At 68.3% G+C, this 53,556-nt stretch carries 59 protein-coding genes (1 of these 59 only partly in view); 41 read left to right on the forward strand and 18 right to left on the reverse strand.

Annotation, left to right across the window (positions count from 1 at the left end; translation table 11 throughout):
* The 7 genes from ACEQZY_RS19435 to hisA all read left to right on the forward strand — a co-directional run.
* Positions 1-308 (forward strand): methyl-accepting chemotaxis protein (locus ACEQZY_RS19435; protein WP_370156582.1); only part of this gene is annotated, 308 nt, incomplete at its 5' end.
* A gap of 417 nt (positions 309-725) precedes the next feature.
* Positions 726-1,175 (forward strand): hypothetical protein, encoded by a 450-nt coding sequence (locus ACEQZY_RS19440; RefSeq protein ID WP_341705774.1) that lies wholly within the window; start codon positions 726-728, stop codon positions 1,173-1,175.
* A gap of 90 nt (positions 1,176-1,265) precedes the next feature.
* Entirely contained in the window at positions 1,266-1,859 is a 594-nt protein-coding gene (gene hisB / locus ACEQZY_RS19445; RefSeq protein WP_341705775.1) for an imidazoleglycerol-phosphate dehydratase HisB, read from the forward strand.
* Positions 1,860-1,868: 9 nt separating this feature from the next.
* Entirely contained in the window at positions 1,869-2,333 is a 465-nt protein-coding gene (locus tag ACEQZY_RS19450) for a DUF2628 domain-containing protein (protein WP_370156584.1), read from the forward strand.
* A gap of 5 nt (positions 2,334-2,338) precedes the next feature.
* The gene (hisH, locus tag ACEQZY_RS19455) at positions 2,339-2,983 is read left to right on the forward strand and encodes an imidazole glycerol phosphate synthase subunit HisH (RefSeq protein ID WP_341704655.1); all 645 of its coding nucleotides are present in this window, start codon (positions 2,339-2,341) and stop codon (positions 2,981-2,983) included.
* Between the two features lie 32 nt (positions 2,984-3,015).
* The gene (locus tag ACEQZY_RS19460) at positions 3,016-3,567 is read left to right on the forward strand and encodes an N-acetyltransferase family protein (protein WP_370156586.1); all 552 of its coding nucleotides are present in this window, start codon (positions 3,016-3,018) and stop codon (positions 3,565-3,567) included.
* Positions 3,568-3,569: 2 nt separating this feature from the next.
* The gene (hisA, locus tag ACEQZY_RS19465; protein ID WP_370156638.1) at positions 3,570-4,298 is read left to right on the forward strand and encodes a 1-(5-phosphoribosyl)-5-[(5-phosphoribosylamino)methylideneamino]imidazole-4-carboxamide isomerase; all 729 of its coding nucleotides are present in this window, start codon (positions 3,570-3,572) and stop codon (positions 4,296-4,298) included.
* Between the two features lie 18 nt (positions 4,299-4,316).
* Here the strand turns inward: hisA and ACEQZY_RS19470 are convergent, their stop codons facing one another.
* Positions 4,317-4,940 carry a TetR/AcrR family transcriptional regulator gene (locus ACEQZY_RS19470; protein ID WP_370156588.1) on the reverse strand — a complete coding sequence of 208 codons (624 nt, stop codon included), beginning with the start codon at positions 4,938-4,940 and terminating at the stop codon, positions 4,317-4,319.
* A gap of 284 nt (positions 4,941-5,224) precedes the next feature.
* Between ACEQZY_RS19470 and ACEQZY_RS19475 the strand changes: the two genes are divergently transcribed.
* The 5 genes from ACEQZY_RS19475 to ACEQZY_RS19495 all read left to right on the forward strand — a co-directional run bounded on the left by ACEQZY_RS19475 (position 5,225) and on the right by ACEQZY_RS19495 (position 9,951).
* Positions 5,225-6,058 (forward strand): ABC transporter ATP-binding protein, encoded by an 834-nt coding sequence (locus ACEQZY_RS19475; RefSeq protein ID WP_341704644.1) that lies wholly within the window; start codon positions 5,225-5,227, stop codon positions 6,056-6,058.
* Positions 6,042-7,307: an ABC transporter substrate-binding protein gene (locus ACEQZY_RS19480; protein WP_370156589.1), complete on the forward strand. Its 1,266-nt coding sequence runs from the start codon at positions 6,042-6,044 to the stop codon at positions 7,305-7,307. The genes ACEQZY_RS19475 and ACEQZY_RS19480 overlap by 17 nt, the downstream gene beginning before the upstream one ends.
* Before the next feature lie 14 nt (positions 7,308-7,321).
* A complete protein-coding gene (locus tag ACEQZY_RS19485; protein ID WP_370156591.1) occupies positions 7,322-8,152 on the forward strand; it encodes an ABC transporter permease in 831 nt (276 codons plus the stop codon).
* A gap of 41 nt (positions 8,153-8,193) precedes the next feature.
* A complete protein-coding gene (locus ACEQZY_RS19490) occupies positions 8,194-8,754 on the forward strand; it encodes an OsmC family protein (RefSeq protein ID WP_341704647.1) in 561 nt (186 codons plus the stop codon).
* Positions 8,755-8,817: 63 nt separating this feature from the next.
* Complete coding sequence (locus ACEQZY_RS19495) at positions 8,818-9,951, forward strand: acyl-CoA dehydrogenase family protein (protein ID WP_341704648.1); 1,134 nt, start codon at positions 8,818-8,820, stop codon at positions 9,949-9,951.
* A gap of 3 nt (positions 9,952-9,954) precedes the next feature.
* On the opposite strand, the gene ACEQZY_RS19500 is transcribed toward ACEQZY_RS19495, so the two are convergent.
* Together ACEQZY_RS19500 and ACEQZY_RS19505 are read right to left on the reverse strand one after the other, a co-directional pair.
* Positions 9,955-10,371 (reverse strand): type II toxin-antitoxin system HicB family antitoxin, encoded by a 417-nt coding sequence (locus tag ACEQZY_RS19500; RefSeq protein WP_341704649.1) that lies wholly within the window; start codon positions 10,369-10,371, stop codon positions 9,955-9,957.
* A gap of 3 nt (positions 10,372-10,374) precedes the next feature.
* Entirely contained in the window at positions 10,375-10,563 is a 189-nt protein-coding gene (locus tag ACEQZY_RS19505) for a type II toxin-antitoxin system HicA family toxin (RefSeq protein WP_341704650.1), read from the reverse strand.
* 130 nt (positions 10,564-10,693) lie between these two features.
* On the opposite strand from ACEQZY_RS19505, the gene hisF reads away from it, so the two are divergent.
* The 5 genes from hisF (at position 10,694) to ACEQZY_RS19530 (ending at position 15,125) form a co-directional block, all read left to right on the forward strand.
* A complete protein-coding gene (gene hisF, locus ACEQZY_RS19510; RefSeq protein ID WP_370156593.1) occupies positions 10,694-11,458 on the forward strand; it encodes an imidazole glycerol phosphate synthase subunit HisF in 765 nt (254 codons plus the stop codon).
* 22 nt (positions 11,459-11,480) lie between these two features.
* On the forward strand, positions 11,481-11,810 hold the full coding sequence (locus ACEQZY_RS19515) for a phosphoribosyl-ATP diphosphatase (RefSeq protein WP_341704652.1): 330 nt from the start codon (positions 11,481-11,483) through the stop codon (positions 11,808-11,810).
* 38 nt (positions 11,811-11,848) lie between these two features.
* Positions 11,849-12,223: a histidine triad nucleotide-binding protein gene (locus ACEQZY_RS19520; protein ID WP_341704653.1), complete on the forward strand. Its 375-nt coding sequence runs from the start codon at positions 11,849-11,851 to the stop codon at positions 12,221-12,223.
* Positions 12,224-12,249: 26 nt separating this feature from the next.
* Complete coding sequence (locus tag ACEQZY_RS19525) at positions 12,250-13,020, forward strand: hypothetical protein (RefSeq protein WP_370156595.1); 771 nt, start codon at positions 12,250-12,252, stop codon at positions 13,018-13,020.
* 107 nt (positions 13,021-13,127) lie between these two features.
* The gene (locus ACEQZY_RS19530) at positions 13,128-15,125 is read left to right on the forward strand and encodes a TonB-dependent receptor (RefSeq protein WP_370156596.1); all 1,998 of its coding nucleotides are present in this window, start codon (positions 13,128-13,130) and stop codon (positions 15,123-15,125) included.
* A gap of 4 nt (positions 15,126-15,129) precedes the next feature.
* On the opposite strand, the gene ACEQZY_RS19535 is transcribed toward ACEQZY_RS19530, so the two are convergent.
* Positions 15,130-16,308, reverse strand: a complete 1,179-nt coding sequence (locus ACEQZY_RS19535) for a patatin-like phospholipase family protein (protein WP_370156597.1) — start codon at positions 16,306-16,308, stop codon at positions 15,130-15,132.
* 116 nt (positions 16,309-16,424) lie between these two features.
* Between ACEQZY_RS19535 and ACEQZY_RS19540 the strand changes: the two genes are divergently transcribed.
* Both ACEQZY_RS19540 and ACEQZY_RS19545 read left to right on the forward strand, forming a co-directional pair.
* The gene (locus ACEQZY_RS19540; RefSeq protein WP_370156599.1) at positions 16,425-19,112 is read left to right on the forward strand and encodes a cation-translocating P-type ATPase; all 2,688 of its coding nucleotides are present in this window, start codon (positions 16,425-16,427) and stop codon (positions 19,110-19,112) included.
* A gap of 74 nt (positions 19,113-19,186) precedes the next feature.
* The gene (locus tag ACEQZY_RS19545) at positions 19,187-19,798 is read left to right on the forward strand and encodes a pyridoxamine 5'-phosphate oxidase family protein (RefSeq protein WP_370156600.1); all 612 of its coding nucleotides are present in this window, start codon (positions 19,187-19,189) and stop codon (positions 19,796-19,798) included.
* A gap of 57 nt (positions 19,799-19,855) precedes the next feature.
* Here the strand turns inward: ACEQZY_RS19545 and ACEQZY_RS19550 are convergent, their stop codons facing one another.
* Together ACEQZY_RS19550 and ACEQZY_RS19555 are read right to left on the reverse strand one after the other, a co-directional pair.
* Positions 19,856-20,548, reverse strand: coding sequence for a hypothetical protein (locus ACEQZY_RS19550; RefSeq protein WP_341704509.1), 693 nt, complete (start codon positions 20,546-20,548; stop codon positions 19,856-19,858).
* Between the two features lie 128 nt (positions 20,549-20,676).
* Entirely contained in the window at positions 20,677-21,606 is a 930-nt protein-coding gene (locus tag ACEQZY_RS19555; protein ID WP_370156601.1) for a transcriptional regulator GcvA, read from the reverse strand.
* 127 nt (positions 21,607-21,733) lie between these two features.
* Here ACEQZY_RS19555 and ACEQZY_RS19560 point away from each other — a divergent pair, with 127 nt between their 5' ends.
* Positions 21,734-21,961, forward strand: coding sequence for a DUF1127 domain-containing protein (locus ACEQZY_RS19560; protein WP_341704511.1), 228 nt, complete (start codon positions 21,734-21,736; stop codon positions 21,959-21,961).
* A 157-nt stretch (positions 21,962-22,118) separates the two neighbouring features.
* Here ACEQZY_RS19560 and ACEQZY_RS19565 read toward each other — a convergent pair whose 3' ends face one another.
* The 5 genes from ACEQZY_RS19565 to ACEQZY_RS19585 all read right to left on the reverse strand — a co-directional run bounded on the left by ACEQZY_RS19565 (position 22,119) and on the right by ACEQZY_RS19585 (position 29,701).
* The gene (locus ACEQZY_RS19565) at positions 22,119-23,459 is read right to left on the reverse strand and encodes a pentapeptide repeat-containing protein (protein ID WP_370156603.1); all 1,341 of its coding nucleotides are present in this window, start codon (positions 23,457-23,459) and stop codon (positions 22,119-22,121) included.
* 475 nt (positions 23,460-23,934) lie between these two features.
* Complete coding sequence (locus ACEQZY_RS19570) at positions 23,935-25,557, reverse strand: MBL fold metallo-hydrolase (protein WP_370156605.1); 1,623 nt, start codon at positions 25,555-25,557, stop codon at positions 23,935-23,937.
* A 103-nt stretch (positions 25,558-25,660) separates the two neighbouring features.
* A complete protein-coding gene (locus ACEQZY_RS19575; protein ID WP_370156606.1) occupies positions 25,661-27,244 on the reverse strand; it encodes a thymidine phosphorylase family protein in 1,584 nt (527 codons plus the stop codon).
* A gap of 44 nt (positions 27,245-27,288) precedes the next feature.
* Positions 27,289-29,043, reverse strand: coding sequence for an adenylate/guanylate cyclase domain-containing protein (locus tag ACEQZY_RS19580; protein WP_341704515.1), 1,755 nt, complete (start codon positions 29,041-29,043; stop codon positions 27,289-27,291).
* A 10-nt stretch (positions 29,044-29,053) separates the two neighbouring features.
* Positions 29,054-29,701, reverse strand: coding sequence for a helix-turn-helix domain-containing protein (locus ACEQZY_RS19585; protein WP_341704517.1), 648 nt, complete (start codon positions 29,699-29,701; stop codon positions 29,054-29,056).
* Positions 29,702-29,961: 260 nt separating this feature from the next.
* Between ACEQZY_RS19585 and ACEQZY_RS19590 the strand changes: the two genes are divergently transcribed.
* Positions 29,962-31,293: a tetratricopeptide repeat protein gene (locus tag ACEQZY_RS19590; protein WP_370156607.1), complete on the forward strand. Its 1,332-nt coding sequence runs from the start codon at positions 29,962-29,964 to the stop codon at positions 31,291-31,293.
* 117 nt (positions 31,294-31,410) lie between these two features.
* Here the strand turns inward: ACEQZY_RS19590 and ACEQZY_RS19595 are convergent, their stop codons facing one another.
* A complete protein-coding gene (locus tag ACEQZY_RS19595; protein WP_341703923.1) occupies positions 31,411-31,731 on the reverse strand; it encodes a DUF1476 domain-containing protein in 321 nt (106 codons plus the stop codon).
* Positions 31,732-31,977: 246 nt separating this feature from the next.
* On the opposite strand from ACEQZY_RS19595, the gene purC reads away from it, so the two are divergent.
* The 10 genes from purC to ACEQZY_RS19645 all read left to right on the forward strand — a co-directional run bounded on the left by purC (position 31,978) and on the right by ACEQZY_RS19645 (position 39,170).
* Positions 31,978-32,742, forward strand: coding sequence for a phosphoribosylaminoimidazolesuccinocarboxamide synthase (gene purC, locus ACEQZY_RS19600; RefSeq protein ID WP_341703922.1), 765 nt, complete (start codon positions 31,978-31,980; stop codon positions 32,740-32,742).
* Between the two features lie 82 nt (positions 32,743-32,824).
* Complete coding sequence (purS, locus tag ACEQZY_RS19605; protein WP_341703921.1) at positions 32,825-33,079, forward strand: phosphoribosylformylglycinamidine synthase subunit PurS; 255 nt, start codon at positions 32,825-32,827, stop codon at positions 33,077-33,079.
* A 107-nt stretch (positions 33,080-33,186) separates the two neighbouring features.
* Complete coding sequence (gene purQ, locus ACEQZY_RS19610) at positions 33,187-33,882, forward strand: phosphoribosylformylglycinamidine synthase subunit PurQ (protein ID WP_341703920.1); 696 nt, start codon at positions 33,187-33,189, stop codon at positions 33,880-33,882.
* 50 nt (positions 33,883-33,932) lie between these two features.
* Positions 33,933-36,089: a phosphoribosylformylglycinamidine synthase subunit PurL gene (gene purL, locus ACEQZY_RS19615; RefSeq protein WP_370156640.1), complete on the forward strand. Its 2,157-nt coding sequence runs from the start codon at positions 33,933-33,935 to the stop codon at positions 36,087-36,089.
* 30 nt (positions 36,090-36,119) lie between these two features.
* Positions 36,120-36,350, forward strand: coding sequence for a BolA family transcriptional regulator (locus tag ACEQZY_RS19620; RefSeq protein WP_341703919.1), 231 nt, complete (start codon positions 36,120-36,122; stop codon positions 36,348-36,350).
* A gap of 43 nt (positions 36,351-36,393) precedes the next feature.
* Positions 36,394-36,744: a Grx4 family monothiol glutaredoxin gene (gene grxD, locus ACEQZY_RS19625; RefSeq protein ID WP_341703918.1), complete on the forward strand. Its 351-nt coding sequence runs from the start codon at positions 36,394-36,396 to the stop codon at positions 36,742-36,744.
* Between the two features lie 18 nt (positions 36,745-36,762).
* Positions 36,763-37,173 (forward strand): VOC family protein, encoded by a 411-nt coding sequence (locus ACEQZY_RS19630; protein ID WP_341703917.1) that lies wholly within the window; start codon positions 36,763-36,765, stop codon positions 37,171-37,173.
* Between the two features lie 43 nt (positions 37,174-37,216).
* Positions 37,217-37,627: a ketosteroid isomerase-related protein gene (locus ACEQZY_RS19635; RefSeq protein WP_370156609.1), complete on the forward strand. Its 411-nt coding sequence runs from the start codon at positions 37,217-37,219 to the stop codon at positions 37,625-37,627.
* Entirely contained in the window at positions 37,624-38,256 is a 633-nt protein-coding gene (locus ACEQZY_RS19640) for a GNAT family N-acetyltransferase (RefSeq protein WP_370156610.1), read from the forward strand. The genes ACEQZY_RS19635 and ACEQZY_RS19640 overlap by 4 nt, the downstream gene beginning before the upstream one ends.
* Positions 38,253-39,170: a carbon-nitrogen hydrolase family protein gene (locus tag ACEQZY_RS19645; protein ID WP_370156611.1), complete on the forward strand. Its 918-nt coding sequence runs from the start codon at positions 38,253-38,255 to the stop codon at positions 39,168-39,170. The genes ACEQZY_RS19640 and ACEQZY_RS19645 overlap by 4 nt, the downstream gene beginning before the upstream one ends.
* A gap of 66 nt (positions 39,171-39,236) precedes the next feature.
* On the opposite strand, the gene ACEQZY_RS19650 is transcribed toward ACEQZY_RS19645, so the two are convergent.
* Positions 39,237-39,827, reverse strand: coding sequence for a flavodoxin family protein (locus ACEQZY_RS19650; RefSeq protein ID WP_370156612.1), 591 nt, complete (start codon positions 39,825-39,827; stop codon positions 39,237-39,239).
* 165 nt (positions 39,828-39,992) lie between these two features.
* Between ACEQZY_RS19650 and ACEQZY_RS19655 the strand changes: the two genes are divergently transcribed.
* Positions 39,993-40,394 (forward strand): winged helix-turn-helix transcriptional regulator, encoded by a 402-nt coding sequence (locus tag ACEQZY_RS19655; protein ID WP_370156613.1) that lies wholly within the window; start codon positions 39,993-39,995, stop codon positions 40,392-40,394.
* 99 nt (positions 40,395-40,493) lie between these two features.
* On the opposite strand, the gene rpsD is transcribed toward ACEQZY_RS19655, so the two are convergent.
* Complete coding sequence (gene rpsD, locus ACEQZY_RS19660; RefSeq protein WP_341703911.1) at positions 40,494-41,105, reverse strand: 30S ribosomal protein S4; 612 nt, start codon at positions 41,103-41,105, stop codon at positions 40,494-40,496.
* A 638-nt stretch (positions 41,106-41,743) separates the two neighbouring features.
* Here rpsD and ACEQZY_RS19665 point away from each other — a divergent pair.
* From ACEQZY_RS19665 to hemP, 5 genes are all read left to right on the forward strand, one after another.
* Complete coding sequence (locus ACEQZY_RS19665; protein WP_370156615.1) at positions 41,744-43,873, forward strand: methyl-accepting chemotaxis protein; 2,130 nt, start codon at positions 41,744-41,746, stop codon at positions 43,871-43,873.
* Between the two features lie 91 nt (positions 43,874-43,964).
* Positions 43,965-44,717 carry a creatininase family protein gene (locus ACEQZY_RS19670; RefSeq protein ID WP_370156616.1) on the forward strand — a complete coding sequence of 251 codons (753 nt, stop codon included), beginning with the start codon at positions 43,965-43,967 and terminating at the stop codon, positions 44,715-44,717.
* Between the two features lie 16 nt (positions 44,718-44,733).
* Positions 44,734-45,135 carry a nuclear transport factor 2 family protein gene (locus ACEQZY_RS19675; protein ID WP_370156617.1) on the forward strand — a complete coding sequence of 134 codons (402 nt, stop codon included), beginning with the start codon at positions 44,734-44,736 and terminating at the stop codon, positions 45,133-45,135.
* A gap of 178 nt (positions 45,136-45,313) precedes the next feature.
* Positions 45,314-45,547, forward strand: a complete 234-nt coding sequence (locus tag ACEQZY_RS19680; protein WP_341703907.1) for a hypothetical protein — start codon at positions 45,314-45,316, stop codon at positions 45,545-45,547.
* A gap of 204 nt (positions 45,548-45,751) precedes the next feature.
* On the forward strand, positions 45,752-45,931 hold the full coding sequence (gene hemP, locus ACEQZY_RS19685) for a hemin uptake protein HemP (protein ID WP_341703906.1): 180 nt from the start codon (positions 45,752-45,754) through the stop codon (positions 45,929-45,931).
* Positions 45,932-46,238: 307 nt separating this feature from the next.
* On the opposite strand, the gene ACEQZY_RS19690 is transcribed toward hemP, so the two are convergent.
* The 4 genes from ACEQZY_RS19690 to tsaD form a co-directional block, all read right to left on the reverse strand.
* Positions 46,239-46,601, reverse strand: coding sequence for a Rieske (2Fe-2S) protein (locus ACEQZY_RS19690; RefSeq protein WP_370156619.1), 363 nt, complete (start codon positions 46,599-46,601; stop codon positions 46,239-46,241).
* Positions 46,602-46,705: 104 nt separating this feature from the next.
* Complete coding sequence (locus ACEQZY_RS19695; protein WP_370156621.1) at positions 46,706-47,119, reverse strand: EVE domain-containing protein; 414 nt, start codon at positions 47,117-47,119, stop codon at positions 46,706-46,708.
* A 17-nt stretch (positions 47,120-47,136) separates the two neighbouring features.
* On the reverse strand, positions 47,137-48,159 hold the full coding sequence (locus ACEQZY_RS19700) for an NAD(P)H-dependent glycerol-3-phosphate dehydrogenase (protein ID WP_341703903.1): 1,023 nt from the start codon (positions 48,157-48,159) through the stop codon (positions 47,137-47,139).
* 27 nt (positions 48,160-48,186) lie between these two features.
* Complete coding sequence (gene tsaD, locus ACEQZY_RS19705) at positions 48,187-49,269, reverse strand: tRNA (adenosine(37)-N6)-threonylcarbamoyltransferase complex transferase subunit TsaD (protein WP_370156623.1); 1,083 nt, start codon at positions 49,267-49,269, stop codon at positions 48,187-48,189.
* A 125-nt stretch (positions 49,270-49,394) separates the two neighbouring features.
* Between tsaD and hemC the strand changes: the two genes are divergently transcribed.
* The 4 genes in view from hemC to ACEQZY_RS19725 are tightly spaced (at most 30 nt apart) and all read left to right on the forward strand, a layout consistent with a single transcriptional unit that may run on beyond the window.
* Positions 49,395-50,309: a hydroxymethylbilane synthase gene (gene hemC / locus ACEQZY_RS19710; RefSeq protein WP_370156625.1), complete on the forward strand. Its 915-nt coding sequence runs from the start codon at positions 49,395-49,397 to the stop codon at positions 50,307-50,309.
* Between the two features lie 30 nt (positions 50,310-50,339).
* Positions 50,340-51,122: a uroporphyrinogen-III synthase gene (locus ACEQZY_RS19715; protein ID WP_370156627.1), complete on the forward strand. Its 783-nt coding sequence runs from the start codon at positions 50,340-50,342 to the stop codon at positions 51,120-51,122.
* On the forward strand, positions 51,119-52,312 hold the full coding sequence (locus tag ACEQZY_RS19720) for a hypothetical protein (protein ID WP_370156629.1): 1,194 nt from the start codon (positions 51,119-51,121) through the stop codon (positions 52,310-52,312). The genes ACEQZY_RS19715 and ACEQZY_RS19720 overlap by 4 nt, the downstream gene beginning before the upstream one ends.
* A 17-nt stretch (positions 52,313-52,329) precedes the next feature.
* Positions 52,330-53,556, forward strand: partial view of a heme biosynthesis HemY N-terminal domain-containing protein gene (locus ACEQZY_RS19725; RefSeq protein ID WP_370156631.1) — the 5' portion only. The gene runs 120 nt beyond the window's last position; only the first 1,227 of its 1,347 coding nucleotides appear in the window; its start codon is at positions 52,330-52,332; the stop codon falls past the right edge of the window.

Below are 53,556 nucleotides of genomic sequence, written 5' to 3' on the forward strand. Positions count from 1 at the left end.
TCAAGGCACTGATCGCCACGTCGAATGCCCAGGTGAAGACCGGGGCGGCGCTGGTGAACCAGACCGGCGCCAGCCTCACCGAGATCGTCACCGCCATCAAGAAGGTCAGCGACATCGTGGCCGAGATCGCGGCCGCCTCGGGCGAGCAGGCCCGCGGCCTCGAGGAGGTCAACGGCGCCGTCGGCAACATGGACGAGATGACCCAGCGCAACGGCGCCCTGGTCGAGCAGACCTCGGCCTCGGCCCAGACCCTGTCCGGCCAGGCCGACGATCTCGCCGGCCTGCTGGCCCGGTTCCGCATCGGCTGACCCGGCCGGCGCCGTCCGCTCCCGCCTTCCGGCCCGGAAGGCGGGGCCGGGCCGGCGCCCGTGCCTGCGGTAGAACAGCACCGCTTACTGTTCGCCATAGATTCCAGAGACGATTATTGGTGTATTCGGCGGCTGATCCGAAAAGACGAACTTTTTGACATTTCTACTCGCCAAAAAAGAGTATTTCATCTAGTGTGGACTCGTTTGACGAGTCCGCCGGTCTGTAATCTAAGGATTTTTTGCCCCCTTGGGATGTGGAAGCGCCGTATCGGTCCACAACCGACGAGCAGAGGCAGCAACAGCTGATGGCGATATGCTGATGGCGAGGCAAGGAAACTTTTCCGGGATGGATACCGGCCTGCCGGCCGCCTTCGCGGCGGCCCGGCTTCCTGCAGGCACGTGACGGAGATCGCGGAGATGCGGGACCGGATCGGACGCGCACTCCATCTGTTGCAGCAGACACCCCTGCCGGTTGATCTGGTGGAGAATCCATCGCGTACGGACCAGTGGCTGGACACCCTGCAGAACCTGCATCTGGCCATGACCACCCTGCTGGCGGGCCGCACCGATACCCGCACCGACCGCCGGGCCGACCGCCTGATGCGCCGCTTCGCGCAGATGACCAGCGGCCTGCCGCAGGCCAGCCTGTCCGGCCTGTCCCCGGTGATCAAGCTGGGGCTGCTGCATCCGCTGCTGACCGACCTGGAGGGCCTGGCCCGCGAGATCGGCGGCCGGCCCGGCCTCGACACCACGCCGCTGGAATACCGGCTGCAGATCTACCGCCGCGCGGCCGGCACCATGGCGGCCCGCCTCGGCCTTGCCGGCACGATGCCGGTGCCCGCCGGTACGGGCGTCCAACCCGCCTAGCCTCGCCCCCCGGTTCCTGCTATACCGCGCCCGAAGTCAGCGCCGACCCCGCTCCGGGGGTCTGCCCCGTCAGGTGCAAGGAGAGCGTCCATGGCCGCACGCAAGGCCAGCGTTGCCCGGAAAACCAAGGAAACCGATATTGCCGTCAGCGTGAATCTGGACGGCACCGGCGCCTACAAGGTGTCGACCGGCGTCGGCTTCCTCGACCATATGCTGGAGACCTTCTCCCGGCACAGCCTGATCGACCTCGAGGTCCGGGCGACGGGCGACATCCATATCGATTTCCATCACCTGACCGAGGATACCGGCATCGTGATCGGCGAGGCGGTGGCCAAGGCCGCCGGCGACCGCGCCGGCATCCTGCGCTACGGCGACGCGCTGATCCCGATGGACGAGGCGCTGACCCGCGTGGCTCTCGATGTCTCGAACCGGCCCTACCTGATCTGGAAGGTGGGATTCAGCAAGCCGAAGCTTGGCGACATGGATACCGAGCTGTTCAAGGAATGGTTCCAGGCCTTCGCGCAGAATGCCGGCATCACCCTGCATGTCGAGAATCTCTACGGCGAGAACAACCACCATATCGTCGAGACCTGCTACAAGGGCCTGGCGCGCGCCCTGCGCCACGCCCTCAGCATCGACGCGCGCAGCCCGCAGGCGGTGCCGTCGACCAAAGGCACGCTGTAAGGGGCTCTCATGCGTTTCTACACTCTGCATGAGCGCCCCGGCAGCGGCGGCGACCTGATTGCCGTGCCGTCCGGCTTCAGCTGGCTGGCGGCGATCCTGCCTTTCGTCTGGCTGATCTGGCACCGGCTCTGGCTCGGCCTGGCCGGCTATGCGGCCTTCAGCATCGCGCTCGGCCTGGTCACCGACTGGGGCGAGCTGGCCGAGCCGGCCGCCGCCCTCGTCGCGCTGGCGGTCGGCTTCCTGGTCGGCTGCATGGCTGCGGATTTCCGCCGTTGGATCCTCGGCCGCCGCGGCTGGCGGCTGGCCGGCGTGGTGCTGGCCGGCTCTGCCGCCGAAGCCGAGGAGCGCTGGCTGCGCGACCACGATGCGCAGCGCCTGCCGGCGGCTGGCCCGGTTCCGGCGGCGGCGGCGGCTGTGCCGGCTTCCCGTCCGCTGCCGGCCAGCGGCGGCGACGCCTTCCCGAAACTGGTGTGAGCGCGATGAAGCTGGCCCTGATCGATTACGGCTCCGGCAACCTGCGCTCGGCGGCGAAGGCGATTCAGCGCGCTGCCGCCGAGGCGGGCCTTGCGCTCGATCTTGCCGTCACCAGCCGCGTCGCCGATGTGGCGGCCGCCGACCGCATCGTGCTGCCCGGTGTCGGCGCCTTCGCCGACTGCTATCGCGGCCTGGCCGCGCTGGACGGCATGATCGATGCGCTCAGCGACAGCGTGATCGCGAAGGCGCGGCCTTTCCTCGGCATCTGCGTCGGCATGCAGCTGATGGCCACCACCGGCCGCGAGCATGGCGAGCACAAGGGGCTGGGCTGGATCGCCGGCGCCGTCGAGGCGATCGCCCCCGCCGATCCGGCGCTGAAGGTGCCGCATATGGGCTGGAACCAGCTGCGCCTGCTGCAGCCGGCGCATCCGGTGCTGGCCGGACTGAAAGACGGCGACCACGCCTATTTCGTGCACAGCTATCACCTGCAGCCCGCCGACCGTGGCGCGATCCTTGCAGAAACCGATTACGGCGGCCCGGTGGTCGCCGCTGTGGGCCGCGCCAACATGGTCGGCACGCAGTTCCATCCGGAAAAGAGCCAGGCGACCGGACTGCGGCTGCTGGCGAATTTCCTGCGCTGGGCGCCGTAAGGCCCGGCCCCGTATTGAGTGAGGCGGCAGAGATGACGATCAGGCTGAAAGACATCACGCCGAATGCCGTGGTCGAGAAGGTCGAGACGCTGGGCGACGACGAGCTCGACGAGCTGTGCGAGGCTGCCGAGAAGGCGATCCTCGACGGCAACGGTTTCGGCTGGCTCAATCCGCCGCCGCGCCGCGTGCTGGAAAGCTACTGGCGCGGCGTGCTGCTGATGCCGCAGCGCGACCTGTTCGTCGCCCGGCTCGACGGCGCCATCGTCGGCTCGACCCAGATGCTGCGGCCGCCGCCCAACAACGAGGCGCAGGCCCATGCCGCGCAGCTGACCACCTTCTTCATCGCGCCCTGGGCGCGCGGCCACGGCCTTGCCCGCGGCCTGCTGAAGGCGGTGGAGGAAGCCGCGCGCGCCGCCGGTTTCGGCCAGATCGACCTCGACCTGCGCGCCACGCTTGTCGCCGCCATCCAGCTGATCGAACAGGCCGGCTACCAGCGCTGGGGCGTCAAGCCGCGCTATGCGCTGATCGACGGCGCGCATATCGACGGCTTTTTCTACAGCAAGATCCTGGCCGCCCCGGCATGACCATGAATCTCTATCCCGCCATCGACCTGAAGAATGGCGAATGCGTGCGCCTGAAGCAGGGCGACATGGCACAGGTGACGGTGTTCAACAGCGATCCGGCGGCGCAGGCGCGGGCCTGGGCCGCGGCCGGCTTCCGCTATCTGCATCTGGTCGATCTCGACGGCGCCTTCGCCGGCCGGCCGGCCAATGCGGCGGCCGTGCGCGCGATCCGCGCCGCCATCGACCTGCCGATCCAGCTGGGCGGCGGCATCCGCGACGAGGCCACCATCGAAGCCTGGCTCGACGCCGGCATCACCCGCGTCATCCTCGGCACCGTGGCGGTGCGCGATCCGGCGCTGGTGAAGGTCGCCGCGAAACGCTGGCCGGGCCGCGTCGTCGTCGGCATCGATGCGCGCGGGGGCCGCGTCGCCGTCGAGGGCTGGGCGGAAGCCAGCGACCTCGATGCCATCGACCTGGCGAAGAAGTTCACCGATGCCGGCGTTGCCGCCATCGTCTATACCGATATCGACCGCGACGGGCTTCTCAAGGGCGTCAATGTCGCCGCCACTGCCGCGATGGCGCGCGCGGTGCCGATCCCGGTGATCGCCTCGGGCGGCCTTGCCGGCATCGAGGACCTGGTGGCGCTGAAGGCCGAGATCGCAAGCGGCGCCAGGATCGACGGCGCCATCCTGGGCCGCGCGCTCTATGACGGCCGCATCGATCCGGCCGCCGCGCTGAAGGAAGCCGCGTAAGCTTTACGCCGGCCGGGTTTACGCCGGCAGGGCCGCGTCGAGGATGGCGGCCGCCGCCTTCGCGGCATGGTCGGCCATCTCCGGCTGGCGCGTCACCATGGCGGCGACGATGGCACCGTCCATCAGCAGGCCGATCTGGTGCGCCAGCGCCTCGGCCGGCGCCGCGGCCATGCCGGCTGCGCGCGCGAGGCCGCCGAAATAGCCGAGCACCGCACCCTTGTGCTGCAGGGTCAGCTCGCGCAGCCGTGTCTCGCTCTTGTCATGCTCGGCCACCGCGTTGATGAAGGCGCAGCCGAAATAATCCTCGCGCTCGAACCACGAGCGCAAAACCGGAAACACCGCGCGCAGCCGCGCCGCCGGCGCGTCACCAGCCGCATCGACGGCGGCAAAGAACCAGGCGCGCCATTCCTCGCCCTCGCGCTCCAGCACCGCGTAGAGCAGGCCTTCCTTCGAGCCGAAGCGGTTATACAGCGTCATCCGCGCCACCCCCGACTGGGCGATGATGCGGTCGATGCCGGTGGCATGGATGCCCTCGCGGCAGAACAGCGTCTTGGCGGTCTGCAGCAGGCGTTCGGTCGGATGCTGGTCGCCGGCCAGCGCAGCAGGCGAAGCGGTGGCGGCAGTGGCGGAGGGGGGCGTCATGGTCGCGCGAATCCGGTGGTTTGCGGGAAAATCTGGCGCGAATGGACCGGTCTGTCTACACCAAATCGGCGATTTCGCCGCCGGCCGGCCCGCGCCCGCGCCGCTGCCCATGATTCGGGCCTTTGCCTGGGCAATCCTGCATGCTTTGGCAGCATTTCCGGTTCATCCGGGGAGCCCGGCCGGGCCAAGTCCCTGATTTCCCTCACTTGGCATCAACCTTGCTCTAGATAGACCGATCATTCTTGCGGCCAGTCGGCCGCCCCGTGACGGAAGGATCCGGCCGCATGTACAAGCCCGGTGCCCATATCCAGCTCAAGGCCCTCGGCCATGCCTGGCGGCGTGGCGCGGCGCCGGTGCTGGACGGCATCGACACGGCGATCGAGCCCTGCGAAGCCGTGGCCCTGATCGGCCGCTCGGGCTGCGGCAAGTCGACCCTGCTGCATGTCATCGCCGGCCTGCTGCGCCCCGCGCGCGGCGCGGTGCTGATCGATGGCGAACCGGTGCGCGGCCCGTCGCCGAAATGGAACATGATGTTCCAGGCGCCGTCGCTGTATCCGTGGATGAGCGCCGGCGAGAATGCCGCGCTCGGCCTCAAGTTTGCCGGCGTGAAGGCGGCCGCGCGCCGCGGCATCGTGCAGGACCTGCTGGCGCTGGTGCAGCTGGCCGAGCATTACGACACGCCGGTGCAGCAATTGTCCGGCGGCCAGCAGCAGCGTGTGGCGCTGGCCCGCTCGCTGGCCACGCAGCCCGACGTGCTGCTGCTCGACGAGCCCTTCTCGGCGCTGGATGCCTTCACCCGCGCCGCCCTGCAGCGCGACGTGCGCCGCATCTGCCGCGACCGCCGCATCACCCTGGTGCTGGTGACCCACGATATCGACGAGGCGGTGCTGATGGCCGACCGCGTGCTGGTGATGACGGCCGGGCCGGGCCGCATCGCCGCCGAGCTGCGCATCGACCTGGGCGAAGACCGCCAGCGCGGCGATACGGCCGTGCAGGCCGAACGCGACCGCCTGCTGCGCCAGTTCGAGGCCAGCACCGGCTTTGCTGCGGCCGGCAACGATACCGAAGACGGACTCGAAAACGGGGAACAGGAGGCAAGGCATGTGCGCGCTGTGTGATCGGGACGACCTGCTGGCGGATGGCCACGAAACGGCCAGCCACGAGACGAAAACCGGCCTGCAGGGCCTGACCCGCCGCCAGAGTTTCGACCTGCTGGCCGGCGGCGGCCTCGCCATGATGGCGGCGCTGCAGTCGGGCCTGTCGCTGGCACAGCCGAAGGACGATGTGGTGCGCATCGGCTATCTGCCGATCACCGACGCCACCGCCCTGCTCGCCGCCCATGGCATGGGCTTCTTCAAGGAAGAGGGGCTGGAGGCCGAGAAGCCGACCCTGATCCGCAGCTGGTCGTCGCTGGTGGAAAGCTTTGCGGCGCAGAAGTTCAACCTGGTGCACTTCCTCAAGCCGATCCCGGTCTGGATGCGCTACAACAACAAGTTCCCGGTCAAGATCATGGCCTGGGCGCATACCAACGGCTCGGCCATCGTGGTCGGCAAGGATGCCGGCATCGCCAGCTTCGCCGACCTCAGGGGCAAGCAGGTCGCCGTGCCCTACTGGTATTCCATGCACAACATCGTGCTGCAGATGGCCCTGCGCAAGGCCGGCGTGAAGGCCGTGATCAAGGGCCAGGGCGAGACCGTCGCCGCCGACGAGTGCAACCTGCAGGTCATGGCACCGCCGGACATGCCGCCGGCTTTGGCCGCGAAGAAGATCGACGCCTATATCGTGGCCGAGCCCTTCAATGCGCTGGGCGAGCTGAAGGCCGGCGCCAGGATGCTGCGCTTCACCGGCGACATGTGGAAGAACCACCCCTGCTGCGTCGTCTGCATGCACGAAAGCGACACCAAGGAGCGCAGCGCGTGGACCCAGAAGGTGATGAACGCCGTGGTCAGGGCGCAGGTCTATGCCAGCGCCAACAAGAAGGAGGTGGCGAGGCTGCTGTCGCGCGACGGCATGGGCTACCTGCCGGTGCCGGCCGACGTGGTCGAGCGGGCGATGACGCTGTACGACACCGCCACCTATGCCGATCCGCCGGCGATCCGGCATCCCGACTGGAAGAACGGGCGCATCGACTTCAACGGCTATCCCTATCCCTCGGCGACCAGGCTGATCGTCGGCGCCATGAACGAAACGGTGGTGGCCGGCGACACCACGTTCCTGAAGGACCTGAATCCGGATTTCGTCGCGAAAGACCTGGTCGATGACCGCTTCATCCGCAAGGCGCTGGCGAAATTCCCCGACTGGCGCAAGGACCCGACCGTGCCGGCCGGCGCCGATCCGTTCACCCGCGAAGAGGTGATCGCCCTGTGAGGGCTGCAGAGACCATGACCCTGGCGGCGGCCGTGACGCGCGGCGGGCGGAAGGCACTGCCGCCGCCGCTGTCGCTGCGCGGCCAGCTGCTGCCGCTGGGCAATGCCGCGCTCGGCATCGGCCTGCTGCTGGCCTTGTGGTGGCTGGGCGGCTGGGTCATCGCCAGCAACCCGGCGACGGCGAATTTCGCCGGCTTCGCGCCGGGCCCGGCTTTCGCGCAGCTCTGGCGGCTGGTCGCCGGCGGCGACCTGTGGTCGACCATGCTGCCCAGCCTGGGCCGCATCGGCGGCGGCATGGCCTGGGCCATTCTTCTGGGCGTGCCGCTGGGCATCGCCATCGGCCGCATCCCGGCGGTGCGCAACCTGACCCATGTGCCGTTCCAGTTCCTGCGCATGATCAGCCCGCTGTCGTGGATGCCGATCGCCGTGCTCAGCTTCGCCAGCTGGGATGCCGCCATCGTCTTCCTGATTGCCGCCGCCGCGGTCTGGCCGGTGACGTTTGCCACCGCCAACGGCATCCGCAAGATCGATCCCGCCTGGTTCAAGGTGGCGCGCAATCTCGGCGCCCGTTCCTGGCAGATGCTGGCGCAGATCATCCTGCCGGCGGCCGCGCAGGACGTGCTGACCGGCATCCGGCTGGCGCTGGGCACCGCCTGGGTGGTGCTGGTGCCGGCGGAATATCTCGGCGTCACCAGCGGACTCGGCTATGCCATCAACGACGCCCGCGACACCCTGGAATACGACCGCCTTGCCGCCATCGTGGTGGTGATCGGCGCGGTCGGTTTCCTGCTCGACTGGATCTGCCTGACCCTGATCAAGCGCTACAGCTGGACCAGGGAAGGGTGACCCCTGCGCAAAAAAGACCGTACACCTGAAAGGAGTCTGACATGAGCGCCAATCCCGTACCCGCCACCCCCGTTCCCGGCACGGCCATCACCGGCTGCCTCGCCCCGATCGACAAGGACGGCCTGATGGACCTGATCGCCAAGGGCAAGGCCGATCCGAAGGCGGTGAAAACCCTGAAATGCAGGACGGTGGCCGAGGGCCGCTTCCGGCATCTCAACTACATCCGCAACCTGCCGCCCTACATCGTCGACGAGCCGCCGGGCCTGCTGGGCGACGACACCGCGCCGAATCCGTCGGAAGCCTCGCTGGCCGCGCTCGGCTCCTGCATCGCCGTCGGCATCCATGCCAACGCGGTGGCGCGCAACATCACCATCCGCAAGCTGGAGCTGCAGCTGGAGGCGGATATCAACATCACCGCCGTCTGGGGCACCGGCGACACCTCGCCGAAGCCGGTCGGCTTCGATGCCGTGCGCATCAAGGTCGATCTCGATGCCGATGCGCCGAAGGCCGATCTCGACGCGCTGGTCCAGCATGTGAAGAAATGGTCGCCGGTGGCCAACACCTTCATGAAGCCGGTCGGCGTCGACGTCGTGCTCGGCTGACCGCCGCGCCCGGCCCGCCCTCCATCCGGAAGAGCAGACAGTCAGACACGAAGGAGCATGACCATGCTGACAGCCCTGGCCCCGTCTACCGCCGAAGCGGCGGCCCCGGTCATGCCCGCCCTGCCGGACAGTCTGCTCGACCGGATGCGCCCCCTGATCGCGCGTGATCTCGCCCCCCATGTGGGCAAGATCGACCAGGAGGGCATCTATCCCGAAGCTGCCCTGCGCAGCTTCGGGGCGGCCGGCGCCTTTGCCGCCCATACCGGCGCGGTGCCGGATCTCAATGCCGCCATCGCGGCGATGAGCCTGGCCGGCGAGCATTGCCTGTCGACCGCCTTCTGCATGTGGTGCCAGGATGCGCTCGGCTGGTATCTGGCCCAGAGCGACAATCCGGCGCCGCGCGCGGCCCTGCTGGACGCTGTCGCGGCCGGCCGGCGGCTCGGCGGCACCGGGCTGTCCAACCCGATGAAATGCTTTTTCGGCATCGAGCCGCTGAAGCTGCGCGCGAAGCGCGTCGAGGGCGGCTATGAAGTCTCCGGCGGCCTGCCCTGGGTGTCGAATCTCGGCGAGAACCACCTGTTCGGCGCCGTCTTCGAGATGGCCGACGATCCGGCGCACCGGGTGATGGCCATCATCGACTGCAGCCGCGAGGATATCGTGCTGCGCCAGGCCACCCATTTCCTCGGTCTCGAAGGCACCCGCACCGTCGCGGTCACCTTCCGCAAGGCCTTCATCCCCGACAGTATGGTGATCGCCGATCCGGTCGAAGGCTTCATCAAACGCATCCGCGCCGGCTTCATCCTGCTGCAGGCCGGCATGGCCTTCGGCCTGATCGAGGGCTGCATCCGCCTGATGCGCGGCTGCGAGAAGGGGCTCGGCCATATCAACAAGTATCTGCCCGAACAGCCCGGCCATTTCGAGGAGGCGCTGGCCGCCCTGCGCGAGACCGTGCAGGGCCTGGCCGCCACCCCCTTCGAGACCGATCCGGGCTACTGGCGGGCGGTGATCGAAAGCCGGCTGGCCGCCGGCGAATGGTCGCTGAAGGCCGCCCAGGCCGCCATGCTGCATGCCGGCGCCTCGGGCTATATCCAGGGCGCCCCGGCCCAGCGGCGGATGCGGGAATCCTACTTTGTCGCCATTGTCACCCCGGCAACCAAGCAGCTGCGCAAGATGCTGGCCGATATCGACGGCAAATAGGATTCACCCCGCTTCGCGCTCGATGGTTTGGCGGGCGGCCGCGGCGAGGAATTCCGAGCGGTTCATGCCGCGGCGCTTCGCGGCCTCATCAATGGCACGCAGGGTCTGGGTATCGAGGCTGATATTGATCCGCTCGACCTTGCCGCCTGGCGTCAGCAGCGGCACGTAGACAATCATCGCATCCTGCGCGGCCGCGCGGAAATCGGCATCGTGGCCCAGGTCGTCGAGACTGCGTGGCTCCGGGATGGCTTCGCCGTCGGCCTGCATCTGCGCGGCATGGAAGGCCAGGGCTTCAATGGCATCGCGCACGGCGGCTTCGGCCGAATGATCGTCGGCGCCGATACAGCCGGGAAAATCCGGAAAACTGACGCCGTAGGCGCTGTGCTTTTCCTTGTGGATCAGGGCGACGTAATAGCTCATGGCTCACTTGCCTTTCAGTCCGGCCTGTCGCAGCACCGATTGCACCGTGCCTTTCGGCAGATCCCGCTTGGGGTGCGGCACGGTCACGCGGCCGGGCTTCTGCGGGTGCTTGTAGTGATGATGCGAACCGCGGGTGGCGACCAGCAGCCAGCCATCGGCCTCCAGCAGGCGGATCAGGTCGCGACTGTTCATCTGGACCCCATTTTGTGTGTATGATAATACACACAAAAGGAAGCGCAAGTCTGCTTTTGCCTTGCTGGTTCCGATCCGTTAAAAGCCTAGCTCCCGCAACAAGATCGGTCCGCCCGGAAACATAGCCGCGATGACCCTGAAAGTCCGTGTCATACCCTGCCTCGACGTGAAGGATGGCCGCGTCGTCAAGGGCGTCAATTTCGTCAACCTGCGCGATGCCGGCGATCCGGTCGAGCAGGCGGCGGTCTATGACGCCGCCGGCGCCGACGAGCTGACCTTCCTCGACATCACCGCCTCGTCGGATGCCCGCGACACCCTGTATGACGTGGTGGCGCGCACGGCCGAGCGCTGCTTCATGCCGCTCACCGTCGGCGGCGGCGTGCGCCAGGTGGAAGACGTGCGCAAGCTGCTGCTGGCCGGCGCCGACAAGACCTCGATCAACACCGCCGCGGTCAGCCGGCCGGATTTCGTGCGCGAGGCGGCCGAGAAATTCGGCAGCCAGTGCATCGTCGTCGCCATCGATGCGCGCCAGGTCTCGCCCGGAAAATGGGAAGTCTTCACCCATGGCGGCCGCACGCCCACCGGGCTCGATGCGGTGGAGTGGGCGAAGCGCATGGCCGAATACGGCGCCGGCGAGATCCTGCTGACCTCGATGGATCGCGACGGCACCGAAAAAGGCTTCGATCTCGCACTGACCCGCATGATTGCCGACCGCGTCACCATCCCGGTGATCGCGTCGGGCGGGGTCGGCAATCTGGACCACCTGGTCGAAGGTGTAGCCGAAGGCCATGCCTCGGCGGTGCTGGCGGCCTCGATTTTCCATTTCGGCCGGCATAGCATCGGCGAAGCGAAACAGCATATGGCGGCTGCCGGTATTCCGGTACGGCTGCACTAGCGGTAAGGGAGAACGCAGCACGATGGGCGAGAACCGCGACACGCTGGAACGTCTGTATGACGTGATCGTCAGCCGCAAGGGCGGCGATCCGGCCGTCTCGCATACCGCCAAGCTGTTTGCCAAGGGCCGCGCCAAGATCGCCCAGAAGATGGGCGAGGAGGCGGTCGAGCTGGCGATCGCCGCGGTGGCCGAGACCCGCGAGGAGATGGTGTCGGAAAGCGCCGACCTGGTGTTTCACCTGCTGGTGCTGTGGGCCGATTGCGGCATCACCATCGACGATGTCCGCAACGAGCTGACCCGCCGCGAGGGCCAGTCGGGCATCGAGGAAAAGAAGGCCCGCCAGCTCACCTGACCGCCTTTTCATACCGTTTCCGCCGGAGAGACCGACCGATGGCCAAGGCCTATGATCCGAACAACGTGTTCGCGAAAATCCTGCGCGGCGAGATTCCGTGCAAAAAGGTGCACGAGACCGCGCACAGCCTGGCCTTCGCCGACATCAACCCGCTGGCGCCGGTGCATGTGCTGGTGATCCCCAAGGGCGCCTATGTCGATTTCGACGATTTCGCGAGCCGGGCTTCTGCAGATGAAATGTCGGATTACGTGAAAGCGATCGGCGAGACGGCGAAGATTGCCGGCGCGGCCGAGGGTGGCTACCGCCTGCTCAGCAATTGCGGCGTCAACGCCAACCAGGAAGTGCCGCATCTGCATGTCCATATCTTCGGCGGCCGCCAGCTTGGCCGCATGCTGAAGAAGGACGGCGAGTAGCCGCAGCCGCAGCAGGGGGCGCCGCCATGCCGTTCGCCTATGCCGGCATCGACGAGGCCATCGGCCGCGACGGCCTGCGCATGGTGGTGGTCGGCGGCATTCCCAGCCCGTGGAGCGAGGCCGCGAAAGGCATCTTCCATGTCAAGCGCATCGAGTGGACGGCGGTGCGCCTCGATTACGAGAGTACCGCCCTGAAGGCCTGGACCGGCCAGCGCAATGCGCCGGTTGCCGTATACGGCAGCGAGAAGCCGCGCCAGGGCTGGGCTGAAATCCTGCTGCTGGCCGAACGGCTGGCGCCGCAGCCGGCCCTGCTGCCGGCCGATCCGGCCGAGCGGGCGCTGGCTTTCGGCCTCGCCCATGAAATCTGCGGCGAGGGCGGTCTGGGCTGGACCCGCCGGCTGCAGCTCATCCATGCCGGTCTGGTCGGCACCGGCGGCTTTGCCGCGCCGGTTGCGCAGTATCTGGCGCGGAAATATGGCTACACGCCCGCGGCCGGTGCGGCGGCGGGCGGGCGCGTCGCCGCCCTGCTCGGTCTGCTGGCCGGGCGGCTCGCCGCCCAGCAGGCGGCCGGCAGCGACTATTATCTCGGGGCGGAGCTGACCGCGGTGGACATCTATGCCGCCGCCTTCATGACGCTGTTCCGTCCGCTGCCGCAGGAACTCTGCCCGATGGATGCGGCCACCCGCGCCGCCTTCGGCTCGCTGGATGCCGGCACGGCGGCGGCACTGGACCCGCGGCTGCTGGCCCATCGCGAGCTGATCTACACCCGCCATCTGGAACTGCCGCTGTCGCTCTGACGGCGGGACGGCTGCCCGCGCTGCTCCGTGGCCTGATCGGCCTTGCGCAGATACGTAATGATATAATATAACTGCAATAACATAACGTATCTCTGCGGGGGTTTTCCATGTCTTCCGGCGTTTTCCGCTTCACCTTGCCGGGTGTCGGCCTGTCTGTCCTGCTTGCCGGCCTGCCCACTGCCCTTCATGCCCAGGACAGGCCTGCCGTCCCGGCGACGCTGCCGCCGGTGCTGGTCACGGCGCCGCTGGGGGCGAGCCAGGACGAACTCGTGGAAGGCAGCACGGTGCTGCAGGGCGCGGCGCTGGACCGCCGCCGCGCCGCCACCCTGGGCGAGGTGCTGGACGGCACGCCCGGCATGGCCGCCAGCCAGTTCGGCGCCGGTGCCAGCCGGCCGGTGATCCGCGGCCAGGGCGGCCCGCGCGTGCGCGTGATGCAGAACGGCATCGACACCCTGGATGCCTCCACCCTCAGTCCCGACCATGCGGTGATGGCGCCGCTGGGCGGTGCCGAACGCATCGAGGTGCTGCGTGGCCCGGCGACCTTGCTCTACGGCTCGTCGGCCATCGGCGGCGTGGTCAACGTGATCGACGGCCGCATCCCCGATGCCATGCCGAAGGATGGCGCCAGCGGCAAGGCGCGGCTGGAATACGGCAGCGGCGCCCATGAAACCAATGGCTTTGCCAGCGTCAATGCCGCGGTCAGCGACCGGTTCGTGGTGCATGGCGAAGCGGGCTTTCTCGATTCCGATGACTACAGCATCAACGGCTATGCATCCAACGCGGCGCGCACGGCCGATATCAAGGGCCGGGTCGACAACACGGCGGTGGAAAACCGCAATGGCGCGGTGGGCGCGTCGTATCTCGGCGAGGCCGGCCATGCCGGCTTCAGCCTCGCGCAGTTCAACAGCTATTACGGCGTGCCCGGTGCCGATCCGGTGCGGATCGACATGCGGCAGAACCGGCTGGACGGCAAATTCGGCCTTTACGAGCCACTGTCCTTCCTGGACGAGCTGCGGCTGAAAGTCGGCTATGCCAATTACGTGCATGACGAGATCGAGCCGAATGGCGAGCGGGCCACGCGCTTCGACAGCGAAAGCTGGGAAGCCCGCCTGGAGGCGGAACACCGGCCGCTGGGCGACATCCGCGGCGTGATCGGCCTGCAGAATGGCCGCCGCGACCTCACCGTCACCGGCGAAGAGGCATTCGTCACACCCACGGTCACCGACAGCAATGCCCTGTTCGTCGTCGAGCGCTACGAGGCCGGTCCGTGGCTGTTCTCGCTGGGCGGCCGCATCGAGCATGTCGATGTCGAGGCCAGCAGCCTCGGCCGCAGCCGCGACTTCACCCCGGCCAGCCTGTCGGGCAGCGCCACCTGGAAATTCCGGCCCGGCTATGCCGCCGGCCTGTCGCTGTCGCGTACCGAGCGCGCGCCGACAGCCGAGGAGCTGTATTCGGATGGCAAGCATGTCGCCACCCAGTCCTACGAAATCGGCAGCGCGTCCCTGCGCAAGGAAAGTGCCCTGCATGCCGAACTCAGCCTGCGCAAGACCGATGGCGATGTCACCGGTGCGGCGAATGCCTATGTCACGCGGTTCCGGGACTACATCTACGGACGGTTCACCGGCAACCAGCGCGACGAGCTGAACGAACTGCAGTACAGCCAGACCGATGCGGTGTTCCGCGGCATCGAGCTGGAAGGCGGCTGGACCTTCTGGCGCTTCGCCGGCTATGCACTGAATCTGGATGGCCGGATCGACTATGTGCGGGCCGACGATACCGGCAGCAACACCTCGCTGCCGCTGATCCCGCCGGTCGGCTACGGCCTCGGGCTGAATGCCGACAGCGACGCGCTCGGCTTCCGCCTCGAACTGGCCGGCCGCATGGACCAGGATCGCGCCGGCATCAACGAAACCCGCACCGGCGGCTATGCGGTGCTGAACACCGCCGTCACCTGGCGGCCCTTCGCGGAAAACCGCAACCTGGCGCTGCAGCTGCAGGGCCGCAACCTGACCGACGAGGAAGGCCGCAACCACGCCTCGCTGCTGAAGACCGCAGCGCCGATCCGCGGCCGCGAGCTGCGGCTGGGCGCCAGCCTGACATTCTAGTCTTTCAGGCCGGGTCGCGGGTCAGATCGAACACGGCGACGCCGGTTTCCGGTTTCTGCCGCTGGCGCCAGTCGCCCCGCCGCAGGCCGCGGCGCATGTCGTCGCGGCCGGCCTGCCAGTGCTCCTCCACCGACAGCCGCGAGAAATCGTAATCCATGCTGTGGGTCTGGTGCGGCCGGCGGCGGTTGATCAGATGCGCGATGGTCACCGCCGCGTTGCAGCTCCAGTATTCGAGGCTGACCGCATCGGGATCGTCGCGCAGGCCCGGCGGCAGCTTCTGCACCAGCCGGCGCGCGGCGCGGCGCATGGTCTGGGTCTGGCGGAACTGGTCGGTATTCAGCCGGGTGCGGCTGGAATAGCGGATTTCCTTTTCGCGCTGCTCGACATCGAGAATGGTCTGCGGCATCTCGCCATGGGCGCTGAACAGGTCGACCTGGAAGATGCACATGTCGGCGCGGTTGCCGGAAACCTCCAGCACGTAGTTCAGCGGCGTGTTGGAGACGAGGCCGCCATCCCAGTAGGCGCGGCCGCCGATCTCCACCGGCGGCAGGCCCGGCGGCAGCGCGCCCGACGCCATCACATGGTCGGGCCCGATGCGGTCGCGCAGCGTGTCGAAATAGGCGAAGTTGCCGCTCTCGATATCGACGGTGCCGACCGACAGGCGGATGCCGTCGCCGTTCAGCCGGCCGAAATCCACCAGCCGCTCCAGCGTCGCGCGCAGCGGCGCGGTGTCGTAATGGCTCAGCGCCGCCCGGCCGCCCTGCCATTGCAGCACCGCCGGCGGCACCCGCGGCGTGAAGAAGCCGGGCACGCCGAACAGGCTGCCGAGCCAGGCCGCCGACTGGTTCAGCAGCCGCCGCTCGCCGTCGCCGCCCAGCACCGGCTGCTGCAGCAGGCCGGACGACACGCCTTCCCAGAATTCGCGCAGGGCGGCCACGCGGCGCTCCGGCGGGTTGCCGGCGATCAGCGCCGCATTGACGGCGCCGATGGAAATCCCGGCGATCCAGCCGGGGCTGTAGCCGGCCTCGGCCAGCGCCTCGAAGGCGCCGGCCTGGTAGGCGCCCAGCGCGCCGCCGCCCTGCAGCACCAGCACCACCTGTTCGCCGGGCTTCGGGCCGGGGGCGGGATCGGTGCCGGCACCGGTGCTGGCGGCGGTATCGTCGGATGTCTCGGCAGATGCCATGCGGACCTCGCGGGGGAAGCGGCCGGTCCCGATAATGGCGGCGGGCCGGAGATCCGTCCACCGGCGGCTTGACCTCCGTCAATGCGGCGCCGCGCCCGCCGCGGCATCCTGCCGGCATGAGCCTCCCCGACCGCGCGCCGTCCGCACCGCCCGCTGCGTCGCCCTTCCATGCACTGCCGGCCGCCGCGGTGCTGGCGGCGCTGGACAGCCATGCGGATGGCCTGGACGCGGCCGAGGTGGCGGCGCGGCTGCAGCGGCATGGCCCCAACCGCCTGCCCGAGGCGCAGGCCCGCAGTCTCGCCGGCATCCTGCTCGGGCAGTTCCGGTCGCCCTTCATCTATCTGCTGCTGGCCGCCGCCGCCGCCTCGCTGCTGCTCGGCCATCATGCCGATGCCGGTTTCATCGGCATCGTGCTGCTGCTGAATGCCGCCATCGGCGGCTGGCAGGAATGGGGCGCCGAAACCCGGGCGCGGGCCCTGCGCGCGCTGGTGCGCGGCCGCATCGATGTCTGCCGCGCCGGCCGCATGAGCAACATCGACACCGAAAGCCTGGTGCCGGGCGACATCGTGCGGCTGGAAAGCGGCCTGAAGGTGCCGGCCGACCTGCGGCTGATCGAGGCCGAGCGGCTGGAGGTGGATGAAAGCCTGCTGACCGGGGAATCGCTGGCGGTGACCAAGGATGCGCAGGCCGTGCTGGATGCGGATGCGCCGCTGGGCGACCGCGTCACCATGCTGCATGCCGGCACCCTGGTGCAGTCCGGCCGCGGCCTCGCCGTGGTGGCCGCCACCGGGCGGCACAGCGAGGTCGGCCGGCTGGCGCTGGCCATGCGCGCCACCGAAAGCCCGCCGCCGCTGGTGCGCCGCATGGCGCAGTTCACCCGCCAGGTGGCGGTGCTGACCCTGCTGCTGATCGCCGGCATCGCGGCCTTGCAGCTGCTGCGCGGCGATGCGTTGGGCGAGGTGTTCCTGCTGGCGGTGGCGCTGGCGGTATCGGCGATTCCGGAAGGCCTGCCGGTGGCGATGACGGTGGCGCTGTCGATCTCCGTGCACCGCATGGGCCTGAAGAACGTCGTCGTCCGCCACCTGCCGGCCGTCGAGGGCCTGGGCGCCTGCACCCTGATCGCCACCGACAAGACCGGCACGCTGACGGTGAACCGCCTCGCCGTCGAGACGGTCTGGCTGCCCGGTCCCGGCATCGTGGCGCCGCAGAACCGGGCGGCGGCGGCGCTGGCCCTGGCGGCGGCACGCTGTTCGGAGGGCCATGCCGCCCCCGGCGATGCCCCGCCGGATCATGCCGGCGAGGAAACCGGCGACGCCGTCGACCTCGCCTTCCTGCGCATGGCCGCGCGCTTCGACTACGATGCCGTGCTCGATGCCGCCGGCCATCGCGGCCGCATCGCCTATGAACCCGCCCTGCGCTATGCCGCCGATTTCCATGCCGATGGCGACAGCCTGATCGCCTATGTGAAGGGCGCGCCGGAAACCGTGCTGGCCCTGTGCGGCGAGCAGGAGCGCGAAGAGGCCGAGGCTGCCGTACGCGACCTCGCCGCCGGCGGCTACCGCGTCATCGCCGTCGCCGCCGGCCCGGTCACCGAGCCCGAGGCGCAGTCGCTGGACGGCCTGATCCTGCTGGGCCTGGCCGGGCTGATCGATCCGCTGCGCGACGAGGCCGCCGGCGCTGTACGCGCGGCGCAGGATGCCGGCATCCGCGTCGTCATGGTCACCGGCGACCATCCGCTCACCGCGCTGGCCATCGCGCGGCAGGTCGGCATCGCCGACAGCAAAACAGGTGGCGGCCTCGCCGATACGGATACGGATACCGATACAGATGCAGATGCAGAAGTCGTCACCGGCGCGCAGCTGCGCGCGCTGGAGGCCGCCGGCGACACGGCCGCCTTCGATGCCGCCGTGGCCGGGGCACGGGTCTTCGCCCGCACCGAGCCCCTGCAGAAGCTGGCCATCGTGCAGGCCCTGGGCCGCGCCGGCCATGTGGTGGCGGTCACCGGCGACGGCATCAACGACGCGGCGGCCCTGCGCGCGGCCGATATCGGCGTTGCCATGGGCCGCGGCGGCACCGATGTGGCGCGCGAGGCGGCCGACCTGATCCTGGTCGACGATAATTTCGCCTCCATCGTCGCCGGCATCGCCGAAGGGCGCACCGCCTACGACAACCTGCGCAAGGTGATCTGGCTGGTGATCTCGACCGGCACCGCCGAGATCATCCTGATGCTGCTGGCGGTGCTGTCGGGCCTGGCGCCGCCGCTGACCGCCGTGCAGCTGCTGTGGATCAACCTCGTCACCAACGGCATCCAGGATGTGGCGCTGGCCTTCGAGAAGGCCGAGCCCGGCGTGCTGCACCGGCGGCCGCGGCAAAAGCACGCGCCGGTTTTCGACCGCCGCATGATCGAGCAGGTGCTGCTGTCGGGCGCGGTGATCGGCACGCTGTGTTTCGCCGGTTATGTCTGGGCGCAGGAAATCCTCGGGCTGGGCCATGTCGCCGCCCAGGGCTTCACCCTGTGGCTGCTGGTCTGGTGCGAGAACATGCAGGTGATGGCCTGCCGCTCGGAAAGCCGCTCGGCCTTCCGCGTCTCGCCGCTGGCCAATCCGCTGCTGATCGGCGGCGTGATCGCGGCGCAGGGCCTGCAATTCGCCGCCAGCCAGCTGCCCGGCATCGGCCCGCTGCTGCAGCTTCACGATGTCGACTGGCAGCATGGCCTGATGATGGCCCTGCCCGCCCTGCTGCCGGTGGCGGTTTCCGAGGCCTGGAAGCTGTGGCGCGGAAAGGACGGATCGCTGCCGCGATGATCGGTGGCGCCGCCGCTGCCGCCATGGCAGATTGCGGCCGCCATCCCCCGTCTTCCCGTCCGCGGAGCCCAGCCATGGCCGTGATCCAGTCGCTTGCCGAACTCGAAACCCTCTACGGCATGCCCGGCGAGGCCTCCACGGTGAAGGAAATCGACCACATCACCCCGCAGTATCAGGCCTGGATCGAGGCGTCGCCCTTCGTGGCGCTGGCCACCGCCGGGCCGGAGGGGCTCGACTGCTCGCCGCGCGGCGATGCCGGCGCGGTGGTGCGCATCCGCGATCCGCGCACCGTGCTGCTGCCCGACCGCCGCGGCAACAACCGCACGGACAGCTTGCGCAACATCGTGCGCGACCCCCGCGTCGGCCTGCTGTTCCTGATCCCCGGCGCCGGCACGACCCTGCGCATCAACGGCCGCGCGTATCTCGACACCGATGCCGCGCTCTGCGACGGCTTTGCGGTGGACGGCCGGGCGCCGCGCAGCGTGATCGTGATCCGCACGGACGCGGTCTATTTCCAGTGCGCCCGCGCGGTGATCCGCGCCGGCCTGTGGGATGCGGCGCGACATGCGGATGTGAAAGCCCTGCCGACACCCGGCCAGATCCTGCAGTCGATGAGCGACAGCCGCATCGACGGCGCCGCGTATGATGCCGACTGGCCGGCCCGCGCCGCCGCCAGCATGTGGTAACCCGCGCGGTCACGCGCATGCAGTAGGCCCGCGCGGGCTGCGGCATGCGGCCGGCTGCTAGCCGGCCGTGGCCACGCAGGCGGTGACCTTGGCCGGCAGTTCGGCGAGGAATTGCTGTTTCTCCGCGGTTCCGGCGGCGGCGGCGCTGGCATTGATGATGCCCTTGCCGCTGCTGTCGGCGGCGGCGAAGGCCGCCGCGGCTTTCGCCTGCGCGGTCATGGTGGCAACCAGCGCGTTGAAATCGGCCGGCTGCCGCTGCAGCGAGGCACGGTGCACGGCGCGGTTGACGCGGCGGACGCCGCCATTGATTTCCTCGCTGGATGCCGCCCACAGCGTCTTGACTTCCGCCGCCTGTGCCAGGCCGCGCAGACAGTTCAGGCCGTCCACCGCATCGACCAGGGCCGTCACGCGCGGGTCGATGGCATAATACTGCCGGATCGAGTAGGCGCCCGCTGCCGTCAGGCCGGCGGCCTTGATGATGTCGATCGACCAGCCGAAAGTGGCGGCGGTGGCGGCGGCGGCGGCGGAACCGAGGATGACCAGATCCGGCGCCTGGCCGGCATTGGCATACTGGCCGGCCGTGCGCAGGTATTTTCCCGCCACCTCGTCGATATAGCCGACATAGGCGAGGCTCGCATTGATTTCGGCCTGGGTCGGCTGACGTACGGCCGGCGGTGTGAAGTCGACCACGGAGCCGCAGGCCGTCAGGACCGTGCCGGCCAGGGCCAGCGGCAGGATTGCTGTGCGCATCGCTTCCCCCCCGAGAGTGTCTTATCCCCGCCGCACAGATTCCATGAAGTCGGCGCAGGCGCAAAAGGAAAATGCCCGCCGATCCGGAAATCGGGCCGATATACATATCGATGTAGGCAGTTCCGGCCTCAGTTCAGCCCGGCCGCCGCGATCTCGTCCACCAGCCAGTCGCGGAAGGCGACGAGGTCGCGGTTCTGCGCCAGCGCCGGCGGACAGACCAGGTAATACGAAAAGCGGTTCTTCACCTCGGGGCCGAAGGGCTGCACCAGATGGCCGGCGGCGAGATCGTCGGCCACCAGCACCCGGCGGCCCAAAGCCACGCCCTGGCCGGCGATCGCCGCCTGCAGGGCCATCGCCGTGTCGCTGAAGCCGGGCCCGCGCACCGGATCGATGCCGGCGGTCTCGGCGCCCTGCTGTTTCGCCTGCGCCAGCCAGAAGCGCCAGGTGGGCGCCTCCTCCTCGGGCAGGATCCAGATGTCGTGCAGCAGCGCATGGCGTGCGAGATCGGAAGGCCTGCGCAGCGGCGGATCGCCGTCCGGCAGGGCCGGCGCGCAGACCGGAAACACGTAATCGTCCATCAGATGCTCGACATGCAGGCCCGGATATCTGCCGCCGCCCAGCCGGATCGCCAGGTCGATCTCGTCGCGGCGGAAATCCACCGGCACCGGCGAGGTGGACAGCAGCAGGTCGAGCCCCGGATGCAGCGCCTGGAAGCGCGGCATGCGCGGCACCAGCCATTTCGCCGCGAAGGACTGCAGCGTGGAAATGCGCAGCCGCCGCGGCCCGCCGCGCCGGCCGATCTGGCGGGTCGCCGCATCCATGATGTCGAAGGCCTCGGTCAGGCGCGGCAGATAGGCCTGGCCGGCCTCGGTCAGCACCAGCCGCCGGTTGAAGCGGCGGAACAGCGGCAGGCCCAGCACGGCTTCCAGCTGCTTCACCTGGTGGCTCACCGCGGTCTGGGTGACATGCAGCTCCTCGGCCGCCCTGGTGAAGGACAGGTGCCGCGCCGCGGCCTCGAAGACCCGCAGGGCATTCAGCGGCGGCAGGGACCGGGCCATGGGCGGCGCTCCTTCGCGCTTCGCATGAGGAAAACTTCTGCGAATATGAGACATCATCGTTTGTCCGGCAAGCCCGGCAGGCGTATTTCAGGGGCATCCGCTCACCGGCAAACCCCAGGAGGCCGCCATGGCGATCAACCCACAAGTCACTGAATTCCGGTACAATCCCAGCCTCGGCCTCGGCCGGATGGCGGCCCGGGCGGCCATCGCCCTGTTCACCGGCCTGCTTACCTGGCAGCGCCGGGTACGCGAGCGCGACCAGCTCGCCAGCCTGAGCAACGCTTACCTGAAGGATATGGGCCTCAGCCGCGCCGATGCCCTGCGCGAGGCCGGCAAGCCCTTCTGGCGCGACTGAACCGCCCGGGGCCCGGTGCCCCGGCTGCGGAGGTGGCCGCCTCCCAGAAAATCGTCGCCCCGGCCCCGAGCCGGGACCCAGGCGACCGCGCCGCTTCATCGCCTTCGCAGAAAACGGAAAGCTGCGTCATGGCCGGGCCTGTCCCGGCAGCCACGTCTCAGCCTTTCAGGCGGAACCGGTTGCGGATGCCGAGCAGCAGAAAGAAGAACAGCACGATTGAAATCGTTGTGTGTATGGCGACCAGCGTCGATGTCCATGCCGAGAAGCCGACACCCGGCAATGTGTCGACCGCCTTCACTACGGGCAGCAGGAACGGCACTGTATGCTCTAGGGTGAAGACATAGAGCTTGCCGATGCGATTTGAACCAGCAGTTGCGGCAACTTCATCCAGCCGGCCGTTGAACAGGATCATCCAGTACCAGACGAGAAACAGCCAGAAGCTGCCAAAAAGAATCCCGGCGGGCCGCGCGATGCTCTGCCCGTAGTCGCTGCATAGTTCATACAGCCAGTAGAGCGCCTTGCCAGGCCACTTTGTCTTGTAGCGGCGCGCCTGCATCTCCAGCCGGAAGAACATCATCTCTTCTGCATGGGCGTGATGCTTGTTCATCGCAAGCTTGAGAGCCCTGTATGCCGACTCGGCATCTTTCGACAAGATATCGAAACGCACATCGGTAAACACAGTATGTTGATGCAATTCGCTACCATGGAAAAGTGGCGCCACCTGAAATTCGGCTCCTTCAAAATCCGCGGTGTTTCTGAAGCGCCTATTCTTGAAATTTGCGTAGTCAGAAAAGACACATCCTCTAAAGCTGATCGGAAATTCGAAACTCTCGGTCGTTTGTTTTGTTGAGGAGAAGTTGGCGCCACAGAATACTGTCTGATCAAACATTGCAGGACTCTGGAATTCTGCATTTTGGAAGTCAGCTTCACTGAGAAATTTTATAGCTTGAAATTCAATTTCGTGTCCAAAGGAGGTGCCTCTGAAGTGGGCGGGCACATGAAAAGTAGCCCAACAGAAGTCAGCTTTCCAAAGGAACGCCTCTTCAAAGCGGGCGGTGCCAAATGCAACATGGACCATCATTCCAGATGGATGGTTGAGAACATGCGCCATGCCGGGTTTGCCAAAAAGTGCATTGTTAAAACTGACTTCTCGAGAAACCTTGCATTTTTCGAAAATTGCCGTTCCTTGGAAATGTGTGCGGTCGAAGCTCGCTGGTCGATGCCAATGCGCGGACGTGAAGTCGCACACAGAACCAAATATCGCGTCATCAAATATCGCGACATCAGAGAATACGCATTCTGCAAATGATGCGTTTTTAAGAAACGTTGCTTTGGAAAAATCGGCGCCCCAAAGGAAATTAAAATTGTCAAATGAAACGTTGTCTTCGAAGGTGTGGTTTGAGAAATCTGCGATAGTTTTTTCTTTTAGTCCGGACACCCAACCGTTCCATGCCGCTGCGCCTTTTGAGGCGATTATTATATGTTTTTCATCTGCCATGATTTGCTCTTTTGCACCCCCGAGACGATCCCAGCTATGATTCATAGCATTTCCGAAGCAGCAACCTGTCAGCAATTGCCGCATGGACCCTCGGGTCGAGCCCGAGGGTGGCGATGCTCGGGGCCGGGGTGACGATTTTTGTGAATGAGGGCGTGCTGGCGGGCGACGCGGCCCTGTTGCCGCGAAAGCACAGCGGCGGGGAGACGGCCGCAGGCATCTTGATCCGGATGCGCCGCCGCCTATCTGACGCCCGGCCATTCCGTTCTCGCCCATCGTGAATCACCTTCACACCATGCCGCCTTGCATAAGGCGGCATGCGGAATCCGGGACGCAACGGGATTGCGGTGGATTTCATCGGTCGGCGCGGGCCGGCATTGGTCCGCACTGGCCTGTCAACTGGCTTCGAACTGGCCCCGACAGGCCCGCACTGGCCGCAGCAGGCCGGGCCAGACGCGGCAGATCAAGGGGTTAGGTGTCAGCGGCCCAGCACCCGCTGCATCTTTTTCAGCAGCCGCCGGCGTTCGAGGTCGGTTTTCGCCGCGCGCAGCTGCTGCTGCACCTGCAGCATCAGGCGCGCATAGTCGTTATGCCAGTCATGGCCCGACAGCGCCTCGGCGCGGGCATAGCGGTCGAGTCGCGGCGCCGCTTTCGCGGCCGCCGTCGCCTTCAGCAGCCTGGGATGCGCGCCGCCCAGGCTGAAGCGCTCGTCCAGCCGCGGCACGATCATGTGGGGTGCCGGCGGCTCCTGCCATTGCGCCACGGCGGCGCGCAGCGCGCCCACCGCATCCGGATCGCCATGGGTGAAAAACAGGCCGTGGCGCACCGGGCCGCGGTCGCGCAGCCAGTCGAGCAGTTCGTCATGGTCGGCATGGCCGGAATAGATTTCCAGCTTGCGGATGCGCGCCCGCACGCTGATCTCGTCGCCCTGGATGCGCACCGCGCGCTCGCCATCCTCCAGCAGGCGGCCGAGCGTGCCCGGCGCCATGTAGCCGATCAGCAGCACGGTGGCATTCGGGCGCCACAGGTTGTTCTTCAGGTGATGGCGGATGCGCCCGGCCTCGCACATGCCGCTGGCTGCGATGATGATGGCGCCGCCGGTGACCTGCTCGATCTGCATGCTTTCCTGCACCGTGCGGGTAAAGCGCAGGGAGCCGCCAGCGAAGGGCTGCTTCGTCGAGGCGCGCACGCCGTTGTCGCGCTGCAGGTGCCGGGCGAATACATCGGTGATATGCGAGGCCAGCGGCGAATCGACGAAGATCGGCACGCGCGGAATGCCGCCATCGGCGATCAGCCGGGCAAGGTCGGCCAGCAATTCCTGGGTGCGTTCCACCGCGAAGGCCGGGATGACGAGATTGCCGCCGGCATCGAGGGCCGCGTTGACCTCGCCGGCCAGCACGGCGCGCCGCTGCAGCGGATCGAGCTTCGGGCGCGGGCGGCCGCCATAGGTGGATTCCATCACCACGATGTCGAGATCCCGCGGCCCGTCCGGGCTGTGCTGCAGCGCCTTGTGCTCGGGGCCGATATCGCCGGAGAACAGCAGCCGCAGCGGATGGCCGTTCGCGGTTCCGTCTGCGACCTCGATCTCGACGGAGGCCGAGCCGAGGATATGCCCGGCATTCCAGAAGCGCGCGCGCAGGCCAGGGCTCACCTCGAACCAGGTCTCGTAGTCGCGGGTGACGATCTGCTGCAGGGCCGCCCGGGCGTCGTCGCCGGTATAGATGGGCTCGACGATGCCGCGGCCGCGGCGCTGGTTGCGGCGGTTCAGCCGCTCGACCTCCATCTCCTGGATGCCGCCCGAATCCGGCAGCATCCAGCGCAGCAGGTCGGCGCTGCCCTCGGTGGCGATGACGGGGCCGCGATAGCCCGCCTTCACCAGCTTCGGCACCAGGCCGCTGTGGTCGATATGGGCATGGGTCAGCAGCACGGCGTCGATGCCGCGCGGATCGAAGGGCCAGGGCTGGTAGTTCAGTTCCTTCAGCGTCTTGTCGCCCTGGAACATGCCGCAGTCGACCAGCAGCTGCCGGCCGCCGGCCTCCAGGCGGTAGCAGGAACCGGTCACCGTGCCGGCGGCGCCGTGGAAGCTGAGGCTCGGGCTCATGACGCGTGCTCCTTCTTCTCATTCGTCGTCCCCGGACCTGATCCGAGGACCCCATTTCTGAATGGGATGCCCGGGTCAGGCCCGGGCATGACAGGACAAGGCATTAAACGGCATGTCCGTTCAGGGTGAAGCCGCTGTCCTGAGCGGCGAGTTCGGCGGCGAAGCCGAGATCGGCGGGCAGGGCGGCATGGATGCGGTACAGCGGCTCGCCCCTGCGCACGGGGTCGCCGGTCTTTTTCAGCAGGTCGACGCCGGCGCCCTTGAAGGCCGGCGCGCCGGCCATGCGGGCGACGCGGGCGATGCGCAGGCAGTCGATCGCCTGCACCACGCCGTCGCGCGGCGCCAGCATCTCGTAGCCGGTGGTGCCGGGCTCCAGGCCCCTGCTTCCGTTACCTGGCGGCGCGCCTGGGGGCGCACCCGGTGGCGCACCCTGGGCCTCGATGATCTGCTCCATCGCCCGCAGGCCGGCGCCGCTGTCGAGCAACGTGCGGGCGCGGGCGATGCCCTGGCCGCCCTTCACGCCGGGATCGGATTCGATCAGCCGTCCGGCCAGCAGCAGGGCGCGGTCGCGCAGGTCGGCCGGTGCTTCTGCCTCGTTGCGCAAAACCGCCATCACGTCGCGGGCTTCGAGAACCGGGCCGACGCCGCGGCCGATCGGCTGGCTGCCGTCGGTGATGATCACGTCGACCGGCAGGCCGAGTTCGCCGGCGACATATTCGAACAGCTTGCGCAGCCGGATCGCATCCGCATGGCTGCGCACCTTGGCGGTGGGGCCGACGGGGATGTCGAGCACCAGATGCCGCGCGCCGGCCGAGACTTTCTTCGACAGGATCGAGGCCACCATCTGCTCGCGGGTATCGATGCCCAGCGGCCGCTCGACGGTGATCATCACGTCGTCGGCCGGCGACAGGTTGACCCGGCCGCCCCAGACCAGGCAGCCGCCGATGCGCTCGACGATGGCGCGCATCTCGTCGGTGCCGATATCCACCCGCGCCAGCACCTCCATGGTATCGGCGGTGCCGGCCGGCGAGGTGATCGCCCGCGACGAGGTCTTCGGGATGGTCAGGCCATGGGCCATCACCAGCGGCACCACGATCATCGAGGTGCGGTTGCCGGGAATGCCGCCGATGCAGTGCTTGTCCACCACCGGGCGGTGGTCCCAGTCGAGCCGGTGGCCGACCCCGGCCATGGCGCGGGTCAGGTACAGCACCTCCTCGGTGCTCATGAAGCCGGCGCAGGCGACGAGGAAGGCGGCGATCTCCATCTTGGAATAGCGCAGCGCCGCGATGTCGCGCATCACCGCGCAGTAATCGGCCTCCGACAGCAGATGCCCCTCGATCTTGCCGCGCACCGCTTCCAGGCTGTCGACCGGGCGCGGATGGCCGATGGTCACCGGGGTGCCGGCAGGATGGCCGAACAGCCGGAAGGCCTCTTCCGACAGGCCGAGTTCGTCGGGGGCCAGCAGGGCGGGATCGTCGACGATGTTCAGGGTCGCCTGGATGCGCGGGCCGCCCCTGTCTGCGGTCTGCGTGCCATGGGGATGGGCGCCATGGGGATGGGCGGCGGCGAGCACCTCGATCTTGGCCAGCGCGAGGAATTCCTCGGCGCGGTAATGCGGGCAGGCGCGGCCCAGATAGGCGATGCTCTCGCGGTGGGTGTCGATGGCGATGGGCTTCAGCGTCAGCATCCGCCCAGTCTAGCCCGCGGGGCGCCGGCGCGACTTGACCGGGATCAATCCCCCAGTGCGCCGGCCGGTTCCATCACCGCGGCTTTCCGGGCCACGCGCACCGCCAGGGTTTCCGACTTGCCACGCAGGCTGACATCGGCGCGCTGCCAGCCCGGCGCGTCTTCGGCGAGGCCGCCGCGCATCGCGACTTCCTCGGAGACGACCAGCTCGGCGCCGAATTCCTTGGTGGCGCTTTCCAGCCGGCTGGCCGTGTTCACCGCGTCGCCGATGGCGGTCAGGTGCATGGCGCCGCCATGGCCCATCTCGCCGACGATGGCGGGGCCGCAGTGAATCCCGATGCCGATCTTCAGCTCCAGCCCGAGATCGGCCTGCAGCGCCTCGTTCAGCCTGGCCAGTCCGGCACCCATGCGGCGCGCCGCATCCAGTGCGCGGCGGCAGCCCTCGTCGGGCCCGTCCTCGATGCCGAACAGGGCCATCACGCCGTCGCCGATGAACTTGTCGAGGCGGCCGCCGGCGGAATCCACCGCCTCGCCCATCGCCTTGAAATACTGGTTCAGCAGGAACACCACGTCGTAGGGCAGCCGGCTTTCCGACAGCTTGGTGAAGCCGCGCAGATCGGCGAACAGGATGGCGATGCGCCGCTCCGAACCCTGGGCATGGCTCGCGGCGCCGTAGACCACCTTCGGCGGCACCCCGGCCGGCAGCATCGGAATCACCGCGATGTCGTCCTGCGGGCGGATCTGGCAGGCCAGCCGCACGCCGGGCGGCGCCATGATGCGCTCCAGCACCTTCTGCTCGGCGGTGTCGGGCGGCGGCAGGGCGGCGGCGCCGGGGCCGGTGACGCGCACCCGGCAGGTCGAACAGCGGCCCTGGCCGCCGCAGACCGAGGCATGCGGATAGCCGATGGCGCGGCTGGCTTCCAGAACGCTCATGCTGCCGGCGGCGCCACGATAGCGGCGGCCGTCGGGATAGGTGATGGTCAGGCCGGCGCGGCGGCTGTGCAGCAGCGCGATCAGGCCGCGCAGCGCGATGCCGCAGGCCAGCAGGGCGGCGATCACCTCGTAGGCGATCATGTTGGCGCGCGCGGCGAAACTGTAGGCGACATCGCCCGGCCAGTTCAGCCCGGCGCGGAAACCGGCCCGCCATTCCGGGTCCTGCAGCAGCTGCATCACCTGGCGGCCGCCCGACAGATAGCCCAGCATCGCCAGCATCGGCAGCAGCAGGGCGATGGCGAACAAGGCCGGCCAGCATCTGTCGAAGAGCGGCTTCATGCGCAGCCAGTAATAGACGCCGATGCAGCCATGGAACCAGGCAATCAGGATCAGCAGGTTCATGCGCAGGCCGGTCATCGGCGATTCGACGAACTGCGCGATCAGCACGAAGGCGTAGGAATCGTTGAGGTCGAATGCCGAATGCACCGCGCGGGTGCCGACGGCATGGTCGACCAGCATCACCGGGATGCACAGGCCCAGCAGCAGCTGGGTCCAGCCCTGCCAGGGGATGCCGCGGTAATGGCCGCGGCGGATCCAGTTGAACAGCGCCAGCAGGGGATGCAGCGCCGCCGCCGTATACAGCGCGATGGTGCCGGGCCAGCTGCGCCACAGCGCCTTGAACAGCGCGGCGCCGGCCTCCATCGCCGGCAGCGAGACCAGGCCGAGCGCATGGTTGGCCAGATGCAGCACCAGGTAGGTGAACAGCACCAGGCCGGAAGCGAGCTTGGCGCGGCTGTAGATGTCCTCCCAGCGGCGGGCGGAGGCGACAGCCCGGTTGTCCGGCGGCGCGACGGTCTGATCGCTCATGGCCGGCAGCCTAGGCCGGGGCGGGTTTGCCGTCCAGCGCAGCGCCCGGAGCCGAGAACAGCAGTTCGAGATAGTTGCGGTAATGGCGGAACTGCGCCGCCACCGCCAGCGGGTCCTGGCGCAGCTTGGACAGGATATAGGCGCCCTCGGTGATCGCGAGGCCCATATCGGCCAGTGTCGCGATGCTGACCGGCAGCCGCGGCGGATGCAGCCGGGCCGCCTGGCGCAGCTTGTCGCCGATCTGCCCGGCCCAGTGGGCGAAGACGCCGCGCACGAGATCCATGGTCTCGGCATCGAACAGCTGCGCCTCGTAGAGGAAGCAGGCATAGAGGCAGCCCGGATAGGGCGCGTTCATCGCGACCATCTCCTCCTCGTAGAATCCGAGGCAGAGCAGAACCTGCTGCAGCGGATCGCGGCTCAGCGTCTCGGCGCGCGACAGGTGGCGCTCCAGATGCGCGGCATCCAGCGCGGCATCGCGCTCGACCAGGGCCCGGGCCAGCTCGGCCTTGGTGCGGAAATGATAGAAGAAGGCGCCCTTGGTGATGCCGGTGCGGGCGATGATCGTGTCGATCGAGGCGGCGGCGAAACCGGTCTCCAGGATCAGGGCCTGGGCGGCATCCATGATCGCGGTGCGGGTGGCAGTGCCGTCACGGGGCATGGCATTCACCGTCCTGCATCAGGTCTCGCTTGCGGGCTGAAAATTATACGAACCGGTCGGTGCATCACAAACCCGTGAAGACAGCCCCGGTCCGTCCGGCTGTTCCGAAAAATATAAGGCGATCAATGGGCAAAGCAAAGGGCCGGTGACGGCGATCCCGGCCCGGAATGTCTTGACCGGCTTCAGGTTTTGGTATTTAAACCGACTGGTTGGTAAGTTTCCACGAAGAAACCACTTTTGCCGTCTGGAGAATACGACGAATGTCCCTGAAAGATTACCGCGGCGCGGCCGTCAGCGGCGCCAGCGACAAGGCCCTGGTGCAGTTCGAGGCTGCCCTGGCCGGCTTCCACTGCTATGTCGGCAACCCGCTGGCGGCGGCCGAACAGGCCATTGCCGAGGCTCCCGGCTTTGCCATGGCCCATGCCCTGCGCGCCCATCTGTTCCTGTCCGGCACCGAGGCGGCGGGCCTTGCCCCGGCCCGCGAAAGCATTGCCGCCGCGGCGGCGGCGGCGCGGACCGACCGCGAGCGGCTGCATGTGGCGGCCGCCACCGCGCTGGCGGAAGGCCGTTTCGAGGATGCCGTCGAGCGGTTCGAGGATATCCTGCTCGATCATCCGCGCGATGCGCTGGCCCTGCAGATGGCGCATCTGTTCGACTTCTACCGCGGCGATGCCCGTAACCTGCGCGACCGCGTGGTCCGGGTGCTGCCGAACTGGACCCGCGACCTGCCCGGCTATCATGCGCTGCAGGGCATGCTGGCCTTCGGCCTTGAGGAATGCGGCGACTATGCCCGCGCCGAGGAAGCCGGCCGCCGTGCCTGCGAGATCGAGCCGCGCGATGCCTGGGCGCATCATGCCGTCGCCCATGTGATGGAGATGCAGGGCCGCGTGAAGGACGGCATCGCCTGGATGCGCGACCGCGAGGCCTTCTGGGCGCCGGACAACATGATCGCCGTGCATAACTGGTGGCATCTGGCGCTGTATCACCTCGAACAGGAAGACATCGCGGCGGTGCTGGCGCTGTATGACGGGCATGTGCGCCGCGACCGTTCGGCCGTGGTGCTGGACATGGTCGATGCGGCCGCCATGCTGTGGCGCCTGCAGCTGCGCGAGATTGATGCCGGCCCGGCCCGCTGGTCGGAAATCGCCGAGGCCTGGGCACCGCTGGCCGGCGACGGCATCTATGCCTTCAACGACGTGCATGCCCTGGTCAGCTTCATCGGCGCCGGCCGCCGCGATCTGGTCGACCAGCAGCTGGAAACCCTGCGCCGGGCCGCGCGAAGCAGCGGCAGCAGCAATGCCGCCATGAGCGCGCAGGTCGGCCTGCCGGTGGCCGAGGCGCTGGCCGCCTTCGCCGCCGGCCGTTACGACAGCTGCGTGCGCTGGCTGCGGCCGGTGCGCGGCATCGCGCATCGGTTCGGCGGCAGCCATGCCCAGCGCGACCTGCTGGACCTGACGCTGATCGAGGCGGCGCGCCGGGCCGGCCAGGACAATCTGGTCCGTGCGCTGGCGGCAGAAAGGCTGCGCGCGAAGCCGGCCAGTCCGCTGGCCCAGCGCTATTACCTGCAGGCCGGCACGAAGGCGGCCGCCTGACAAGGCGGCCGTCGCGTCCGGCCTGGCCAGTCAGGGCGCCGGCTGTGCGGCCGGCCTGTGACTGGCCAGCTGGCCGTCAGCTAAGCTGTTGAATTTTAAGTATTAATGCGGAGGGCCTTACGAGGCCGCGACCTGCTTGCGGGCGATCTCGTGCAGTTCGGTCAGCTTGCCGCGCACCCGGTGTTCCGACAGGTCGAGCTTGTAGACCGCCAGGTCGGCCATGATCTTGCGGACCACGTCCTCGTCGCCGGCCTCTTCCAGGTCGGCGGCGACCACGTCCTTGGCATAGGCCTCGGCCTTCTCGCCGGACAGGCCGATCTGCTCGGCAATCCACAGGCCCATCAGCTTGTTGCGGCGGGCCACCGCCTTGAAGGCCAGCTCCTCGTCATGGGCGTGCTTCTTCTCGAAGGCGTCCTTGCGGTCGTCGAAGGTGGTCATCCGGGCCTCGTCGGGGGCAGCAAATGGGTCGGTTCGGTGCCCGTTATATAGGGGGGCGGCGGGGTTGCCTGCAAGTCTCGGGTTGCGGGAACCGGCGCCGGGGCCGGAACGGCGGAAAACCGGGCATTTCCAGGCTGTGCCGACCGCTGCGCCGCCATGGCCATCCGGATTGCAGCCGGGGCCCCCTTGCGCTATCTAGGGGCCGAGCAAATTCCCCCCGCTTTCCCCAACAGACACGGGTGTGCCATGACGCGCCGCAGACAGGTCTATGAGGGCAAGGCCAAGGTCCTGTTCGAGGGGCCGGAGCCGGGCACTCTGGTACAGTATTTCAAGGACGACGCGACCGCGTTCAACAACAAGAAAAAGGGCACCATCACCGGCAAGGGGGTGCTGAACAACCGCATCTCCGAATACCTGATGACGCGCCTGGGCGAGGTCGGCATCCCGACCCATTTCGTGCGCCGCCTGAACATGCGCGAGCAGCTGATCAAGGAAGTCGAGATCATCCCGCTCGAGGTCGTCGTGCGCAACGTCGCCGCCGGTTCGCTGGCGACCCGGCTCGGCGTTGCCGAGGGCACCAACCTGCCGCGCTCGATCGTCGAGTTCTATTACAAGAACGACGAGCTGGGCGATCCGCTGGTCTCGGAAGAGCATATCACCTGCTTCGGCTGGGCCAGTCCGCAGGAGATCGACGAGATCATGCATCTCGCGCTGCGCATCAACGATTTTCTCACCGGCCTGTTCCTCGGCATCGGCATCCGCCTGGTCGACTTCAAGCTGGAATTCGGCCGCTGGTGGCAGGGCGACGAGATGCGCATCATCCTCGCCGACGAGATCAGCCCCGACAGCGCCCGGCTGTGGGACTTCAAGACCAACGAGAAGATGGACAAGGACCGCTTCCGCCGCGATCTCGGCAATGTCGCCGAGGCCTACCAGGAAGTGGCGCGCCGGCTGGGCATCCTGCCCGAGGCCGGCGTGCGGGACATCAAGGGTCCCGACACGATGCAATAACCAGGCAGCCGCGGCTGCCGTGCGAAACGCGGCGGCCCCAGCATCTGGTGGCCGCCGCAGTTTTTTGGAAGAAGGACGAAAGATGAAAGCCCGAGTCCATGTGTCGCTCAAGAACGGCGTGCTCGATCCCCAGGGCAAGGCGATCGGCCAGGCGCTGCATTCGCTCGGCTTCGGCGATGTCGGCGAGGTTCGCCAGGGCAAGCTGATCGAGCTGGAACTGACCGGCGCGCTGGCGAAGAAGCCGAAAGCCGAAATCGAGGCCGCCGTGAAGGACATGGCGCAGAAGCTGCTGGCCAACATGGTGATCGAGAATTACTCGGTGGAGCTGGTGGGTTGAGCGGCAGGCAATTCCTTGTCGTCATTCCCGCGCAGGCGGGAATCCAGACTGTCGATGACAGTCGCAACCCCTGGATCCCCGCTTTCGCGGGGACGACGGAGAAGTAAATGAAAGCCGCCCTCATCACCTTCCCCGGATCGAACCGCGAGCGCGACATGCGGCTGGCGCTGACCCGCGCCAATGGCGGCAGGGCGCCGGTGGATGTCTGGCATGGCGACAGCAGCCTGCCCGACGGCATCGACCTGATCGTGCTGCCCGGCGGCTTTTCCTATGGCGACTATCTGCGCTGCGGCGCCATGGCGGCGAACTCGCCGGTCATGCGGGAAGTGAAGAAGCGGGCCGATGCCGGCGTGCGGGTGCTGGCGGTGTGCAACGGTTTCCAGATTGCGTGTGAAGCAGGCCTTCTGCCGGGCGCGCTGATGACCAATGCCAGCCTGAAATTCATCTGCCGCGACGTGAACCTGCGCATCGAGACGACGCAGAGCGAATTCACCCGGAAATACCGCAAGGGCCAGACCATCCGCGTGCCGGTCGCCCATCATGACGGCAACTACACGCTGGGCGCCGACGACGTGAAGCGGCTGGAAGATGCCGACTGCATCGCCTTCCGCTATGCCGACCATCTCGGCAATGTCGATGCCGGCACCAATCTCAACGGTTCGGTCGGCAATATCGCCGGCATCTACAACGAAAAGAAAACCGTGCTCGGCCTGATGCCGCATCCGGAAAACGCCACCGACCCGGTCTGCGGCGGCACCGACGGTGCCGGCCTGTTCGAATCGATTGCGGAGTCGCTGTCTTGAGTGAAGCCCAGAAGAATACGGCGAAAGCCGGCGCATATCCCGCCGACCTGATGGGCCTGAGCAGGGCCGAATACGATCTGGTGCTGGAGATCATGGGCCGGGTGCCCAACGAGGTCGAGCTGGGCATCTTCTCGGTGATGTGGTCGGAGCACTGCTCCTACAAGTCGTCGAAGAAATGGCTCAAGACCCTGCCGACCAAGGCGCCGTGGGTGATCCAGGGCCCGGGCGAGAATGCCGGCGTGATCGATATCGGCGACGGCGATGCCGCCATCTTCAAGATGGAAAGCCACAACCACCCGTCCTTCATCGAGCCCTACCAGGGCGCGGCCACCGGTGTCGGCGGCATCCTGCGCGATGTCTTCACCATGGGTGCGCGGCCCATCGCCAATCTCAATGCCCTGCGCTTCGGCGCGCCCGAGCATCCGAAGACCCGGCATCTGGTATCGGGCGTGGTGCATGGCATCGGCGGCTACGGCAACTGCGTCGGCGTGCCCACGGTCGCCGGCGAGGTGAATTTCCACCCCAGCTACAACGGCAACATCCTCGTCAACGCCATGACCGTCGGCCTCGCCAAGACCGACAGGATCTTCTATTCGGCCGCCGCCGGAATCGGCAATCCGGTGGTCTATGTCGGCTCCAAGACCGGCCGCGACGGCATCCACGGCGCCACCATGGCTTCCGCCGAATTCACCGACGATTCGGAAGAGAAACGCCCCACCGTGCAGGTCGGCGACCCCTTCACCGAGAAGCTTCTCATCGAGGCCTGCCTCGAGCTGATGGCCACCGACACCATCGTGGCGATCCAGGATATGGGCGCGGCGGGCCTGACCTCGTCGTCTTTCGAGATGGCGTCGAAGGGCGGCATGGGCATCGAGATCGACCTTGATAAAGTGCCGGCGCGCGAGACCGGCATGACGCCGTTCGAATTCATGCTCTCCGAAAGCCAGGAGCGCATGCTGATCATCCTCAAGCCCGGCAGCGAGCCGCAGGCCGAGGCGATCTTCCGCAAATGGGAACTCGATTTCGCGGTGATCGGCCACCTGACCGATACCGGCCGCATGGTGCTGCGTTTCAACGGCGAGCAGGTCGGCGACCTGCCCATCGATCCGCTGGCGGCCGCGTCGCCGGAATATGACCGGCCATGGGTGAAGACCCCGCCGCAGATGCCGCTCGGCCCCGTCAACCATCCGCTGCCGCTGGCCGAAGCGCTGCTGAAACTGACCGGCAGCCCCGACATGGCCTCGCGCCGCTGGATCTGGGAACAGTATGACTACCTGATCCGCGCCAGCACCGCGCAGATTCCCGGCGGTGACGCGGCCGTCGTGCGGGTCGAGACCCATCCGACCAAGGCGCTGGCGATGACCACCGACTGCACGCCGCGCTATGTGTTTGCCGATCCGGTCGAGGGCGGCAGGCAGGCGGTGGCCGAAACCTGGCGCAACATCACCGCCATCGGTGCCCGGCCGCTGGCGATCACCGACAACATGAATTTCGGCAACCCGGAGCGCCCCGACATCATGGGGCAGTTCGTCGGCGCCGTCGAAGGCATCCGCGAGGCCTGCCTGGCGCTGGATTATCCGGTCGTCTCGGGCAACGTGTCGCTCTACAACGAGACCAACGGCAAGGGCATCCTGCCCACCCCGGCCATCGGCGGCGTCGGCCTGCTGGATGATGTCGCGAAGATGGCGACGCTCGCCTTCAAGCTGCCGGGCGAGGCGGTGATCCTGCTGGGCGAGACGAAGGGCCATCTCGGCCAGTCGCTGTACCTGCGCGAGATCTGCGGCCGCGAGGAAGGCCCGCCGCCGCCGGTGGACCTGCAGGCCGAACGCCGCAACGGCGATGCCGTGCGCGCCATGATCGGCGATGGTCTGGTCTCGGCGGTGCATGACTGCGCCGATGGCGGCCTTGCTTCCGCGCTGGCCGAGATGGCCATGGCCGGCAACATGGGTGCCGAGATCGCACTGCCGGCTGGCGATGCCTTCGCGCTGGCCTTCGGCGAGGATCAGGCCCGCTATGTCGTCACCTGCCCGGATGAACAGGCCGGGGCGGTGCTGGCGGCGGCCGAGGCGGCCGGCGTGCCGGCGGTGCGGCTCGGCCTGACCGGCGGCGACCAGTTGACCTTCCGGGGCCATGGCTCCATATCGGTGCAGGATCTGCGCGGGGCCCATGAGGGCTGGCTGCCGCGCTACATGGCCGGCGAATTGTAAAAGACAAGAAAGTCCAAGGGGATAGCGACAATGGCAATGGATGCGTCCGAGATCGAGGCGATGATCAGGGAAGCCCTGCCCGACGCCCAGGTCCGCATCGACGACCTGCGCGGCGATGGCGACCATTATGCCGCCACCGTGATCTCCGCGGCTTTTGCCGGCAAGACCAGGGTGCAGCAGCACCAGATGGTTTACGCGGCCCTGAAAGGCCGCATGGGCGGCCAGCTGCATGCGTTGGCGCTCACCACGCAAACGCCATAGTTAATATTGGCTCCGTAACGACACGACCAGAAGGACGATCGCCATGAGCGAGAAGGAACAGACTTTCGAGCGCATCCGCGAAGAGATCGGCGGCAACGACATCGTGCTGTTCATGAAGGGCACGCCGGTGTTTCCGCAATGCGGTTTCTCGGCCATGACCGTGCAGGTGCTGTCGCATCTGGGCGTCAAGTTCAAGGGCGTCGACATCCTCGCCGATCCGGCGATCCGCACCCACCTGAAGGAATTCTCCGACTGGCCGACCTTCCCGCAGCTCTACGTGAAGGGCGAGTTCATCGGCGGCTGCGACATCGTGCGCGAGATGTACCAGTCGGGCGAGCTGCAGCAGCATCTGCAGCAGCAGGGTATCGCCGTCCAGGAAGCCCCGGCCTCCTGAAGCCGGCCTCCTGAGGCCTTGCCTCCTTTCAGCATCCGGCAGATCGACCATGTGGTGCTGCGGGCCTCCGACCCGCAGCGCCTGGTCGCCTTTTACCGCGACGTGCTCGGCTGCGCGCTGGCGCATCAGCAGCCCGCGATCGGGCTTTTCCATCTGCGCGCCGGCAGCGCCCTGATCGACATCATGGACCGCAGCGGCCGGCTGGCGTCGGACGGCGACCTCGAACCGCAGCGGGCCCGGCGCAACCTGGACCATCTCTGCCTGCGCATCGATCCCTTCGATGCCGATGCCATCCTCGACCATCTCGCCGCCCATGACGTGGCGGTGCAGCCGCCGGCCCGCCGCTTCGGCGCCGAGGGCGAAGGCCCGTCGATCTACCTGTTCGATCCCGAAGGCAACATGGTGGAACTGAAGGGCGGTGCCGGCTAGGATGGCTCGGATCACCGCATATCACTGCGATCCGGGTTCCAGAATGCCGCATGTCGAGACCGCCAGGCTGATCGAAGCCTATTACGATGCCTTCAATGCCCAGGATACCGACCGTTTCCTCGGCTATCTCGCCGACGATGTCGTGCACGACATCAACCAGGGTGGCCGCGAGACCGGCAAGGATGCCTTCCGCGCTTTCCTCGGCCGCATGAACCGCTGCTACGAGGAGAAGATCGTCGATCTCTTCGTGATGACTAATGCCGATGGCAGCCGCGCGGCGGCCGAATTCACCGTGCTCGGCGTCTATCTGGAAACCGATGACGGCCTGCCGGAAGCCGAGGGCCAGCAATACAAGCTGCCGGCCGGCGCCTTTTTCGAGATCCGCGACGGCAAGGTCGCCCGCATTTCCAACAGCTACAATCTCAGCGACTGGGTGAAACAGGTCGCCGGATGAGCGGCGGGCCCGAGGCACAGGCGGGCGGCATCCGCGTCCTGCGCCTGGCCGGCGCGGCGATGCAGGCGCGGCTGGACGATCTCGCGCGCCTGCGCATCGAAGTCTTCCGCGCCTGGCCCTACCTGTATGAGGGCTCGCTCGACTACGAGCGCCATTACATCGCCCGCTACGACGCGGCGCGCAGCGGCACCCTGATCGTGGCCATGGATGGCACCCGCATCGTCGGCGCCGCCACCGCACTGGCGCTCGCCGAGGAAGCCGATTACGTGAAGGCGCCCTTTGTCGCGGCCGGCATGATGCTGGCCGACATCTTCTATTTCGGCGAAAGCGTGCTGCTGCCCGGATATCGCGGCCGCGGCATCGGCGTCGAGTTCTTCCGCCAGCGCGAGGCGGCGGCGCGCGCCTTCGACTGCCCGGTCTGCTGTTTCTGCGCGGTGCAGCGCCCCGACGACCATCCGCTGAAGCCGGCGGATTACGTGCCGCTGGATGCCTTCTGGGAAAAGCGCGGCTATCGCAAACGGTCGGATCTGGTCTCGACCTTTTCATGGCGCGATATCGGCGATGAGGCACAGACGGAAAAGCTGATGGTCTACTGGATGAAGGACCTGCGCAGGGAGGCGATGGCATGAGCATCCTGCCGGTGGCCGCCGCGCAGTATCCGATCGGGCGCTTTGCCGATTTTGCCGCCTGGCATGCCCATGCCGCCGACTGGGTGGCGACGGCGGCCGGCCAGGGCGCAAAGCTGCTGCTGTTCCCCGAATACGGCGCCATGGAGCTGACTTCGCTGCTGCCCGAGGCGCTGCAGCAGGACCTGACCGGCCAGATCGGCGCGCTGCAGCGGTATCATGACGATTTCGTCGCCGCCTGGACCGAATTCGCCGCCCGCCACGGCGTGCATATCGTGGCGCCGTCGCTGCCGGTGACGGCCGGGAAGGAGAAGGACGGCAGCGGAATCGTCAACCGCAGCTACCTGCTGGCCCCGAACGGCGCCGTGGCCTACCAGGACAAGCGGCAGATGACCCGCTTCGAGCGCGAGGCCTGGATCATCGAGGGCGGCGCCGGGCTGAAGGTGTTCGATCTCGATTTCGGCCATGCCGCGCCCCTGCGGGTCGGCATCACCATCTGCTACGACGTGGAATTCCCGCTGATCGCCCAGGCGATGGCGCAGGCCGGCGCCGACCTGATCCTGTGTCCCAGCTGCACGGATACCCTGGCCGGCGCCAACCGGGTGCAGACCGGGGCGCGGGCCCGTGCGCTGGAAAACCAGGTCTTCGTCGCCGTCTCGCCCACGGTGGGGCTGGCCGAATGGTCGCCGGCGGTGGACGTGAATGTCGGCTGGGCCAGCATGCTGGCCACCCCCGACCGCGGCATGCCCGATGACGGCGTGATCGCCATGGGCGAGCTGTCGAAGCCGGGCTGGGTGCATGCGGAACTCGATTTCGATGCCCTGCGCCAGACCCGGGAAGATGCCCAGGTCTATACGCGGCGCGACTGGCCGGCACAAAGCCAGCCGTCGCTCGACGTGACGCCGGTCTCGCTGTAGGCGGCGGCGCGACCGGCTCCGGTCCGGAATCCGGACCGGAGCCTTTGCATGCGGTGCCGGCGGCGTTTACGCGTCGACCAGCTCGCGCTTCGCCTTCGCCCGCAGGGCCGCCTGTTCGGCGACGCGGCGGCCGAGATGCTTCGCGGTCTCGAGGTCGCTGGCGATCGGGCCATCTTCCGGGCCCTGGTCGGCATTCGACTGCGCCATGGCGCCGAGGAAGCTGCCCAGCCGGTTGAGGTCGTTGACGCTGCCCTTGGAATTGTTGTTGCCCGGCAGCAGGTCGAGGCCGACCCACAGCATGCCGTGCTGGGCGGCGAAGATGGCGAGCTGGATCAGGCTGTTCAGCTTGTCGCCCGACTGCGAGGCGGAATTGGTGAAGCCGGCGGCCAGCTTGTCTTTCCAGCCGCGCGCGTACCAGGTCTGGCTGGTGGCATCCATCCAGGTTTTGAACGGGCCGGACACGCTGCCCATATAGGTGGGCGAGCCGAAGATGATCGCATCGGCGGCATCCAGCGCGGCGGCCTGCCCGGCCGCCTCGTCGACGGAGATCAGCAGCACCTTGGTGCCGGCGACGCTTTCGGCCCCGGCGGCGACCGCCTCGGCCTGCTTCTTGGTGTGGCCATAGCCGGAATGGTAGACGACAGCGACATTGCTCATGGGGGTCAAGTCCTTGTATTGGCGCAAGTTTGAAAGATCACTCAAAGATATTGAGTTACTTTGAGTGACTAATACATGGCCTCTTGATTTCCTGAGTAAAGTAGGTACTTAAAAGTAACCATATAAATTTCCCGTCGCTGCCCGCCGCCGTTTCAGGAGCCCCTGATGACCAACCCCGCCCCGCCTGCCGCCGTCCGTCGCGAGGATGCCGCCGTGGATGCCCGCTCGGCCTGTCCAGTCGATGCGGTGCTGCGGCTGCTGATGGGGCCGTGGACCACCTACATCCTCTATGTGCTGCGTACCCAGGGGCCGCGGCGCTTCGGAGAGCTGAAGCGCGAGGTCACCGGCATCTCCGCGAAAGTGCTGACCGAGCGCCTGCGCATGCTGGAAGAGGCCCAGCTGGTGCGCCGCGACTACCAGGCGACGATCCCGCCGCAGGTGACCTATTCGCTGGCGCCGCGCGGCGCCGAGCTGACACCGATGCTGGACATGGTGAAGGATCTGGCGCTGCGCTGGCAGACCGAGGATGCGGTCGCGCTGCAGCCGGCGCGCCAGGCGGCGGAGTAAGGCGGCGGATCAGGCCGCACCGGCGCCGGTGCGCTGACCGGCAACAAAAAAGGCCGCCCGTGAGGGGCGGCCTTTTCGTATTCGGAGAAATCCGAAGGATCAGCGCGAGTAATACTCGACGACCATGTTCGGTTCCATCTTCACCGGATAGGGCACATCGGCCAGCAGCGGGACGCGGGCGAAGGTCGCCTTCATCGGGCTGTCCATGGTGATGTAGTCCGGCACGTCGCGCTCGCCCGAGGCGATGGCTTCCAGCACGAAGGGATAATCCTTCGCCTTGCCGCGCACCTCGATCACGTCGCCGACCTTGACCTGGTAGCTCGGCACGGTCACGCGCCGGCCGTTCACCGAGATATGGCCATGGTTGATGAACTGGCGCGCGGCGAACACGGTCGCCACCACCTTCATGCGGTAGACCACGGCATCCAGGCGGCGCTCCAGCAGGCCGATCAGATTCTCCGAGGTGTCGCCGCGGCGGCGGTTCGCCTCCGCATAGGCGCGGCGGAACTGCTTCTCGGTGATGTTGCCGTAGTAGCCCTTCAGCCGCTGCTTGGCCATCAGCTGCACGCCGTAATCGGTCGGCTTCTTGCGCTTCTGGCCATGCTGGCCCGGCGGGTATTCGCGCTTGTTGATCGGGCTCTTGGCGCGGCCCCACAGGTTCTCGCCCAGCCGGCGGTTAATCTTGTACTTGGATTCCTGACGCTTGGTCATGTTCAGTCCTGGTTTCGGCGCATGAGGGGAAGGCAGCCACGACGACCCGTTCATGCAAGAAATGCCGATCCCCCCGGTGAGGAGCCGGGGAGGGCGGCGGCATCATACGGATCGGACCCCCCGCGTCAAGCGCGGATCGGCCGCCGGCGGCAGGTCCTCCGCCCGCCGGCCCGAAGTATTGTGCCGGTGTTTTCCCGGTGAAACGGCCGCCACCGGCCGGTTCTTCTGTTTCAGGACTGAAAAACGCGGCGCCATTCCCGGGGAGTACTGTTCTCTACTTATGGTATTATTAGTAGGCTTGCTAAGCCAGCTTGCGCCGGTCCGGGGCTGCGGCTACTACTGGGACGGGGTGTTCCGGTCACGGAGCAGCCGGCGGGCCGTCGCCGTCGCCGGAAATAAGTGTCTGTCCTGAACCATTTGGCCTGGCCCGACGGCCGGGCCGGCATGGCGCGGGGCGGTTTTCGGGGGGCATGGGCCGCAGGGCCCGCGGCGGGCACGTCACGTCAGATCGCGAGTAAAACCGGAAGTAAAACGGAGTATAAACCGGAAGAATCCGGCTGTTCTGCCCGGCCGCGCAAGTATCGGCCGGCCGGCCGGCTCCTTCCCGCCTGTTCCTCCTTCTGTCTGGTGCCGACCGCATGCGCAAGCTGAGCATTTCCCTCCGCGTCACCGCCGCCTTCCTGCTGATCATCGCCCTGCTGCTGGCCGTCGCCGGCCTCGCCTGGCGCAATGTGCAGTTCCTCGAACAGGCTCAGCGCGAAACCACCGAAACCTTCCGGGTGCTCGACGCGCTGGCCGCACTCGGCCAGGCGATGTCCGACCAGGAAACCGCCCTGCGCGGCTATGCCCTGTCGGAGGATGAGACCCATCTCGACAGCATGACCATCGGCCGCGGCGCCAGCGGTCGCCTGCTCGACCTGCTGAAGCAGCTCACCTCCGGCAATCCGCGCCAGCAGGAAAGGCTGGAGGATGTCGCCCGTCAGATCGGCGACTGGCAGCTGAAATTCGGCGACGCGGTGGTGGCGCGGCTGAAGGACGAGGGCCAGCGCGCCGCGGCGCTGCGCACCCTGCGCTCGCCGCTCAGCAAGGGCCAGATGGAACAGATCCGTGCCGTGCTGGAAGAGATGCGCGACGAGGAGCGCGGCGATCTCAACCGCCGCAACCAGGCCCAGGATGCCGCTTTCATGAACCTGCTGCAGATTTCCGCGGCCGGGCTCGGGGTGCTGCTGCTGGTGGTGCTGGCCGCGGTGCTGATGGTGCGGCTGACGGTGGTGCGGCCGGTGCAGGGCATGACCGCGGCGATGCAGGGTCTGGCCGGCGGCGATCTCGATGTCGCGATCACCGGTGCCGATCACCGCGACGAGGTGGGCGAGATGGCGCGCGCCCTGCAGGTGTTCAGGGACGGCATGATCGCGCGGCGCGAGGCCGAGAGCGAGGTCGCCCGCCAGCGCGAGGAATCCGAACAGCGCCGCCTCGGGCGCGAGCGTCAGGAACAGGCGGCCGCCCGCGAGATCGCCGACCTGGTGGCGGCGGTGGCCGGCGGCGATATCGGGCGCCGGCTGTCCACCGAGGGCAAGGAGGGGCTGTATCTCGCCATTGCCGAGGGCATCAACCGGCTGGCCGGCGCCGTCGAGGGCGTGATGAACGAACTGGGCCACGTGCTCAACGCCATGGCCGAGGGCCGGCTCGACCGCCGTGTCACCGGCCAGTATGACGGCGCCTTCGCCCGCATGAAGACCGATGCCAACCGCATGGCCGAACAGCTGGCCGCCATCGTCACCCGGCTCGGCCGCTCCGCCGGCCAGGTACGCTCGGCTGCCGACGAGATCTCCGCCGGCAGCCAGGACCTGGCCAGCCGCACGGAATCGCAGGCGGCGAGCATCGAGGAAACCGCGGCATCCATGCACGAGATCACGGCAACCGTGAAGCAGAATGCCGACAATGCCCAGGCGGCCAGCCAGCTGGCCACGGTGGCCCGCGATACCGCCGAGAAGGGCGGCAGCGTCGTGCAGGATGCCGTCGCCGCCGTCACCCGGATCGAGGAGAGCGCGCAGAAGATCGCCGACATTGTCGGCCTGATCGACGAGATCGCCTTCCAGACCAACTTGCTGGCGCTGAATGCCAGCGTGGAAGCGGCACGCGCGGGCGAAGCCGGCAAGGGCTTTGCCGTGGTGGCGCAGGAGGTGCGGGCTCTCGCGCAGCGCAGTGCCAATGCGTCGAAGGACATCAAGGCACTGATCGCCACGTCGAATGCCCAGGTGAAGACCGGCGCGTCGCTGGTGAACCAGACTGGCAGCAGCCTCACCGAGATCGTCAATGCCGTGAAGAAGGTGTCGGACATCGTGGCCGAGATCGCGGCAGCCAGCCGCGAGCAGGCCACCGGGCTGGAGCAGGTGAATACCGCCGTGGCCAGCATGGACGAGGCGACCCAGCGCAACGCGGCACTGGTCGAAGAGACCACGGCTGCCGCGCAGTCGCTGAACGGACAGGCTGGCGAACTCGCCGATGCGATCAGTTTCTTCCGGGTCGAAGCTGGTGCCGCCGACAGGCCGGCCCCGGCTGCTGCTCCGGCCACTGCTCCGGCGGTCGCGAAGCAGACTGCGGCACAGCCTGCCGCATCGAAGCCGTCTGCACCGAAAGCAGCGGCTCCGAACGCACCGGCATCAAAAGCACCGGAACCGAAACGGCCGGCACCGAAGGCGCCGCCGTCAGCGGCGAAGCCCGCTCCGGCCCTGGCCGGCGATGACGATGACTGGCTGGAATTCTGACCGGTCGCGGGCCGCAGGCGGCGCTGCGGCTGGACTTTGTCTGCTGCCGCGCTTCTTATGACAGGCAGGATCTGACAAACGCGGAATCGTCATGCTGCTGCATCTGTGCACCTGGGAAGAGACCGAGGCCTATCTGAAGCGCTCCACCGGGATCATCATCCCGATCGGCTCCACCGAGCAGCATGGCCCCAACGGCCTGATCGGCACCGACGCGATCTGCGCCGAGGTTTTCGCAAAAGCCGTGGGCGAGGCCGCCGATGCGCTGGTCGCCCCCACCATCAATGTCGGCATGGCCCAGCATCACATGGCCTTTGCCGGCAGCATGACGCTGCGGCCCTCCACCCTGATCGCGGTGCTGCGCGACACCGTGGCCTCGCTGGCCCGGCACGGCTTCACCCGCTTCTTCTTCCTCAACGGCCATGGCGGCAATGTCGCCACGGTGACGGCCGCCTTCTCCGAGATCTATGCCGAGACCAGCCTCGATCAGGCCGCCGGCAGCAATGGGACCGGCGTGCGTTGCGTGATCCGCAACTGGTGGGAGGCCCCCTCGGCCAAGCGGCTGTCGCGCGAGCTGTTCGGCAGCGAAGAGGGCAGCCACGCCACGCCCAGCGAGGTCTCGGTCACCTATCATGCCTATCCCGAGGCGGTGAAAAGCGTCGCCGCCATGAGTCCGCGCGTCGCCCCCTCGGGCGGCTTCGCCGATGCCGCCGATTACCGCCGCCGCTTTGCCGATGGCCGCATCGGCTCGAATCCGGCCCTGGCCTCGGCCGCCCATGGCAAGACGATCATGGATGCCGTGGTGCCCGAACTGGCCGGCATCTACCGCGACTTCCTCGCCGCCTGAGCGGAGCGGCAGAGCCATGGGCCAGTCTGCGGGCCGCGCCCTGCTCGACCGCTATTACGCGGCGCTGCGGGACGGCGACTTCGCCGCCCTGGAGCAGATCGTCGCCCCCGATGTGACGGTGCGCTATTACGGCCCGCCCGGCCTGCTGCCCTGGATCGGCCTGCATGAGGGCTTCGCCGCCTATCGCCGCTTTCTCGGCCAGGTGCGCGATGCGCTGGAGATCGTCGCCGTCGAGCAGGAGGCGGTGGTTGCCGAGGGCGAGTGGATCGTGCTGCTCGGCCGCGGCCAGTGGCGGGCGAAGGCCTCGGGCCGCGATATTGCGGTGCACATGACCAATGCCTTCCGCATCCGCGACGGCCGCATCGCCGAATACCGGGTCTATACCGACACCGCCGCCTTCGCCGCCGCCCTGCGCTGAGCCGCGGCATCCGGCCATATCCGGTCTGCCTGCAGCGTGCCTGCGGTCACGAAAAGACCGCAATCCCGTCACACCCCGGGCATGCTTGCCGGCCTATCATCACCGCCATAGATCATGCAGCAGAGGCCGCGTGACAACGTGATTCCCAATGACAGGTTCCGAGCAACAGGAGGGGCCCATGCAGGACAGACAGACGCCGCAACCCCGGATCAGGATGGGTCAGGTCCGCTGGCTTGCCGTCGATGCCGCCGGCGAGCCGGCGCTCAGCGACATGCTGGCCGACCCGATCACCCAGCTGCTGATGCGCCGCGACGGCGTGCAGGAAGGCGAGATCCGCCGCCTTGCCGCCCGGCTGCAGCAGCGCCGCGGGCCTGCCGCCGCCAACGACACGGCGGCCGAACTGCCGCGATAGATGCGCTCGCACAGGCCCGGCCGTTCCGGCCGCGGGCTTTGGAAAGGCGGGCTCTGGCCCGCCTTTTTTGCATTCCGGGCGCCGGCAGGGCGGCCGGCCTGAAATGATATTTATTCTTACTTGCACAACGAGACGATCCGTCCTAAGATGAGAACAGTTCGCAGGTAGCCGCAACGGCGCGGCTGCCCGCTCAGGATCGGATGGATGTCAGATACGCTTGCGCCTGCCGCTGCATCGCGCGACCCGGCCGAGGCCGGTGATGCGCCGCCGCGCCTCAGCAGCCGCAGCCTGTTCGGCACCGGCCGCGAGGTGATCATCGAGCATGACGGTGCCGACTACCGTCTGCGGGTGACCTCGAACGGCAAGCTGATCCTGACCAAGTGAGTTTCGCCCAGTGCGAGTTGCCCCGTCGCCTCTGATGCAAGGAGACGCGTGATGACAGCAAGGACCCTGCCGCGGACGAACCGTCCAACCGCTCTGCATCTGCTGGGCGCCGCCCTGCTCGGCTTCTGCGATGCCTGTCACGACATCCGGGTGATCGCGCGCACCGGCTAGGGCCGGCACAGACAGTCAGTCGGTATCGCGGAAAGACGGCCCGGACCTCCCACCCTGCCCGGTCCGTCGGCCCGCGATGCCGAAGCGGCCGGCCGGACAATCCCTGCCGGAGTCCGGCCGGCCGCAATTCTGTCTCTTATCCTTCTGAAACGACGACCCAGCCCGCCGCGTCCAGCGCGACGGGAAAGCGGACCAGGCTCTGGCCCTTGCAGGGTCCGGCAAAGCAGGCGCCGCTTTCCGGCACGAACAGCGCACCATGGGTGCCGCACATCAGCGCGCTCATGTCGCGGCTGAAAAACGCATCCGGCCGCCAGTCCAGCGAGGTGCGCGCATGCGGGCATTCGTTCACGTAGCCGAACACGCCGCCCAGCCAGCGCACGACAAAGCATTCGAAGCGGTCTTTCCCGGCACCGAAGGTGAATCCCTTCGCGCCGGGCTCGGGGATCTCGGCCAGAGCCACCAGCCGCGTGCCGGCCTCAGGCTGGTTCGGGCGGGCCATGGATCAACCCGCCATCGTCATGCCCGCGGAAGCAGGCACCCAGAAGACCGGCGCCGCCGGAACGGGGTTCCCGCCTGCGCGGGAATGACGGCAGAGAAGCATCATCACGCCGTCACGCCGCCCATCTTGCAGATCAGCTTCCAGCTCGCCGCATCCACCGGCGAGACCGACAGCCGCGACTGCCGCAGCAAAGCCAGGTCCTTCAGCTTCGGCTCGGCCTTGATCTGCGCGAGCGTGACCGGAGTCTTGAGAGGAAGGAGCGCCTTCACGTCGACCATGCCGAATTTGCCGGTCTCGTCGGTGGGGTCCGGGTAATACAGCTTGCAGATCTCGACGATGCCGACGATCCGCTTCTCGTCCACAGAATGATAGAAGAAGGCGCGGTCGCCGAGTTTCATGGCCTTCATGTTGTTGGCGGCCTGGTAGTTGCGCACGCCGTTCCAGCTCTCGACCTTCTTCTTGACCTGGCTGTCCCACGACCAGGCGGAAGGCTCCGATTTCATCAGCCAGTAGTTCATGATCCCGTCGCCTCCGGTCAGTCGTCTTCGCTGGTGAAGGGCCGCGCCAGCAGGGCGGCCAGCATCTCGTCGATATCGGCGCCTTCATGCAGCACGGCATGCACGGCCTCGCAGATCGGCATCTCGATGCCGCGCTTGGCCGCCAGCGTCACCACGGCCTGCGCGGTATGCACGCCTTCGGCCACGGTGCGGCGGCCCTGCATGATCTCGGCCAGGGTTTTTCCCTCGCCCAGCGCAATGCCCAACGACAGGTTGCGCGATTGCGGCCCCGAGCAGGTCAGCACCAGGTCGCCCAGTCCCGACAGGCCCATCAGGGTGCGCCGCCGCGCGCCCATCGCCGCGCCCAGCCGTGCCAGTTCGGCGAGGCCGCGGGTGATCAGCGCCGCGCGGGTGTTGTCGCCGAATTTCCGCCCGATGACGATGCCGCAGGCAATCGCCAGCACGTTCTTCAGCGCGCCGCCGAGCTGCGCGCCGACGATGTCGTCCGAGTAATACGGCCGGAAGGTCGGTCGGCCGAGCCTCTGCATCAGCGCCTCGCCGAGCACCGCATTCTCGCAGGCCAGCGTCGCCGCCGCCGGCAGGCCGCGCGCGACTTCGGCGGCGAAGGTCGGCCCGGTCAGGATCGCCAGCGGCCGGTCGGGCAGCACTTCCGCCAGCACCTCCGCCGGCAGCAGGCCGGTGCCGATCTCGATGCCCTTCGCCGCCACCACCAGCGGCGCACGGCTTTCGGGCAGTTCGTCGCGCAGGCGGAAGGCGAAGCCGCGCAGGGTCTGCGCCGGCATCGCCAGCACCAGCGCCTCGCAGTCTTTCAGGGCGCGGAAATCGCCGGTGGCCTGCAGGTCGGCGGGCAGTGTCACATCCGGCAGATACAGCGTGTTGACACGCCCGGCATTGATGCCGGCCACCACCTCCTCGTTGCGGGCCCAGATCAGCGTGCGGCCCTCGGCGGGATTCTGGTCGGCGCTGAGCGCCGCCAGCGCGGTGCCCCAGGCGCCGCCGCCGATCACGCCGACATCATGGATCGCCGGAGTCTGTGTCATGCATTCCCCTTGTTCATGCCTTCACGCTCACGCCTTCACACCGGCGCCGGACCGCGCCTCCGCCTGCGGGTCCAGCGGCCAGCGCGCGCGGGCCGGCGCCTCCAGGCTGTCGGTGATGCCGAGCCGGAACCGTTCCAGACCGGCCCAGGCGATCATCGCGCCGTTGTCGGTGCACAGATTCATCGGCGGCGCGGTGAAATGCATGCCGCTCTTTTCCGCCAGCGCCACCAGCCCTTCGCGCAGGGCCGCATTGGTGGCAACGCCGCCGGCCACCACGAAATGCTTCCGCGCGGCGCCATATGTCCCGTCGAACATGGCGACGGCATTGCGGGCGCGGTCGAGGATCACGTCCATGACCGTCTGCTGGAAACTGGCTGCGAGGTCGGCCCTGTCCTGCTCGCTCGGCGCCGGGCCGCAGGATTCAAGAGCCAGCCGCACGGCGGTCTTCAGGCCGGAGAAGCTGAAATCGCAGCCCGGCTTGCGCCACAGCGGCCGCGGCAGCTCGAACCGCGCGGCATTGCCCTGTTTCGCCAGCCGTTCGATGGCCGGGCCGCCGGGATAGCCGAGCCCCAGCAGCTTGGCGGTCTTGTCGAAGGCCTCGCCGGCCGCATCGTCGATGGTGGTGCCGAGCCGGCGGTACCGGCCGACGCCCTCGACGGCGACAAACTGGCAATGCCCGCCGGAGACCAGCAGCAGCAGATAGGGAAACGGCACATCGGCGGCCAGCCGCACCGACAGCGCATGGCCCTCCAGGTGGTTCACCGCGATCAGCGGCTTGCCCGTGGCCCAGGCCAGCGTCTTCGCCGTGGTCAGGCCGACCATCACGCCGCCGATCAGGCCGGGCCCGGCGGTGGCGGCGATGGCGTCGAGATCGGCGAGTTTCAGCCCGGCCGCCGACAGGCTTTCCGCCACCAGGCCGTCCAGATGCTCGATATGGGCGCGGCTGGCGATTTCCGGCACCACGCCGCCATAGGGCGCGTGTTCCCTCAGTTGCGAGAACAGGCTATGACTGACGATGCGGCGCGCCGGATCGGCGGCCGCCGGCCCGTCGTCGCGGACGACAGCGCAGGCGGTTTCGTCGCAGCTGGTCTCGATGCCGAGAACGTACATGGGCTCCGGGGCCGGTTGGCTGAATGTCGACTGTACCGGTTAGGCCTATCATTATGACGAGATTGCAGCAAGGGAGGCCGGCGCCATCGGCGCGCGGCGGGCGGAAAGTGGATCCCGGAACACCTGTGCTGACCATCGGCACGCGCGGCTCGCCGCTGGCGCTGGCGCAGGCGCACGAAACGCGCGAACGCCTGCTGGCGGCGCATCCCGGCCTGCGCGAGCCGGAGATCGCCATCCGCATCATCAGGACCACCGGCGACCGCATCCAGGACCGCAGCCTGGCCGAGGCCGGCGGCAAGGGCCTGTTCACCAAGGAGATCGAGGAAGCCCTGCTCGACGGCAGCATCGATCTGGCCGTGCATTCGATGAAGGACATGCCGACACGCCTGCCTGCCGGCCTCGCCATCGTTGCCTATCTGCCGCGCGAGGATGTGCGCGACGTGCTGCTGGCCACGCGGCCGACCACACTCGCCGGCCTGCCGCAGGGTGCGACCGTCGGCACGGCATCGCTGCGGCGCAAGGCCTTCCTGCTGGCACGGCGCCCGGATCTGTCGGTGGTCACCTTCCGCGGCAACGTGCAGACGCGCCTGCGCAAGCTGGAAGAGGGCGATGTCGCCGCCACCTTCCTCGCGCTGGCCGGCCTGCACCGCCTGAAGATCGCGCCGGCGGGCATGCATGTCCTGTCGGTCGGCGACATGCTGCCCGCCGTGGCCCAGGGCGCCATCGGCATCGAATGCCGCGAGAGCGATCGCCGCGTGCGCGATTTCCTGGCGCCGCTGGACGATGCCGATACGCGGCTGCGTGTCGAGGCCGAACGCATGCTGCTCGACATTCTCGACGGCTCCTGCCGCACGCCGATCGCCGCCCTGGCCGAACTCGACGGCGACCGGCTGCATCTGCGCGCTGCCATCGCGCGGCCCGATGGCAGCGACCTGATGGAAACCGAACGGCATGGCAGCCGTGCCGACGGCATCAGCATGGGCCGCGATGCCGGCGCCGAGCTGAAGGGCCGCATCGGTCCGGACTTCTTCACGGTCTGATGCCGTGACGGGCAGGGACGGGAGACTGCGATGCGCGTGCTGATCACCCGGCCGGAAGCCGAGGCGCAGATGCTGCAGCAGGCGCTGCAGGCCTGCGGCATCACCGCCGACTGCGCGCCGCTGCTGGCGATCCGCATCCACCGGGATGTGCCGCTGCCGCTGGATGGCGTCGCGGCGCTGCTGTTCACCTCGGCCAATGGCGTGCGCGCCTTTGCCGCCAATGCCGCGCGCCGCGACTTCAGCGTCTTCGCCGTCGGCGAGGCTTCGGCTGCGGCGGCGCGGGCGGCGGGCTTCGCCGATGTGCAGGCGGCCGGCGGCGATGTCGACAGCCTGGCCGCACTGGTGCAGGCGCGGTGGCGGCCGCAGGACGGCATCCTGCTGCATGCGGCGGGCGCAACGCTGGCCGGCGACCTGCAGGCATTGCTGCAGGCACAGGATTACACGGTGCGGCGTATCACGCTGTATACGGCGGAGGCCGCCACCGCATTGCCGGCACCGGTTGCCGCGGCCTTTGCCATGGGCATTTATGACGCGGTGCTGTTTTTCTCTCCCCGCACGGCGGCGACATTTGTTACCCTTGTGCGGGCGGCCGGCTGTGCCGGCGGCGCAACCGCCGCCGTGGCCGCCTGTCTCAGCGCCAATGTGGCACAGGCGGTGGCGGAACTGCCCTGGCGCGCGGTGCAGGTGGCGGCGCGGCCGCGCGAGGCCGACCTGCTGTCGCTGCCCGGCGTCGGCGTGGTGGCACCGCCGCGGGCGGACGATACCGGCGACGGCCATGGCACCGGCCGAGAGGATGGAGTGGAGCAGGCATGAGCGAAACGCGCGAAACCGGCCCGGGCGGCAGCGGCGAAAAGATCATCGACGCCGAGGTTGAACCGGTTGGCGCCGCCGCCCGCCGCCGTCGCCTGCGCGTCGCCCTGCTGCTGGCCGCGGCCATTGTTGCCAGCATCGTCATCGCCGCCGGCTGGCATCTGTGGCAGAGCGGCCGCCTCGATCTCGCCATGCTCACCGGCGGCGGCACGAAACCGCCGGCTCAGGCTGCGGCACCGGCTGCCGCCCCGCCGCCCGCTGCATCGCCCGCTGCCGCACCGCCGGCTGCCGCCGCCGAGACGCAGAAGCTGGCACAGCGCATCGACGCACTGGAACGCCGGCTGGTGGCGCTGGGCGACGGTATCGAACGGCTGCAGCAGGTCACGCCGGCCGATGGCGCGACGGCCACTGTCAGCCCGCAGCAGCTGACCGATCTGTCCACCGGCCTGCAGGCGCAGATGCAGCAGCTGATGCAGGCGCGCCAGCAGAATGTGGACGCCAAGCTGGCGGCGCTGGAGACGGCGGTGGCCGCCCTGCAGGAGGCGCGGGATTCCCAGGCCGCCGGCCGCATCGTCATGCAGCAGCGCATGGACGAGATCGATGCCCGGCTCAGCGCCGTCAACGACAACCGCACGGCGGCCCTGCGCGCACCGGTGCAGCAGCTGCTGGCCTGGAGCGAACTGCGCGACCGCGCCCGGCGCGGCGAAGGCTTTGCCGCCGAACTGCCGGTGCTGGCGGCGCTGGCCGAAAAGGCCGCCGGCCAGCCCGGCGAGGCGCTGCGCGCCGGCCTTGCCGATCTGCAGCCCTTCGCCGAGAGCGGCGTGCCGGCGCCGGCTGCCCTGCTGGCGGCCTTCCCGGCGGCGGCGGCGGCACAGGGCGCCGCCTTCCGCGCGCCCGATCCGGCCGCCGATGCGGCGCGGCCCTGGTGGCAGCGCGCCATCGACAAGATGACCGGCCTGGTCAGCATCCGCCGCGCCGATGCGCCGGACATGGCCACGCCGGACGGCAAGCTGGCCGCGGCCGAGGCGGCTTTGCAGGCCGGCGATCTCGCCGCCGCCATCGCGGCGCTGGACGGCATGACCCCGGTGCCGGCGCTGGCCGGCTGGCGGCGCCAGGCCGAAGCCCGCCTGGCGCTGGATGCCGTGCTCGGCCGCATGGCCGGTGCACTGCAGGCGCATTTCGCGTCACCCTGAGCCCGGGACCCGGCGAGATGCGGCTGCTGCGGACCGGACTGTTCCTCGTTCTCCTGATGGCGCTGGCCGGCCTTGCCGCCTGGCTGGCCGACCAGCCGGGCCGCGTGCGGCTCAGCTGGTTCGGCTGGATCGTCGAGATGCCGGCGCCGCTGCTGGCCCTGCTGGCGGTGCTGCTGGCGGCCGGCCTCTTCGCCGTCACCTGGATTCTCGCCTGGGCTGCCGCGCTGCCGCAGCGCCGCCGGCTGAAGCGGCAGGCAAAGGGCTATGCGCATTTCGCCGCCGGCATGGTGGCGGTGGCGGCCGGCGAACCCGACCGCGCCATGAAGCTGGCCGCCCGTGCCAGCCAGCAGCTCGACGACCCGGCGCTGGCGCGCCTGCTGGCGGCGCATGCCGCGCAGCTCGGCGGCGATGCCGATGGCGCGCGCAATGCCTTTGCCGCGCTCAGCGACGATCCCGGCACGGCTTTCCTCGGCCTGCGCGGCCTGCTGGCCGATGCGCGCCAGCGCGGCGACCGCAACGCGGCGCTGGGCTATGCGGCGCGGGCCTCGGCCCTGCGCCCCGGCTCGCCCTTTGCCGCCGAGGCCGAGCTGCAGCTGCTGGTCGAGGCCGGCGACTGGGCTGGCGCGCGGCGCCGGCTCGATCAGGCGCGGAAGAAAAAAGCCGTCACGAAAACGGCGATCCAGCAGCTGGCGGCGCGGCTCGACATGGCGGAAGTGCCGGCCGCCCTGGCTGCCGGCGACCTGCGCGCCGCCTTCCGCCTGGCCGAACAGGCGATGAAGGCGCTGCCCGATCATCCGGTGCCGCCGGTGCTGATGGCGCGGGCCGCCGACAGTGCCGCCACCCGCGAGGCGGCGGCGCGCGCGCTGCGCCGGGCCTGGGCGCGGCAGCCGGCGGAGGCCTATGCCGAGGCCTGGCTGGCGCTGCAGCAGGAGACGCCCGCCGATGCGCTGGTGGCGCGGGCCCGCGATTTCGCTGCCGATCAGTCGCAGGCGCCGGAGACGCGGCTGCTGGTGGCGGCCGCGGCGCTGCAGGCGCGCGATTTCGCCGCGGCCCGCACGGCGCTGGGCGGCGACCTGCAGGGCGGCGGCTATACCGGCAGCTGGGGGGCCGGCCTGCTGGCGCGGCTGGCCGAGGAGGGCGATGGCGATGCGGCGGCCGCCGATCACTGGCGCGCGCAGGCGGCGGCCCATGCCGGCCATGGCAGCCTGTGGCAATGCGGCGAATGCGGTGCCGGCCATGCCGGC

This window comes from Ferrovibrio sp., from assembly GCF_964218355.1.
Lineage (GTDB): Bacteria > Pseudomonadota > Alphaproteobacteria > Ferrovibrionales > Ferrovibrionaceae > Ferrovibrio.

What these genes read in the sequence shown, in the direction of transcription:
- ACEQZY_RS19440 (WP_341705774.1), top strand. Translation starts at nt 726, where the DNA reads ATGCGGGACCGGATCGGACGCGCACTCCATCTGTTGCAGCAGACACCC.
- hisB (WP_341705775.1), top strand. Translation starts at nt 1,266, where the DNA reads ATGGCCGCACGCAAGGCCAGCGTTGCCCGGAAAACCAAGGAAACCGAT.
- ACEQZY_RS19450 (WP_370156584.1), top strand. Translation starts at nt 1,869, where the DNA reads ATGCGTTTCTACACTCTGCATGAGCGCCCCGGCAGCGGCGGCGACCTG.
- hisH (WP_341704655.1), top strand. Translation starts at nt 2,339, where the DNA reads ATGAAGCTGGCCCTGATCGATTACGGCTCCGGCAACCTGCGCTCGGCG.
- ACEQZY_RS19460 (WP_370156586.1), top strand. Translation starts at nt 3,016, where the DNA reads ATGACGATCAGGCTGAAAGACATCACGCCGAATGCCGTGGTCGAGAAG.
- hisA (WP_370156638.1), top strand. Translation starts at nt 3,570, where the DNA reads ATGAATCTCTATCCCGCCATCGACCTGAAGAATGGCGAATGCGTGCGC.
- ACEQZY_RS19470 (WP_370156588.1), bottom strand. Translation starts at nt 4,940, where the DNA reads ATGACGCCCCCCTCCGCCACTGCCGCCACCGCTTCGCCTGCTGCGCTG.
- ACEQZY_RS19475 (WP_341704644.1), top strand. Translation starts at nt 5,225, where the DNA reads ATGTACAAGCCCGGTGCCCATATCCAGCTCAAGGCCCTCGGCCATGCC.
- ACEQZY_RS19480 (WP_370156589.1), top strand. Translation starts at nt 6,042, where the DNA reads ATGTGCGCGCTGTGTGATCGGGACGACCTGCTGGCGGATGGCCACGAA.
- ACEQZY_RS19485 (WP_370156591.1), top strand. Translation starts at nt 7,322, where the DNA reads ATGACCCTGGCGGCGGCCGTGACGCGCGGCGGGCGGAAGGCACTGCCG.
- ACEQZY_RS19490 (WP_341704647.1), top strand. Translation starts at nt 8,194, where the DNA reads ATGAGCGCCAATCCCGTACCCGCCACCCCCGTTCCCGGCACGGCCATC.
- ACEQZY_RS19495 (WP_341704648.1), top strand. Translation starts at nt 8,818, where the DNA reads ATGCTGACAGCCCTGGCCCCGTCTACCGCCGAAGCGGCGGCCCCGGTC.
- ACEQZY_RS19500 (WP_341704649.1), bottom strand. Translation starts at nt 10,371, where the DNA reads ATGAGCTATTACGTCGCCCTGATCCACAAGGAAAAGCACAGCGCCTAC.
- ACEQZY_RS19505 (WP_341704650.1), bottom strand. Translation starts at nt 10,563, where the DNA reads ATGAACAGTCGCGACCTGATCCGCCTGCTGGAGGCCGATGGCTGGCTG.
- hisF (WP_370156593.1), top strand. Translation starts at nt 10,694, where the DNA reads ATGACCCTGAAAGTCCGTGTCATACCCTGCCTCGACGTGAAGGATGGC.
- ACEQZY_RS19515 (WP_341704652.1), top strand. Translation starts at nt 11,481, where the DNA reads ATGGGCGAGAACCGCGACACGCTGGAACGTCTGTATGACGTGATCGTC.
- ACEQZY_RS19520 (WP_341704653.1), top strand. Translation starts at nt 11,849, where the DNA reads ATGGCCAAGGCCTATGATCCGAACAACGTGTTCGCGAAAATCCTGCGC.
- ACEQZY_RS19525 (WP_370156595.1), top strand. Translation starts at nt 12,250, where the DNA reads ATGCCGTTCGCCTATGCCGGCATCGACGAGGCCATCGGCCGCGACGGC.
- ACEQZY_RS19530 (WP_370156596.1), top strand. Translation starts at nt 13,128, where the DNA reads ATGTCTTCCGGCGTTTTCCGCTTCACCTTGCCGGGTGTCGGCCTGTCT.
- ACEQZY_RS19535 (WP_370156597.1), bottom strand. Translation starts at nt 16,308, where the DNA reads ATGGCATCTGCCGAGACATCCGACGATACCGCCGCCAGCACCGGTGCC.
- ACEQZY_RS19540 (WP_370156599.1), top strand. Translation starts at nt 16,425, where the DNA reads ATGAGCCTCCCCGACCGCGCGCCGTCCGCACCGCCCGCTGCGTCGCCC.
- ACEQZY_RS19545 (WP_370156600.1), top strand. Translation starts at nt 19,187, where the DNA reads ATGGCCGTGATCCAGTCGCTTGCCGAACTCGAAACCCTCTACGGCATG.
- ACEQZY_RS19550 (WP_341704509.1), bottom strand. Translation starts at nt 20,548, where the DNA reads ATGCGCACAGCAATCCTGCCGCTGGCCCTGGCCGGCACGGTCCTGACG.
- ACEQZY_RS19555 (WP_370156601.1), bottom strand. Translation starts at nt 21,606, where the DNA reads ATGGCCCGGTCCCTGCCGCCGCTGAATGCCCTGCGGGTCTTCGAGGCC.
- ACEQZY_RS19560 (WP_341704511.1), top strand. Translation starts at nt 21,734, where the DNA reads ATGGCGATCAACCCACAAGTCACTGAATTCCGGTACAATCCCAGCCTC.
- ACEQZY_RS19565 (WP_370156603.1), bottom strand. Translation starts at nt 23,459, where the DNA reads ATGGCAGATGAAAAACATATAATAATCGCCTCAAAAGGCGCAGCGGCA.
- ACEQZY_RS19570 (WP_370156605.1), bottom strand. Translation starts at nt 25,557, where the DNA reads ATGAGCCCGAGCCTCAGCTTCCACGGCGCCGCCGGCACGGTGACCGGT.
- ACEQZY_RS19575 (WP_370156606.1), bottom strand. Translation starts at nt 27,244, where the DNA reads ATGCTGACGCTGAAGCCCATCGCCATCGACACCCACCGCGAGAGCATC.
- ACEQZY_RS19580 (WP_341704515.1), bottom strand. Translation starts at nt 29,043, where the DNA reads ATGAGCGATCAGACCGTCGCGCCGCCGGACAACCGGGCTGTCGCCTCC.
- ACEQZY_RS19585 (WP_341704517.1), bottom strand. Translation starts at nt 29,701, where the DNA reads ATGCCCCGTGACGGCACTGCCACCCGCACCGCGATCATGGATGCCGCC.
- ACEQZY_RS19590 (WP_370156607.1), top strand. Translation starts at nt 29,962, where the DNA reads ATGTCCCTGAAAGATTACCGCGGCGCGGCCGTCAGCGGCGCCAGCGAC.
- ACEQZY_RS19595 (WP_341703923.1), bottom strand. Translation starts at nt 31,731, where the DNA reads ATGACCACCTTCGACGACCGCAAGGACGCCTTCGAGAAGAAGCACGCC.
- purC (WP_341703922.1), top strand. Translation starts at nt 31,978, where the DNA reads ATGACGCGCCGCAGACAGGTCTATGAGGGCAAGGCCAAGGTCCTGTTC.
- purS (WP_341703921.1), top strand. Translation starts at nt 32,825, where the DNA reads ATGAAAGCCCGAGTCCATGTGTCGCTCAAGAACGGCGTGCTCGATCCC.
- purQ (WP_341703920.1), top strand. Translation starts at nt 33,187, where the DNA reads ATGAAAGCCGCCCTCATCACCTTCCCCGGATCGAACCGCGAGCGCGAC.
- purL (WP_370156640.1), top strand. Translation starts at nt 33,933, where the DNA reads ATGGGCCTGAGCAGGGCCGAATACGATCTGGTGCTGGAGATCATGGGC.
- ACEQZY_RS19620 (WP_341703919.1), top strand. Translation starts at nt 36,120, where the DNA reads ATGGCAATGGATGCGTCCGAGATCGAGGCGATGATCAGGGAAGCCCTG.
- grxD (WP_341703918.1), top strand. Translation starts at nt 36,394, where the DNA reads ATGAGCGAGAAGGAACAGACTTTCGAGCGCATCCGCGAAGAGATCGGC.
- ACEQZY_RS19635 (WP_370156609.1), top strand. Translation starts at nt 37,217, where the DNA reads ATGCCGCATGTCGAGACCGCCAGGCTGATCGAAGCCTATTACGATGCC.
- ACEQZY_RS19640 (WP_370156610.1), top strand. Translation starts at nt 37,624, where the DNA reads ATGAGCGGCGGGCCCGAGGCACAGGCGGGCGGCATCCGCGTCCTGCGC.
- ACEQZY_RS19645 (WP_370156611.1), top strand. Translation starts at nt 38,253, where the DNA reads ATGAGCATCCTGCCGGTGGCCGCCGCGCAGTATCCGATCGGGCGCTTT.
- ACEQZY_RS19650 (WP_370156612.1), bottom strand. Translation starts at nt 39,827, where the DNA reads ATGAGCAATGTCGCTGTCGTCTACCATTCCGGCTATGGCCACACCAAG.
- ACEQZY_RS19655 (WP_370156613.1), top strand. Translation starts at nt 39,993, where the DNA reads ATGACCAACCCCGCCCCGCCTGCCGCCGTCCGTCGCGAGGATGCCGCC.
- rpsD (WP_341703911.1), bottom strand. Translation starts at nt 41,105, where the DNA reads ATGACCAAGCGTCAGGAATCCAAGTACAAGATTAACCGCCGGCTGGGC.
- ACEQZY_RS19665 (WP_370156615.1), top strand. Translation starts at nt 41,744, where the DNA reads ATGCGCAAGCTGAGCATTTCCCTCCGCGTCACCGCCGCCTTCCTGCTG.
- ACEQZY_RS19670 (WP_370156616.1), top strand. Translation starts at nt 43,965, where the DNA reads ATGCTGCTGCATCTGTGCACCTGGGAAGAGACCGAGGCCTATCTGAAG.
- ACEQZY_RS19675 (WP_370156617.1), top strand. Translation starts at nt 44,734, where the DNA reads ATGGGCCAGTCTGCGGGCCGCGCCCTGCTCGACCGCTATTACGCGGCG.
- ACEQZY_RS19680 (WP_341703907.1), top strand. Translation starts at nt 45,314, where the DNA reads ATGCAGGACAGACAGACGCCGCAACCCCGGATCAGGATGGGTCAGGTC.
- hemP (WP_341703906.1), top strand. Translation starts at nt 45,752, where the DNA reads ATGTCAGATACGCTTGCGCCTGCCGCTGCATCGCGCGACCCGGCCGAG.
- ACEQZY_RS19690 (WP_370156619.1), bottom strand. Translation starts at nt 46,601, where the DNA reads ATGGCCCGCCCGAACCAGCCTGAGGCCGGCACGCGGCTGGTGGCTCTG.
- ACEQZY_RS19695 (WP_370156621.1), bottom strand. Translation starts at nt 47,119, where the DNA reads ATGAACTACTGGCTGATGAAATCGGAGCCTTCCGCCTGGTCGTGGGAC.
- ACEQZY_RS19700 (WP_341703903.1), bottom strand. Translation starts at nt 48,159, where the DNA reads ATGACACAGACTCCGGCGATCCATGATGTCGGCGTGATCGGCGGCGGC.
- tsaD (WP_370156623.1), bottom strand. Translation starts at nt 49,269, where the DNA reads ATGTACGTTCTCGGCATCGAGACCAGCTGCGACGAAACCGCCTGCGCT.
- ACEQZY_RS19715 (WP_370156627.1), top strand. Translation starts at nt 50,340, where the DNA reads ATGCGCGTGCTGATCACCCGGCCGGAAGCCGAGGCGCAGATGCTGCAG.
- ACEQZY_RS19720 (WP_370156629.1), top strand. Translation starts at nt 51,119, where the DNA reads ATGAGCGAAACGCGCGAAACCGGCCCGGGCGGCAGCGGCGAAAAGATC.